39 protein-coding genes and 1 pseudogene are annotated in these 42,831 nt (G+C 47.1%); 35 read left to right on the top strand and 5 right to left on the bottom strand.

Going from position 1 to position 42,831, the window contains the following annotated elements; all coding sequences use genetic code 11:
• From ACLTD4_RS17250 to ACLTD4_RS17180, 15 genes are all read left to right on the top strand, one after another.
• On the top strand, positions 1 to 929 hold a 929-nt coding region (locus ACLTD4_RS17250), incomplete at its 5' end, for an extracellular solute-binding protein (protein ID WP_412331438.1).
• 141 nt (positions 930 to 1,070) lie between these two features.
• A complete protein-coding gene (locus ACLTD4_RS17245) occupies positions 1,071 to 1,940 on the top strand; it encodes a carbohydrate ABC transporter permease (protein ID WP_002600933.1) in 870 nt (289 codons plus the stop codon).
• Positions 1,937 to 2,773, top strand: a complete 837-nt coding sequence (locus tag ACLTD4_RS17240) for a carbohydrate ABC transporter permease (protein ID WP_117620935.1) — start codon at positions 1,937 to 1,939, stop codon at positions 2,771 to 2,773. Before ACLTD4_RS17245 ends, ACLTD4_RS17240 begins: the two co-directional genes overlap by 4 nt.
• Positions 2,774 to 2,836: 63 nt before the next feature.
• Positions 2,837 to 3,610, top strand: a complete 774-nt coding sequence (locus ACLTD4_RS17235) for an HpcH/HpaI aldolase family protein (protein WP_025532287.1) — start codon at positions 2,837 to 2,839, stop codon at positions 3,608 to 3,610.
• Between the two features lie 63 nt (positions 3,611 to 3,673).
• Positions 3,674 to 4,669, top strand: coding sequence for an aldo/keto reductase (locus ACLTD4_RS17230; protein WP_117620934.1), 996 nt, complete (start codon positions 3,674 to 3,676; stop codon positions 4,667 to 4,669).
• Positions 4,670 to 5,184: 515 nt separating this feature from the next.
• Positions 5,185 to 7,266, top strand: a complete 2,082-nt coding sequence (locus ACLTD4_RS17225) for a BglG family transcription antiterminator (protein WP_181991258.1) — start codon at positions 5,185 to 5,187, stop codon at positions 7,264 to 7,266.
• A gap of 2 nt (positions 7,267 to 7,268) precedes the next feature.
• The gene (locus ACLTD4_RS17220) at positions 7,269 to 7,556 is read left to right on the top strand and encodes a PTS sugar transporter subunit IIB (protein WP_070102441.1); all 288 of its coding nucleotides are present in this window, start codon (positions 7,269 to 7,271) and stop codon (positions 7,554 to 7,556) included.
• 31 nt (positions 7,557 to 7,587) lie between these two features.
• The gene (locus ACLTD4_RS17215) at positions 7,588 to 8,895 is read left to right on the top strand and encodes a PTS ascorbate transporter subunit IIC (RefSeq protein ID WP_055656345.1); all 1,308 of its coding nucleotides are present in this window, start codon (positions 7,588 to 7,590) and stop codon (positions 8,893 to 8,895) included.
• 18 nt (positions 8,896 to 8,913) lie between these two features.
• Complete coding sequence (locus ACLTD4_RS17210) at positions 8,914 to 9,918, top strand: phosphotriesterase (protein ID WP_055656343.1); 1,005 nt, start codon at positions 8,914 to 8,916, stop codon at positions 9,916 to 9,918.
• 15 nt (positions 9,919 to 9,933) lie between these two features.
• Positions 9,934 to 10,194, top strand: coding sequence for an HPr family phosphocarrier protein (locus ACLTD4_RS17205; RefSeq protein ID WP_055656342.1), 261 nt, complete (start codon positions 9,934 to 9,936; stop codon positions 10,192 to 10,194).
• Between the two features lie 12 nt (positions 10,195 to 10,206).
• Positions 10,207 to 11,151 (top strand): phosphotriesterase, encoded by a 945-nt coding sequence (locus tag ACLTD4_RS17200; protein ID WP_117620932.1) that lies wholly within the window; start codon positions 10,207 to 10,209, stop codon positions 11,149 to 11,151.
• A gap of 13 nt (positions 11,152 to 11,164) precedes the next feature.
• Positions 11,165 to 11,923, top strand: coding sequence for a creatininase family protein (locus ACLTD4_RS17195; RefSeq protein ID WP_181988588.1), 759 nt, complete (start codon positions 11,165 to 11,167; stop codon positions 11,921 to 11,923).
• On the top strand, positions 11,923 to 12,897 hold the full coding sequence (locus tag ACLTD4_RS17190; RefSeq protein ID WP_117620930.1) for an NAD-dependent epimerase/dehydratase family protein: 975 nt from the start codon (positions 11,923 to 11,925) through the stop codon (positions 12,895 to 12,897). Before ACLTD4_RS17195 ends, ACLTD4_RS17190 begins: the two co-directional genes overlap by 1 nt.
• On the top strand, positions 12,894 to 13,778 hold the full coding sequence (locus ACLTD4_RS17185) for a YitT family protein (RefSeq protein ID WP_055656334.1): 885 nt from the start codon (positions 12,894 to 12,896) through the stop codon (positions 13,776 to 13,778). Before ACLTD4_RS17190 ends, ACLTD4_RS17185 begins: the two co-directional genes overlap by 4 nt.
• Positions 13,778 to 14,401: a flavodoxin family protein gene (locus ACLTD4_RS17180; protein ID WP_055656332.1), complete on the top strand. Its 624-nt coding sequence runs from the start codon at positions 13,778 to 13,780 to the stop codon at positions 14,399 to 14,401. The genes ACLTD4_RS17185 and ACLTD4_RS17180 overlap by 1 nt, the downstream gene beginning before the upstream one ends.
• Positions 14,402 to 14,455: 54 nt before the next feature.
• Here the strand turns inward: ACLTD4_RS17180 and ACLTD4_RS17175 are convergent, their stop codons facing one another.
• The 4 genes from ACLTD4_RS17175 to ACLTD4_RS17160 all read right to left on the bottom strand — a co-directional run bounded on the left by ACLTD4_RS17175 (position 14,456) and on the right by ACLTD4_RS17160 (position 18,269).
• Positions 14,456 to 15,787, bottom strand: coding sequence for an MATE family efflux transporter (locus ACLTD4_RS17175; RefSeq protein WP_117620929.1), 1,332 nt, complete (start codon positions 15,785 to 15,787; stop codon positions 14,456 to 14,458).
• A 248-nt stretch (positions 15,788 to 16,035) separates the two neighbouring features.
• Positions 16,036 to 16,467, bottom strand: a complete 432-nt coding sequence (locus ACLTD4_RS17170; RefSeq protein WP_117620928.1) for a C-GCAxxG-C-C family protein — start codon at positions 16,465 to 16,467, stop codon at positions 16,036 to 16,038.
• A gap of 94 nt (positions 16,468 to 16,561) precedes the next feature.
• A complete protein-coding gene (locus ACLTD4_RS17165; protein ID WP_117620927.1) occupies positions 16,562 to 17,413 on the bottom strand; it encodes a helix-turn-helix domain-containing protein in 852 nt (283 codons plus the stop codon).
• A gap of 85 nt (positions 17,414 to 17,498) precedes the next feature.
• Entirely contained in the window at positions 17,499 to 18,269 is a 771-nt protein-coding gene (locus ACLTD4_RS17160) for a YwaF family protein (protein ID WP_117620926.1), read from the bottom strand.
• Positions 18,270 to 18,441: 172 nt separating this feature from the next.
• On the opposite strand from ACLTD4_RS17160, the gene ACLTD4_RS17155 reads away from it, so the two are divergent.
• The 10 genes from ACLTD4_RS17155 to ACLTD4_RS17110 all read left to right on the top strand — a co-directional run bounded on the left by ACLTD4_RS17155 (position 18,442) and on the right by ACLTD4_RS17110 (position 30,695).
• The gene (locus ACLTD4_RS17155; protein ID WP_002600923.1) at positions 18,442 to 18,852 is read left to right on the top strand and encodes a VOC family protein; all 411 of its coding nucleotides are present in this window, start codon (positions 18,442 to 18,444) and stop codon (positions 18,850 to 18,852) included.
• A 17-nt stretch (positions 18,853 to 18,869) separates the two neighbouring features.
• A complete protein-coding gene (locus ACLTD4_RS17150) occupies positions 18,870 to 20,438 on the top strand; it encodes a response regulator transcription factor (RefSeq protein WP_117620925.1) in 1,569 nt (522 codons plus the stop codon).
• 6 nt (positions 20,439 to 20,444) lie between these two features.
• The gene (locus ACLTD4_RS17145) at positions 20,445 to 22,268 is read left to right on the top strand and encodes a sensor histidine kinase (protein ID WP_117620924.1); all 1,824 of its coding nucleotides are present in this window, start codon (positions 20,445 to 20,447) and stop codon (positions 22,266 to 22,268) included.
• 144 nt (positions 22,269 to 22,412) lie between these two features.
• Positions 22,413 to 23,843 (top strand): ABC transporter substrate-binding protein, encoded by a 1,431-nt coding sequence (locus ACLTD4_RS17140; RefSeq protein WP_117620923.1) that lies wholly within the window; start codon positions 22,413 to 22,415, stop codon positions 23,841 to 23,843.
• A gap of 127 nt (positions 23,844 to 23,970) precedes the next feature.
• Complete coding sequence (locus ACLTD4_RS17135) at positions 23,971 to 24,876, top strand: carbohydrate ABC transporter permease (protein WP_117620922.1); 906 nt, start codon at positions 23,971 to 23,973, stop codon at positions 24,874 to 24,876.
• Positions 24,876 to 25,718: a carbohydrate ABC transporter permease gene (locus ACLTD4_RS17130; protein ID WP_002600917.1), complete on the top strand. Its 843-nt coding sequence runs from the start codon at positions 24,876 to 24,878 to the stop codon at positions 25,716 to 25,718. Before ACLTD4_RS17135 ends, ACLTD4_RS17130 begins: the two co-directional genes overlap by 1 nt.
• A gap of 50 nt (positions 25,719 to 25,768) precedes the next feature.
• Positions 25,769 to 28,090, top strand: coding sequence for a hypothetical protein (locus ACLTD4_RS17125; RefSeq protein ID WP_117620921.1), 2,322 nt, complete (start codon positions 25,769 to 25,771; stop codon positions 28,088 to 28,090).
• Between the two features lie 343 nt (positions 28,091 to 28,433).
• Positions 28,434 to 29,240 carry a basic amino acid ABC transporter substrate-binding protein gene (locus tag ACLTD4_RS17120; protein WP_117620920.1) on the top strand — a complete coding sequence of 269 codons (807 nt, stop codon included), beginning with the start codon at positions 28,434 to 28,436 and terminating at the stop codon, positions 29,238 to 29,240.
• A gap of 17 nt (positions 29,241 to 29,257) precedes the next feature.
• On the top strand, positions 29,258 to 29,950 hold the full coding sequence (locus ACLTD4_RS17115) for an amino acid ABC transporter permease (RefSeq protein WP_002600914.1): 693 nt from the start codon (positions 29,258 to 29,260) through the stop codon (positions 29,948 to 29,950).
• 61 nt (positions 29,951 to 30,011) lie between these two features.
• Positions 30,012 to 30,695, top strand: coding sequence for an amino acid ABC transporter ATP-binding protein (locus ACLTD4_RS17110; RefSeq protein WP_270466353.1), 684 nt, complete (start codon positions 30,012 to 30,014; stop codon positions 30,693 to 30,695).
• A 65-nt stretch (positions 30,696 to 30,760) separates the two neighbouring features.
• Here ACLTD4_RS17110 and ACLTD4_RS17105 read toward each other — a convergent pair whose 3' ends face one another.
• On the bottom strand, positions 30,761 to 31,429 hold the full coding sequence (locus ACLTD4_RS17105) for a Crp/Fnr family transcriptional regulator (RefSeq protein WP_412331437.1): 669 nt from the start codon (positions 31,427 to 31,429) through the stop codon (positions 30,761 to 30,763).
• A gap of 235 nt (positions 31,430 to 31,664) precedes the next feature.
• On the opposite strand from ACLTD4_RS17105, the gene ACLTD4_RS17100 reads away from it, so the two are divergent.
• The 10 genes and pseudogenes from ACLTD4_RS17100 to ACLTD4_RS17055 form a co-directional block, all read left to right on the top strand.
• A complete protein-coding gene (locus tag ACLTD4_RS17100) occupies positions 31,665 to 33,140 on the top strand; it encodes an SLC13 family permease (RefSeq protein WP_055656304.1) in 1,476 nt (491 codons plus the stop codon).
• Positions 33,141 to 33,159: 19 nt separating this feature from the next.
• The gene (locus ACLTD4_RS17095) at positions 33,160 to 34,089 is read left to right on the top strand and encodes an NAD(P)/FAD-dependent oxidoreductase (protein ID WP_270466351.1); all 930 of its coding nucleotides are present in this window, start codon (positions 33,160 to 33,162) and stop codon (positions 34,087 to 34,089) included.
• A gap of 168 nt (positions 34,090 to 34,257) precedes the next feature.
• Positions 34,258 to 34,569, top strand: coding sequence for a thioredoxin family protein (locus ACLTD4_RS17090; RefSeq protein WP_002600909.1), 312 nt, complete (start codon positions 34,258 to 34,260; stop codon positions 34,567 to 34,569).
• A gap of 39 nt (positions 34,570 to 34,608) precedes the next feature.
• Entirely contained in the window at positions 34,609 to 36,471 is a 1,863-nt protein-coding gene (locus ACLTD4_RS17085) for an aryl-sulfate sulfotransferase (protein WP_117620918.1), read from the top strand.
• A gap of 105 nt (positions 36,472 to 36,576) precedes the next feature.
• The gene (locus ACLTD4_RS17080) at positions 36,577 to 38,454 is read left to right on the top strand and encodes an aryl-sulfate sulfotransferase (RefSeq protein ID WP_117620917.1); all 1,878 of its coding nucleotides are present in this window, start codon (positions 36,577 to 36,579) and stop codon (positions 38,452 to 38,454) included.
• A gap of 58 nt (positions 38,455 to 38,512) precedes the next feature.
• Positions 38,513 to 39,547: an anaerobic sulfite reductase subunit AsrA gene (asrA, locus tag ACLTD4_RS17075; RefSeq protein WP_117620916.1), complete on the top strand. Its 1,035-nt coding sequence runs from the start codon at positions 38,513 to 38,515 to the stop codon at positions 39,545 to 39,547.
• An 18-nt stretch (positions 39,548 to 39,565) separates the two neighbouring features.
• On the top strand, positions 39,566 to 40,357 hold the full coding sequence (asrB, locus tag ACLTD4_RS17070; protein WP_002600905.1) for an anaerobic sulfite reductase subunit AsrB: 792 nt from the start codon (positions 39,566 to 39,568) through the stop codon (positions 40,355 to 40,357).
• Positions 40,358 to 40,376: 19 nt separating this feature from the next.
• Entirely contained in the window at positions 40,377 to 41,441 is a 1,065-nt protein-coding gene (asrC, locus tag ACLTD4_RS17065; RefSeq protein WP_055656294.1) for a sulfite reductase subunit C, read from the top strand.
• A gap of 407 nt (positions 41,442 to 41,848) precedes the next feature.
• On the top strand, positions 41,849 to 42,499 hold the full coding sequence (locus ACLTD4_RS17060; RefSeq protein ID WP_117620915.1) for a bifunctional precorrin-2 dehydrogenase/sirohydrochlorin ferrochelatase: 651 nt from the start codon (positions 41,849 to 41,851) through the stop codon (positions 42,497 to 42,499).
• Positions 42,492 to 42,831 (top strand): annotated as a pseudogene (locus ACLTD4_RS17055) (hydroxymethylbilane synthase); the annotation flags it as partial. The gene ACLTD4_RS17060 and the pseudogene ACLTD4_RS17055, both read left to right, overlap by 8 nt.

Genomic DNA, 42,831 nt, shown 5'->3' with positions numbered 1-42,831 from the left:
AATATGAGGACAAGATCATTGACGCAGCGAAAAGTATTATGAAGTACGACGGCACGTATTATGCACTGCCGAGGGAGGTAAAGCCAAAGGTATGGTTTTACCGCGCAGACATCTTCGAGGAATGCGGCATTGACGTGCGTCAGGTAAAGACAATCGACGAATTTATCGCAGCGGGTGAGACGATCCGGGAAAAATATCCCAACGCCTGCATGGAAAATTACAATGTACCGACCACAAGCTATGATTTTATGATGATGTTAAGCGGCACGGGAGCAGGCTTCTGTGATGAAAACGGCAATTATAATCTGGCTTCCAACGAGGACGTAAAGCTGACCTTTGAACGGATGAAGAAGCTGAAAGATTCCGGCGTCATGTCCAGCGCGGCTGAATGGTCGGCGGACTGGACTCCTGCCTTTGACAACGGTGAAATTGTATCTCAGCTCATCGGAGGCTGGTTTAAGACCGATTTTAAGAATTTCAACCTTGAGAGCCAGAAGGGAAAATGGGCTATGGCACCGTGGCCGGAAGAGATCAGAGAAGGTTCTGATGCCGGCGGAGCAATCTGGGTAATTCCGGCGGCGGCCAGGAATAAGGAGCTGGCGGCAGAAGTGATGACAAAGATGTGTTTTGACGAAAATGCTGCCAAGATTATTTTCGATGTAACCGGCGTACTCCCTGCATTAAAATCCGCGGCTGACGATGCGTATTATAATGGCGGCAACGAGTATTATGCGTGCAGCTTAGGCGAGGTGAACAGCGAAGCCATGGAATATTTAAAGATATTCCCGTATAATCCGGCTTCCTCCCAGGAGCAGAAGATTATTCTCCAGTATCTTGACGAGTATTTACAGGATAATATGACACTTGATGAAGCGCTGAAGGCCGCGCAGGATGACATGATCAATCAGATCGGCAATCCGTTTGAATAAATAGCGGGAGCATTTATCAGGTACATGTGTATGAAGAGAGGCGATGATGCATTTCGTCGCCTTTCTTGTTGGAAAAATGCCAGTGATACGGAACTATCCGCCTGGCTCGTCACTTGCGAAAACAAAGGAGGCATCGACAATTTGAACCGGTATAAATTAAAAAAATCTGCCGTCCCCTATCTGTTTCTGCTGCCGTTTATGGTAATTTACCTGCTGTTTTTTCTCTGGCCCGCTCTGTATTCTCTGGGCTTAAGCTTTTTCAAATACAGCGGTTACGGTGCGGCAAAGTGGGTGGGACTGCAGAACTATAAAAATCTTTTTAACTATGACACGATGTGGAAATGCCTGGGGAATACAGTCTTTTACTTTATTTTCAGCTTCATTCCGACCATGGCCTTCTCTTTTTTACTGGCTCTGGCTGTCAAGTCAAAGTTTGTGGGACGGATGCGTTCCGTCTATAAACCACTTATTTTTCTTCCGCAGATCTGTGCGGTGGTTGCCAGCTCCCTCTGCTTTAAGATTATCTTTGGAGAGAGAGTTGGTGTCATCAATCAGATCCTCGGAAAGACGATTCCATTTTTGACCGATCCGGCCTGGATGCGCTGGACTGTGGTCACTCTGCTGTCCTGGAGGGGAATCGGCTGGTATTTTATCATCTATCTGTCCGGCCTGACGACCATTGGCGAGGACATCACGGAAGCCGCATCCATCGACGGAGCCAGCGGCCTGCAGAATTTATGGCACATTATTCTTCCGATGATGAAGCCGACCTTTATGGTGGCGTTTATCACCAATGCCATCGGTTCCTTTAAAATCTATACGGAGCCGAACCTTCTGCTGGCGCAGAACTACGATCCTTCCATGAAGGTAGCGCCCTATATTAACTTAATTATCAACAGCATGTCCGGCGGCCAGTTCGGAATGGCAGCGGCGGCCGGATGGATTCTGGTAGCTGTGATTCTGGTGCTGACGCTGATTCAGCTTAAAGTTTTGGGAGGTGACGAGGAATGACGAAAAGACAGGGGAAAATAATCCTGCTGAACGCGATTGTCATGATGGCCTGCTTCGCAGCCGTATTTCCGGTATTTATCATGATTTCCGGCTCCTTAAAGACAGCCCAGGAGCTGTATGGCAATTCGGCCGGATTTCCGGTTCATCCGACACTGGCGAATTTTAAGCGCCTGCTGAACTTCAATTCCGGCCTGATTCTGCGGACCTTTGGAAACTCCATCTTCGTGGCGGCCAGCTACACGGCGCTTTCCTGCCTTCTGGCTTCCATGGCAGGCTATGCCTTTGCTAAATTTAAATTCCGCGGAAGAAATGTTCTGTTTCTCATGCTTCTCATCACAATGATGATTCCGGCAGAGCTGAACATCACGCCGCTGTACCTGATCTTTTCCAAGATGAAATGGCTGAATACTTACCGGGTTCAGATCATTCCGGGGGCGGCCAATGTATTTGCCATGTTCCTGATGCGCCAGTATATGATGTCGATTCCCGATTCCCTGATTGAGGCCGCCAGGATCGACGGGGCCGGAGAGTGGAAAATCTTCTCGAAGATCGTCCTTCCAATTTCCTCCCCCTCCATTGGAGCGCTGGCGATTCTGCAGTTTTTAAGCAAATGGAATGAGCTTCTCTACCCTAAGATCATGCTGACGAAACAGAAGCTGATGCCGATCATGGTTATTCTCCCGACGTTGAACGAGACGGATTCCGCCCGTTCGGTGCCGTGGGAGCTGGTGCTTTCCGGCTGTACGCTGGTCACAATCCCTTTAATTATCGTATTCCTCATGTTCCAGGATAAATTCTTATCGAGTGTGACACTTGGGGCAGTAAAGGGATAAGGCAGCCCATATTTTATATTAAATGAAATGTCCGCAGGATTCGGACGGAAATGGAGACAAAGAATGAATAAGGTTGACAGAATAAGAGAGAAGATAGCCGCAGGAAAGCTGGTAAAGGGATTTTTCCTAAATATGGCCGACCCCATGGTGAGCGAGATGGCCGGATATATTGGATATGACTATGTTTGGATAGACGCGGAGCACGGGCCTCTGGACAGACAGGAGATATTTCATCACATCGTAGCGGCGCAGGGAGCAGGCTGTGCGGCATTTGTCAGGGTGCCGGGAGTCGATGTGAAGGCGATGAAAGCGATCCTCGATATGGGACCGGACGGAATTATATTCCCGTTTACCAATAACGCGGAGGTGGCGAAGGAGGCAGTCCGTTCCTGTTCCTACCCGGATCATGGCGGCGTGCGGGGCCAGGGACCGATCAGAGCGATCCGCTACGGTCTGATTGACGAAGATGAGTATATTCAGACGGCTTACGAGCGGGTATATAAGGTTATGCAGATCGAGACTCTGGAGGGATACGAGAACCTGGATGAAATCATGGAAGTAAATGGAATCGATTCTCTCTTCATCGGTGCGGCGGACCTGGGACGATCGATCAAAGGCCAGACCGGCGAGAAGAAGTATGAGCTTCCAGAGGTATACGATGACATCTGCCGGCGTGTCAGAGCCAAAGGCTTAACGCTGGGGGCAGCTATCGGAGCGACGAAGGAAGAAGCCGCGAAAGCCATGGGAAAAGGAATTCAGTGGGTGGTATTCGGACAGGATGCCAGGGTGCTGGCCGATGGTTTGAAGCGCAATTTTGATGAACTGGCGGAATTCTAGACCAGGGCCTGTCTGAAAGTAATTTTCAAATACGCCCTGGAGGTTCAGGAATGGAGGGAAAATATGAATTACATTGCGAAAACGGAACGATATGAGACAATGAAATACAACCGATGCGGGAAGAGCGGCCTGTTTCTTCCGGCCATGTCCCTTGGCTTGTGGCATAATTTTGGAAATACATCGGATTTTACCAACTGCCGGGAAATGCTGCTGGAATCATTTGACCGGGGCATTACACATTTTGATCTGGCCAATAATTACGGGCCGGAGGCCGGAAGCGCGGAGGAGACATTCGGGCGCGTGATCCATCAGGAATTAAGGGCTTACCGGGATGAGATGATTATCTCGACGAAGGCCGGATACTACATGTGGCCCGGACCATACGGGGAGTGGGGGTCCAAGAAGAACCTGGTGGCTTCTCTGGATCAGAGCCTGAAGCGCATGAACTTAGATTATGTGGATATTTATTACCACCACAGGCCGGACCCGGATACGCCGATGGAAGAGACGATGGATGCGCTGGCCGGGATCGTAAAGAGCGGAAAGGCGCTTTATGTGGGAATCTCCAACTATAACGCGGAACAGACGGCGGAGGCGGTGAGAATTCTGGAAGGCATGGGTATCCACTGTCTGATTCATCAGATGCAGCTGTCGATGATTCACCGTGAAAATGAGGCGGTTCTTGATGTGCTCAATGAAAATGGCGTCGGAGCAATCGCCTTTTCACCGCTTGCCCAGGGAATTCTGACTGGCAAATACATCGATGGCATTCCAGACGGTTCCAGAGCCGCCGGCGCCAGCGTGTTTCTGAATGCCAACCATGTGACCGGTTCTGTCCCGGTGATCACGAAACATTTAAAAGAGATATCCGACAGCCGCGGTCAGAGCCTGGCTCAGATGGCGCTGGCATGGGTTCTTCAGAAAAAGGGAATGACTTCGGTTGTAATCGGAGCCAGCCGTGCGGAACAGATCGTGGAGAATTTAAAGGCGATGGAGAAGCTGACGTTTTGCGGGGAAGAGTTGAGACGGATTGATGAAATTCTGTATGAGAGAGTTTAGGGAAGAGAGCGGATTACGGTGAAATCTGTTTCAATAATAATTTATTCGACTGCATTGTTTATAAAAAACAATGCAGTCTTTTTATGTTTTTAGATATAGTTAAGAACTACAGATAATCATAAATGGAAATTTTTGGTATTAATTTATACTCTTATTCATATTTATACAATTCTTTTTTCCCATATTTAAAATTACATACTGCAAGATAATGGCATATATAACGTATTGTGAATCATAAATGCTTAATTATTATTATATTATGTATATTTACTCGAACATACCCCCTTGGTTTTCCTGATTAATATATAGTATATTTTTATAGAGTGAAAATTAAATTTAATTGGACTGTTTGTGAAAAATGATATTTTATATAATGAATTCAGGGAGTGAATGATATGAAGATGACGAAAGATATTCTCATTACTTTTCAGATGTTGCTGGATAATCAGGGCTGTCTGACGGTGCACCAGATATCTCAGGTTATGAGGATTTCCAGAGGACAGGCAAAGCAGATTATGGAAGACTGTGTCTACTGGCTTGGAAAAAGGGGGGTGCGGCTGAAAGACGAAAGGGAGAAGCGATCGGTGCAGATGTTGCCGGAAGGACTTGCACAGTTGAAATCAATTTTAAGGTCTGTTTCAGAAGAAGACTACTATTACTCGTTTTTCGAAAGAAGAAAATATATTGTCTTCAAACTATTTGCGAATTCGTTTATTACAAACTATCAGATCTGTGAACTGTTTGAAATCAGCCGAAATACATGTATAGCCGACATGACTGCAATCAGCAGGTTTTTAAGGGATAATGGATTCGAAACAAGAATCGTATCAAATAATAAAGGATATATGCTGGCCGGGAATGAGGCTGAAATAAGAAGAATGATACCATTTTACATATCGTTAATTCCTGCTTTTTCAGCAGAAAAAGAGCAGATCAGGTATCATGTAGCGGAAGAAAATTTATTCCCATTATACGGATTCGACTACGAAAAGATTATGGAGAGAGCGGATAAACTGGAGCGTGTATCAAATGAAATGAACATCAAGCTGTCACTTCAGTCGGCTGTTTATATTTCACTCTCCGTTGAGCTTATCGTTCAGAGAATTGTTCAGGGACGCTGTCTCCCCTACGGAGTGGTGGAGGAAGAGAGTGCTGGATCATACACGAAAAATTGTATCGAATACCTGATTTTAAAGTCCGGTATATGGCAGGAAGTCAAGTGTGCTATCGCGAGCAGTGGTGTATTCAAAAATTCCGTTGGTGTCAAAGGGGGGGAGCAGGAAAAAAAGGAGAGTTTAAATTCTGAAAAGGAATTGCTGCAGCAGACAATCATCTGCATGGGGAGTATATGGGAAGACAATCTGGAGCAGTTTGTTTCAGAAAAAAATTCCTTGGAAGAGTTTGCAGAGGAGATTATTACGGAATTTGAATCCAGAATTGGATTGGGCTGTAAAAAGAGAAGAGTAGTGATTGAAAAGCTTGGTCAGTCTTTAAGCGGTGTGTTGCTTCGGGAAATCTTTGGCTTTCATATTTTCAACCCATTTGTCGAGGCTATACAGAAAGATTATAAGTATATTTTTAATCTGACGAAGGAACTGGAAACAATAAAAGCATGGACAGGTGTTAAAATATCGGAAAAAGAACTGGCCTACCTTACGGCACAGCTGATTGGCTGGGTCATTCAGGATAGCGGCGATGAACAGAGACAGAAGATTCCGTTGATAGGTATTGTATGTGCAAATAATATAGGAATTGGGGCGCTGGTGGAAAAACAGATACAAAATACTTTTCACGAGGTTCGGACCATATTAATTCCATCTTATGAAGTCAGTTACTGGACTTTCTACAATAAATTGGATCTATTGGTGGCGCCCATGCTATTAAAGATAGATGAAAACATTCCCTGTGTCCGTGTGAATCCGGTCCTGACACTGCAGGATAAAAGCAATATTTACCGTAAACTTTCGGACAGAGACTCTATTGCTTTGGATTCTGCCAAAATCATGCTGAAAGATACCATGAATGTATTAAAAGATTTTTTATTGCCAGACCAACGTGAACAGGTTGGAAACCGGCTTAGTCAACTGTACGGTAATGGAAGCTATGAGATTATTTATAAAGGAGTAAAAAAGTATATGTTAAAGGATCTTTTAACTGCTGATAGAATACGATTTACGGATTTTGTCCAGGACTGGAGAGATGCGGTACGCCTGGCAGCGGCACCACTAATTGAAGATGGAAGTATTACTCAGAATTATGTCCGGGCAATGATTGATTCCATTGAAACCACGGGGCCTTATATCATTTTAACTCCAGGGGTAGCATTGCCTCATGCAAGACCATCTGAGGGGGCAAAGAAGCTTGCGATGTCTATGCTTTGTTCGAAAGAACGGATTTACTTTAGTGATGAGAAATACGCTAATCTTATTATAGTATTGTCCAGTGTTGACGGACACAGTCATATCAATGCGTTGGTTCATTTATCTAATATATTCGGGGAAGAAGAGACTTTAAAGCAATTTATGGAAGCAAAAAATGCAGAAGAAGTGGTTGAATTAATCAGGCAGTATGAGGAGGAAGAGAGAGAGGGGGTATAGCGGTGAGAATCTTATGTGTATGCGGTACCGGGCAGGGATCAAGTTTAATTTTAAAGATGAGCGTGCAGGATATACTGAAGCGAAAGGGGTATCAGGCAGATTTGGAGCATACGGATGCTTCCTGTGCGTGCAGTGACCGATGTGATTTTATAATCACATCAAAAGAGATTGCGGACAGCATAACAAATCCGAGGGCAAGAGTTGTATGTATTACGAACTACATCAATAAATCAATCATTGAGAAGGAGATTGATGAAGTATTGACAGCACTTAAGAAAGAGCAGGGATAGGAAACAGGGAGAGATAGAAAGGGGAAGAATTATGGGGACTTTTGGAACAATTGCTACATGGCTATCAAACAATTTTTTTAACACACCGGCATTTCTTTTGATGCTGGTAGTACTAATTGGCCACCTTCTGCAGAAATCACCGTTTGAAAAGACAATTTCAGGTACACTGAAGGCCGGAATTGGTTTTCTGGTAATTAGTTCAGGAAGCGGCATTGTTACTGGGGCGCTTACTGTTTTTGAACCGTTGTGGTCAGAAGTATTTGGACTTCCATCAGCAACACTGACTAATTGTATGGGATATGATGCTTTTGTGGGGAAATTCGGCAGTGTGATTGCTATTGTTATGGCGTCATCATTCCTGATTAATGTAATTCTTGCGAGAATTACGCCATTTAAATACATTTTTTTAACCGGGCATGAGCTCTGGTGGGTTACTGTTGTTTCAAGCGGTGTATTAATTAATTTTGCACCAGAGATGCCCACTTGGAAAATGGTCTGTATCCTGGCTCCGCTTTTAGGACTGTACTTTACTCTTCAGCCAGCAATCTGCCAGAAATATGTGAGGAGAATAACAGACAGTGATGATTTCGCACTTGCCCATCCATCTGGCATCGGCAGTTTCATAGCAGCAAATGCAGGAAAAGTTTTTTCTAAAAACAAAAAAGATGCGGAGACTATGGTATTTTCTAAACGTCTCTCCTTTCTGCGGGATAATAACGTTATTACAGCTCTTGTAATGATGATTTTCTATTTGATAGGTGCTGTTATTGTCCTGGTCAAAAATACGGAAAATGGACAGGCGCTCATGGCCAATGCAGGAACACAGAATTTTATTATATACGCAATTGTACAATCTCTTACTTTTGCAGCAGGAATCGCAGTAATTCTGGTGGGGGTCCGCTTGTTCGTAGGAGAAATTATACCGTCATTTAAAGGAATTGCTGATAAATTGGTACCGAATGCAATTCCGGCATTGGACTGCCCGGTTTTGTTTACTTATTCACCGAACGCGGTAATTCTGGGATTTGTTGGAATGTTTGCAGGTATTATATTCTGGATGCTGGCATTGGGCTTTTCCATCGGGTTTGTAGTAGTACCTACCATGATTGTTCTGTTTTTCCATGGAGCAACGGCGGGGATTTTTGGAAATTCCACAGGAGGAATAAAGGGCGCTCTACTTGGAGGCTTTATCATATCAACGATTGTGGCATTAGGGCAGCTGGTATTTATTAAGTTTTTGGTTCCGGCTACAATACCTGATACAATTATGTGGGCAGGGGAAACCGATGAGTTTTTACTTTTCTGGATATTTGCTCTGATTGCAAAAGTACTCGGTTAAAGAAAAGGAGACCGTGGTATGAGTCAAGTAAGAACGCTGTTGAAAGATATAAATTCGGAAGATATGGGATTTACATTGTCTCATGAACATCTGTTGTGCAGTCCGCCTCATTGGATCTGGAAAAAGGAGGAAGATTTGATCCTGGATGATCCGGAAAAGACGTTGGCTGACATGAAGGACTATGAACGGCTGGGGGGCTGTTCCATCGTCGACGCTACGGCAGTGGATTATGGGAGAGACGTGGCTGCCGTAGCAGAACTGTCTAAGAAGAGCGGACTGCATATTATCGGAACAGCTGGTTTTAACAAAGGTTTTCTATGGGAGGCACCGCTTGATAAAAGAAGGCAGGAACTGATTGGCGGTTACCCCAATTTTCATGAGTGGATTGAAAAAAGTACGGTTGATCAATTGACGGATTTTGTACGGACAGAAATTGAGTATGGGCTGGAAGGAACCAGTTACAGGGCCGGACAGGTAAAATTTGGAACGGGTTATCAAGCGATTTCACCATTGGAAGAAAAGACAATCGAGGTGGCAGCAGCAGTCCATTTTTGTACAGGAGCGCCTATTCATTCTCATACGGAGGCAGGTACCATGGCGCTTAATCAGATCAGTATATTAAAGAAGCTGGGGGTCCCTCTTTCTGTGGTGAGTTTTGGGCATATGGACAGGAATCTGGACTTATGGTACCACAGGAAAATAGCCGATACCGGAGCATATCTCTGTTTCGATGGAATTGGTAAGATAAAGTATCATACGGAGAGCCAACTGATCCATCATATTTTGGATCTGGTCAGCGATGGGTTTGAGAAGCAGATACTGATATCCGGGGATATGGCAAGAAAGTCGTATTACCGTCACTATGGATATGGACCCGGTCTGGGATATGTGTTTGAAGTATTTAAAGACCAGTTCCTGGAACTGGCAGATCGCAGAAATTTTGATGGACAGGCTCTGTTTCACAAATTTTTTTACGACAATCCGCAGAAATGCATGGAATTTAAGAAGCAAAAATCAGGCTGAGCATGGAGAAATATTATGAAACGGATTACATATGCACTGAAAGATGAATATGGCATGCATGCCAGACCGGCAAGCAAACTGGCCGGATTATCACAGAATTATCAATCTTCCGTAGAGATAAGGTATAAAGAGCAAACGGGTAATTTGAAAAGTATGATTTCCATTTTAAGGCTGGGAATACGAAATGGAGAATGCTTCGATATCGAGATTGACGGGGAGGATGAGGAAGAAGCATATCATGCAATGGAAGAAATGTTAAAGGATGAGGCTATTTGAGGAGGAGATCAATTGCGTATAATCAGAACATTGAGAGGGGATATCTCTCCTGAAAAAGTGGGAGCGGTTTATTACCATGAACATGTGATTGCCAGATCACCGGTTACCAAAGCAAAGGAGATGGATTTAGAGCTGTGTGATGTGGGGAAAATGGTGAATGAAGTCAGGCTTTTTAAGAAAGCAGGTGGAACGCTCCTGACAGACGCCTCCATTTCTGATTTTGGAGAAAATGCCCATCTGCGTCTGGAGATATCAGAAAAAAGTGGAATTCCAATTGTTGGCACTGTTGGATTCGGGCAGAAGGAACATCACAATGAGGCAGTCAAAAACAGCACAATAGAGGAACTGTATGAAAAGGTTATGAATGCGGCGCTTTATGGCTATGGACAAATGAGACTTAAACCGGGGCAGCTTAAATTTGGCACAAGCTATGGTTTTATTTCTGAGTCCGAGAACCGGTGTGCGAGGGCGGTGGCAAGGGCGCAGAAAGATCTGAAGATGCCTTTATTTACCCACACAGGAATTGGAACTATGGGACTTTCACAAATTGCGCTTCTGAAGGAGGAGGGGGCAAATCCAGAACAGGTCTGTATCGGCCATATGGATAGAAATCCTGATTTCTGGTTATGCAGAGAACTGTTAAAAGAAGGTGTATTTCTTGGCTTAGATCAGATTAGTAAAGTTAAATACTGTACAGAACAAACGAGGATTGATTTGATCTGCGCGCTGATCCGGTGTGGTTATCAAAAGAGGATTCTTTTATGTGGTGATATGGCGAGACAGAGTTACCTGACGTCATTCGGAGGGGGACCTGGGTTTGGGTATATCTTGACTTCATTTCTTCCCAGGCTGGTCAGACAGCTGATGGAAGACGGAATGACTGAGACACAGGCTATGGAGATAAGAGAGGATCTAATCTGTCGTAATCCAAAGGAGTTTTTAAGTTTTGAGGGATAGAATGGAGGAAGATATGAAGGAATGGAAAAATATGACGTGGCCTGAGGCTGAACAGGCAGTGGCGGATATGCCTGTCTGCCTTTTGCCTTTGGGGGCGATTGAAGCGCATGGACCGCACATGAAACTGGATGTAGACAATCATATTTGTGAAGAACAGTGTCGGAGAGTCTGCGAGGCAACAGGAATTATTCTTATGCCGACGATTCCCATAGGGCAGGTATGGTCGTTAAATCGATTTCCTGGAACATTGACTCTGTCTTATTATACTATGATAGCGGTAATCAAAGATATGATGTACAGCTTTCGGAGAAGAGGATTCCAACTGGTATTTATTCACAGCCATCACTATGGTAATGTACCCGCTGTGAAACAAGCGGTTCGTGAATGTTACGATGAATTTCAGAACATGAAAATGGTGATTCTGGAGGAACGCCAGAGCATGAGGGAGAAGGCCAGAGAAGTTTGTACCTCGCCGTTTGCTCATCCGGTTTTCTGGCATGCATGTGAGGTGGAGACATCACAGGCTTTGGAGTGTTGTCCGGATAGGGTTTATATGGAGAGAGCAATTTGTGATTATCCGAATTTTCAAAAAGATTTTGACAGTACACCCACCTATTGGGATGAAGTAACGAAAACTGGAGTCATGGGGGATGCAACTGCCGGAACGAAAGAAAAAGGAAAGGCGCTGACGGATGCGGAGGTCGAAGCTATGATCCGTCTGGTAAAGTATGAATTGAAAAAAACAGACATAGCAGGCAAGGAGGCAGAGTGATGAAGTGTTTTGTGACGGGAGCAACTGGTTTTATTGGCTCTTATGTGGTTAAAAGTCTGGTGGAGGCAGGAAATGAAGTCATTGCACTGTATCATAGCAGCGCTGCCAGCAGATGGCTGGATGGAATGCTTACAGAGGAAGAGCGGGAACGCCTAAAATTTGTTCAGGGGGATATGACTGATTCGGAAATGATTAAAAGACTGATTGTCGATCATGGCTGTGATACAGTGGCACATCTGGCATCCAAGTTAAATCAGAAAACGAGAGCAAATCCAACTGGTGCAGTACGTACAAATATTGTAGCATTTCAGGAACTACTGGAAATCTGCCGGAAAGAGCGAATTAAAAAAATCGTGTGGGCCAGTTCTTCCGCAGTATATGGTATAGAAAAAGACAGAAAAAGACGTTATGGGGAGAGGGATGCGGAAATTATGGACGAGGATACGGCTTTATGTCCCGGTAGTCTGTATTCTTATACAAAAACATTTAACGAAGGGTTGAGCGAATTTTACCGAAAAGAATATGGGATGGACTCTATTGGACTTCGGGTAAATTTATCCTATGGCCCTTATATTCATTCCTCTTTTCAACCGTTTTTCTCATCTATCATTGACAATCCTGCAATTGGTGTTGCAAGTAAAGTACCTTATTCAGATACGATGTTTGATTTCCAGTATGCAGGAGACATAGCGGACACCTTTCGAGCTGCGCTGGTGGCACCTCCCACTAAGCATGGTATTTTTAATACGAGGGGAGAGTACAGATCTGTAGGGGATGCGATTGATTATATCAGAAAGATACTTCCAGAGGCCGATATTCAGCCAGCTGGCGGGGATATGGGAATCCCATTTCATTTTGATACATCTGTTCTTGAAAGAGAAATTGGATATTTACCGTCACATACTATGGAACAGGGACTCTTAAAAAGCATAAACATGGTCCGGAAAAGCAGCGGGCTGAAAGAACTGCAATGAAAACAGAAGATGGAGCCCGTCTTCTGAAGGCTTTATTTGGAACATTTCTGTTTGCAGCGGGAATGAATCTATTGATTGTACCAGCCGGATTATATAGTGGCGGGTTAATGGGAATCAGTCAAATGATCAGAACTGCTTTGAGTGGGATTCTGCCAGTAAAGTTTGGTAATACAGACGCAGCCGGTATTATTTTTTTCCTTATAAATGTCCCATTACTTATCTTTGCATGGAAAATGATTGGAAGACGCTTTTTATATAAAACGATTTTTTGTGTGTTTATGCAGACTATTTTTCTGACTGTCCTTCCGGTCAACTATTCAATGATTAAAGATAATCCGTTTGCAGCAGCAGTAGTGGGCGGCATTATCTGCGGGTATGGTGTTGGACTGACATTAAGAGAGGGTGGTTCTGGTGGCGGACAGGATGTGTTGGGGCTATGTCTGATGAAACATAATAACCGGCTGAGTGTGGGAAAGATCGCTTTATTTATTAATCTGGTCGTGTATTTGTGGTGTGCATTTCAATATCAGCTGGAAACTGTGGTCTATTCCATTGTTTACGTGTGTGTTTCTTCAATAGTAACAGACCTGATTCATTTGCAGAACCGCTGTATGGGGGTAATCGTAGTTACAGAAGATTGTGAAATGGTAAACTGGATTATCGATCAATATAATCGAACGGCAACTCTTTTGAAAGGCGAGGGAGGGTACAGCGGAAAATCGTATTATGTTGTTTATACAGTTTTATCAGGACATGAAGCAAGAATGCTGGAGGAATATGTGAAAAGAAATCGTATGAAAGCATTTATTACTTTTACTGAGATCAAACGCATCTGTGGTACTTTTGAAAAGCATCTGCAGGCAGGAGGGGAGAAGGAATAATGAAGATTATGCTGGTTAACGGCAGTCCTCATGAGAATGGAAGTACGGCAAGAGCACTAAAGGAAGCACAATCTGTATTTAAAAAGCATGAAATAGCTGCCACGATATTCTGGATAGGTATAGAACCGATAGCAGGCTGCACTGCCTGTAAAACGTGTCAGTCCACAGGGCGATGTTACCAAAAAGATCAGGTGAATGCATTTCTGGAGAAGGCGGAAGATACGGATGGATTTGTTTTTGCCTCACCTGTGTATTTTGCAGGGATTACCGGTCCGCTTAAATGTTTTATGGATCGGGTATTTTACTGTGGTGTTTTTTCCGGGAAACCTGCGGCAGCCATAGTTAGTTGCAGGAGAGGGGGGGCAAGTACGGCATTTGACCAGATTAATAAGTATTTTCAGATAAGAAATATGCCGGTAGTATCCTCTCAGTACTGGAATCTAATTCATGGAAATGGCAATCGTCCCGATGAAACGGAAATGGATCTGGAAGGACTGCAGACGATCAGAACAATGGCAGAAAATATGGTATGGCTTCTGAAATCTTTAAAAGCAGGGGGATATGAGCTGCCGCAGTATGAAAAAAGAGTCAGAACTGATTTTATAAGGGGAAGAGAAATATAAAAGAGACAGGCCTCATTTTTTGGATAAGAGGCCTGTTTTTGTATGTCTGTAAAGCTACAGATTCTGTTTTTTCACCATACCCCTTGCCATTCCGGCCGCCAGGAATTCGGCGATCGGGAAGCATACCCAGATACCGACCGGCCCCCAGATACGTGACAGGATAAATCCCAAAGGTATAATGATGACAATTTGCCGTATCAATGAGATGAGCAGGGATTTCTTCCCGCATCCCAACGCTTCAAACAGTCCGGCGTAGACGACGCTGACCGTCGATACAATAAATCCGAGGCTGATAATACGCAGAGCCGTGCTTCCCGGGCCAATGAGTGCCGGATCATCAATAAAGACAGCGAAGATCTGCTGGGGGAAGACAAGGGCTGCCAGAGTTCCGGCTGTCATAATGGCGACAACCAGCAGCATACTGCATCGGATAATTTTATGAAGCCTTTCCTTTTCCCCGGCTCCGTAATTATAGCCCGCGATAGGCCTGAGCGCCTGCACGATGCCGGAAGCAGGCGTGTATAAGAACGTCTGCAGCTTTAAGTAAATACCGAGGATAGCCACATAAATATCAGAAAATCCCGCAAGCATGAAATTTAAGATTCCCGACATGAGGGAAGGAGCGGCCAGCATTAAGGAAGACGGTATTCCAACGCTGTATATCTGTAAAATGGTACTCTTATCAAAAGAAAAGTATTTCGGGCTGATCTTAATTCCGATATCCTTTCTGCCGTAGATGATCAGATAAACAAGCAGAGAACAGAACTGCCCGGTCACGGTTGCCACCGCAGCGCCCGTGACCCCCATTGCAGGGAGGCCGAACAGCCCGAAAATCAGGATCGGATCGAGAATAATATTGGTGATGCATCCCACCAGCAGTGAAATCATGGTCAGGAGCATGGCTCCCACAGACTGGAAGATCTTCTCAAAGCAAATATGAATCAGGCTTCCCGCAGAGAAACACAGGACGATATAAGAGTAGCGGCAGGCCCATGCAAGCGTCTGCGGATCGGAGGTGAATATGGAAAGGAATGGCTTCGTCACCAGTAAACCGAAGATAATGATCAGGATACAGTGAATAAAGGTAAGCCCCATTCCGATGGAGGCGGCTTTATTGGCTTCCTCCGGCTTCTGTTCCCCCAGTTTTCTGGCGATGACGGAGTTAATTCCCACGCCGACGCCGACGGAAAGAGACAGGACAATATTCTGGAGCGGGTATACGAGAGAGACCGCGGTCAGGGCCTCCGTTCCCAGCCGGGCCACGAAAATACTGTCTACAATGTTGTAAAGTGACTGGATTAGCATGGACAGCACCATAGGCGCCGCCATGGAAAGTAAAAGCGGAAATACTGGCTTTGTCTTCATAAAATCCTGTTTGTTCTGCATAAAATAACCTCCCTGAATCATCAATGACTGAAAACTGCTGAAAAATGGCAACAAAAAAACCATATGGTGGGCTGTTTAGTTCCAGAAACAGTAAACCATATGGTTCATTAAAATGGGGACGACAATCTATGCTCTGAGTCCATAAGTCCATAATCCAAACTCAACATAGCCTTGACATCTTATTCAATTTTATCTTCTTAAGGCATAATAACACATGAAAAATCAGGTGTCAATCGTTTTTTCACGATTTATTCGGCATCTTCCCCGTAGAGCTCCGTCTCAATGATTCGAACTGCATCGGCAATACAGTCATTGCAGGAGCGGAGTACGCTGCCGGTATCCACGCCCTTTAATTCGCGGCAGATAACACTTCCGTTCTGATCCTTGAACTCATTTAAGCACTGTCTGGCGGCTTTGTAGGAGACCGCCTTGGAATCCGGATGATCGAGATGGACCGTACTGTTTTTCATACCGGCCAGAACGGCTGCGGCACCGATAGCCCCGCAGGTTCCATCCATGCTGCCCATACCCAGCCCCATACCTTCTGTTATACGGAACATGGTTTCCTCATCAAATCCCAGCTCGTCACAGAATGTACATGCAACAGACTGAGAGCAGTTATAACCGCGGTCATGTCTGCCCAGCGCTTCCTGTACTTTTTTTTCTATTTTATCTGACATAATAGTTCCTCCTGTAATCAGCAATAATTAAACTGTAACCAATATGATAACACTTACGAAAGAAAATGTCAATTCCTTTGAAATACATGATTCATCATCGGACGAACCAGGCCATAAACCAGGCGAGCCACCGGGGCATCTGCGGATTATGGGAGAGAAGGAAGTCCTGTACCATTGATATACTCCTGTTTTCGTGGCCAAGCAGCATCTGGTAGAGTCCTTTTGCTTCCTCCGTTCCGACTGCGGTCCTTGCAGAAACGGAAATCCCCACAGCAGCGTGTATCCCCATGGCAGCACAGCCGATGGCATAGATACCGATTGAGGAAAATCCCAATGCGAGTCCCCCAACAGCCACTATTCCGACAGAGAGCAGTCCTATGGCAGCGCCGCCCAGAGAAATAATACCGAAGCTCGCGGCGCCGAAACTCACGACTCCGACAGCCAGATCACCGGCAGCAAAGATCCCCTTTGCCACACAGGCGTTGTTGTATGGAAAAACACCAACATGAAAAAGCTTGCCAAAATGGATATGTACCAGCGGAATGCCGAAGATCGAAACACGGCTTTTATATTCGAACCCGGCGGGGGCATTGACGCTTTTCGATATCTGTTGAATAGTATCCTTCATTTCCAGAATATTTTTACGTATTTCTTCCTCGGAAGCCACGTTTTCCATCTTCAGAACAGGCTCCTGACTGTATGTCGGTTTTACAAAAGCAATATCCTGTACTGATTCACGGACCAGTTCCCTTTCATCACGCACCAGATCATCTACTGGTACAGAAAACAAATTAGAAATCTGTATGATTTTCCCTAATTCCGGCATGGCCTGTCCTGATTCCCATTTACTGACAGACTGTCTTGAAATCCCAAGCAGATCAGCAAGCTGTTCCTGGGAATACCTCTTCATTTTTCTCAGAGACAGTAGTTTATCACAAAATCTCATATATTCGTCCTCCTGATTCCATCGTTTCTGGTCTGACTATATCAGTTTTTTTGCTTTTTTCAAGAACCTGAGAATTTGCAGATTGTCAACTCCTGGTTGCATGCCTGAAAAGCCGGGCAAATATCATATGAAATAAGAGGCCGCCTGCGCAGATGGAAAGGAGATAAATGATGTTTCCCGGCAACACCCCCAGCTTTTGTGAAATGGTGTAAAATACAGCCTGATTATTGGGATAGTAGGGGGAGATGTAGAACATATCCGCCTGCCCGAGCGGTTTGGCCGTCACATTAATCAGTGTAGCGATTCCACAGCAGATCAGAAACAGCGGCAGTGTGCTGACGTAACCGGTAAAACTGGAATCGGATTCATGGGAAAATCCGATCAAAAGACCGATAAAGATCAGCAGGATATGCCACAGCAATCCGTGCAGCGTCAAAAACCAGTAAGGATGAAGCAGGCCGGAAGGCTCCGCCAGAGCCATAATACCTCCCAAAAGGTTAAAATCCTGCATAAAGGTCAGGATGATCAACTGCAGCCTCCTGTTTTTTACGAGGGGCAGAAGCAGGCAGAAATACATGGGTAGGCTGCACAGCTGAAATGGAAAATACCACCAGTCGTATTGCTCCTGATTTACCACGTAATACAGGAACAGCTGCTTGTAAATCTCGCTTGCGGCCAGGATAACGCCGCAGAAAAACAGCAGCCGTATAAAAAACTTCCTCTCTGTTTTTCTGGAAAGAAAGTAAGCCGCCAGCACAGCCGCCAGGAAGCCCGCGGCCATAATACAGATATGAAAAGCAGAATACGGCCTGGGCGGTACCATGGGCCATGCTGTTTTTATAATAAATTCTTTCATTGTGATTACCTCAGTTGAATGCTCATCCAGTCTTTTTTGTGTCTTTCTAAAGTGTAATTCCAGTGGTGGGATAAGTCAATGGGAATCTTGCGGCTGCTGCGTTTGACCGCTGAAAGAGACTCATGTTAAACTGTAGATAATTTTTAGAAAATTAAAAGGAGGAGAAATGATCATGATTACAGGTCTGGATCACATTACCGTAAACATGGCGGACAGAGAAGCAAGCTTTACATTTTACGAGGAGGTGCTGGGGCTTGAAAAAATGTATGATGTGGATATGGGGGACCACAAACTTACATATTTTTACTTAAATGACAGCACGCGATTGGAATTGATTGAGTACTACAACGATAAGCCGGCGCATCCGGAGCCGTCGGACGAGAAAGGGATCTATCGCCATATGGCTCTGACAACGGATGGTATCGAAGCGCTGTTTAAGCGGTGTACCACATATGGGGTGAACGTGCTGATGGAGCCTGTCCGTGTGGATAAACTGAAATGGACCGGCATGCTGATAGAAGATCCGAACGGGGTAGAAATCGAAATCGTACAGAGAGAGTCTGCCTCCAATACCGACATCTGAAGGAATGTGGATAAGCCATGTATAAAATACTGATTGTAGACGATGAAGCAGACCACAGGAAAGGACTGATGAATCTTCTGACCGCCATGAGGCCGGAGGATATGCTTCTGGAAGCGGATGACGGTGTGACCGCTCTGGAAGTGATCGAGCTGGTGGACTGCGATATTATTATAACCGATATACGAATGACCAATATGAACGGTTTGGAACTGTTAAAGGCGGCGAAGGCACAAAATCCGGAGGTGGAGGTAATCATCTTAAGCGGCTATGGGCAGTTTGACTATGCCAGAGAGGCCTTAAAATATCAGGCTGCCGATTATATTATGAAGCCGGTGGACAGTGACGAGATTCAGATGGTTTTGACAAAGGTTACAGAAAGGCTCTCTGAGCGTCAGAGAAGCCGGAGCAAGCAGGAAAGCATCGAGAGCCGTCTGACAGAGACGATGCCCGTTTATATGGATCATCTGATGAACCTGTTTGTCCAGAAGCCGGATTTTGCCGGAAAAGAGAGGCTGAAAGACCTTTTTCAGCTGGAACAGCCAGGCACTGTTATTTGCTGCCGAGTGGTGAGCGACAGCAGAGATTTGAGCGAGGAGCAGAGGAATGATCTGAAGTATCAGATGAAGAAATCCCTCGACCCGAATTCTTCTTATCCCTTCTTTCTGGAGCATCAGCCGGATATGATGGCGGTCTGTTTATTGACAGAGGAGCCCATGACTGAGGCGAGGTGGTCCGCCATCGAGAGCCATATGAGATCTGTACTGCCTTCTTGCAGGCTGATCTGCTCTCCCGGTTCCATGGCGGACAATCTCTACGAACAGGCGTCTCAGTCCTATGAGGAGGCAGTCCGCTTCAGCCAGTACGAATTTTATGAGCCGGGGACATTCCTCTCGGAGGAGACTATCGGAGGCCGGATTGGAAAGAATTCCGATGCGGTTACCTACTCGGTTCTGCCTGTTGTGGAAGGGCTAAAAAGGGGAGAACTTCGAAACGCCTATGATCTCCTGGCTGCGGAGATCGATGAAGGTGTAAGCATGCTTTTTTCGCCCCCGGTCCTGCTAAAGCAGAGAGTAATATTTGCCCTGTTTCAGATCATGAGAAATCTCGATGTTCTCATCTCCGGAAGCTTTAAAAAAGAGGCGAATTTACAGATCAGCAGCCTCCAGCGGTCGGCGACCTTGACACTGCTGAAACGCAGTCTATACGCCTTCTTCCTGGATCTGGGAAAGGAACTGAACAGCCAGAAGGAGGGAAAAGGACGCGATATCATGACAGACTGCGGAGAGTATTTGGAAAATCATTACATGGATGAGATTAATCTGGAAAGCGTTGCGGAGAAATACCATTTTAACCCCTCCTATTTCAGTACGCTGTTTAAAAATACGTATAAGAGCACATTTTCCGAGTATCTGATCCGGCTGCGTATGGAGAAAGCCAGGGAACTGCTGCTCACGACAGAATCCAGGGTTCGGGATATCGCGGTTCTTACCGGTTACCGGGACGCCAACTACTTTGTCCGGGCGTTTAAGCGCTGCTATGGCATGACACCCGAGGAATACCGGAAAATGAGCGGCAGAACGGAGTGATGTCCTATGGAAAAATGGAAGCATAAGAGAAAAATATACTGGAAACTGAGGACCCAGCTGCTGGTTCTGTTTCTGGTTCTCACGATTGTGCCGCTCATCATTTTCAGTATCCTGATTTACCGAAATTCTGTCAAATCCATTACGGAGCAGGCCCAGGGATATTTCATGCAAAGCGTGGAAAAGAGCAGTGTGATCGTGGATAAGGAATTTGACTACATCGATGAGTTCGCTCAGAAACTGAATATTGATTCGCGTCTCTACGAGATTTTCAAGAATCTGGACAAGACGGATGAGGTGTCCCTCATGAACGCCAACTCCCGGATTACGGCTATATTAGATGCATATAAGCCGTGGGGCAGCAATATTTATTCCGTTCATCTGGTTACATCCTATTTCCGGTTTGGGGAGGAGGACAAAAACTTCTATCCCAAAGGCGCTTTTATGAATTCCAGACTGGAGAAGGAAGCCAGGGAGGCAAAAGGATCGGTCTGCTGGATTCCAACTTACAGCTATACCGATATGTTCGGGATCAACAATCTGACGGATACGCAGGTGGAATACGGCTCCCTCTTTACTGCGGTATGCCAGATGAATTTCTGTGACGTGTCCAGCGGGCGGGTGGAACGGCTCAGTGAGTCTGTGGAGAAACCGATTCTGGTGATCAACTATACCGAAGAGTTTCTCATGTCCTTAATCCGGCGTTACGGAGCAAAAGACATCGTGAGTGATGCGGATTATCTGGTGATTGACCGCGAGGGTAATGTGATCTGCAGTTCCGATCCCGCCTATGATGCCAGCCACCGCTATCAGGCAGACTGGCTGGGAACCTTAAAGAAGGGGACGAATTCCGGGTATACCACGGAAAAAGACGGGCGGGAGAAATACATGGTAACGTATGCCCAGAGTGAGATTACTGACTGGCTGGTGGTAGCGAGGGTACCGGTACATTTGCTGATCCAGGATGTGGAAAGAAACATACGGAGCTATATCATCGCCATCATGGTGATTCTTCTGCTTCTGTCCGCTGTTTCCTCCTATATGATTTCCCGCTATATTAACCGGAAGATTTACGGAACGATACATATGATCGATCAGGTGGGGACGGGACAGTTCGGCAGTCTCATCACCTATGACGACAGAGATGAGTTCTCTTTCTTTTATGAGAAACTCAATGAGATGAGCCGCAACATCAAGGCGCTGATTCACGAGAATTACGAGGTGAAGCTGCAGCAGAAGGATTTTGAGATCATGATTCTGACGATCCAGTTAAATCCCCACTTCCTGTATAATACCTTAAACATCATCAACTGGACGTGCCTGGCGGGAGATACTCCCAAGGCCAGCCGGATGATCGTGGATCTGTCACGGATGCTCCAGTATACCAGCCAGAGCAGAAAGCAGCTGGTTCATTTAAAAGACGATATTGACTGGCTGAAACGCTATATTGAAATCATGCAGATTCGATATGAGAATCAGTTTGAGGTGAATTTCGATATTCCGGAGGAACTAATGGAGAAGGAGGTCCCGAAGCTGTTTTTACAGCCTCTGGTTGAAAATGCCATTGTCCATGGTTTTAAGAATTCCGAGGAAAAAGGAATCCTGGAAATCAGTGCGGAAACCGATGAAGAAAATATCTGTTTTACCGTGGAGGACAATGGGGCTGGCATGACACAGCAGAGAGTAAAAGAGGTGCTGGAGTTCACCGGTACTTCCATCGGGGTGGCCAACACGGACCGGCGGATTAAGATCCTGTACGGGGAAGCTTACGGCGTTTCTCTCCATTCCCAGTTAGGAGAAGGGACGGCTGTGGTCGTTACGATTCCGAAATAGGGCGGCCTTTTTGTCTGCCTTTCATAACAAACAATAAAAGTGCTGTTTTCCAACAAAAACCATATAGAAGTCCCCTCCTCCTTCCATTAGAATATAGTTATCGAAACAAAGACAGTAAACAGAAAAATATGGGAGGTAATTAAAATGAAGCGTAATCATCTGACGCAGCTGGCGGCACTATTGATGGCGGGGGCAATGATCCTCACGGGATGTGGAGGAAGCGGCGGAAATACCGCGACTGCAGGGGAGAGCAGTACGGCAGGAAAAACCGAGGCAGCCCAGGGAAAAACCGAGGGGGAGCCGGTGGAGATCACCTTTACCTACTGGGGAAGCGGCGCTGAGAAGACGGCGATCGAGGCCTCGGTAAAGACATTTGAGGAAGCCAATCCGGATATTAAGGTAAAGGCCATGCATATTCCGAGCGATGACTTCCTGACAAAGCTAAACGCGATGATCGCGGCGGGGGAGACGCCGGATATCAGCTATTCCGCATCGTGGAAATGCCAGTTTGGTGAGGATGGCCTGATCTATAACTTTTACGATCTGATCAAAGACGACCCGGAGGTTTCCGTGGATGATTATCTGGAAACCTGCTGGTGGAACTGGTCGCCGACAGAGTCCGCAGGCCCTATTATGGCCAATGTCACCCTTTCACTGATGTATAACGAGGACCTGTTTAAAGACGCCGGCATTGATACACCGCCGACGAAGGTGGCCGATGCGTGGTCCTGGCAGGAATTTTTAGAGAAGGCCCAGGAACTGACACTGGATTCCTCCGGACGCAATGCCAAAGACCCGAATTTCGATGCCAATAACATCACTCAGTACGGTGTGATGTTTGCTCCGAACTGGAATGTATACATGCCGTTTATCTACTCAAACGGCGGCGCTTACTTAAATGAAGACATGACAGAATTTGGCTTAAATGATCCAAAAGCGGCGGAAGTAATCCAGAATTTTGCAGATCTGATCAATGTATACCACGTCGCACCGACTGCAATCCAGTCCAATAGTATGCCGGCGGCTGCGACCGCTCTGGCCTCCAAACAGGCCGCCATGTACATTGACGGAAGCTGGAACCATCTGGATCTGGCCGAGGCAGGCATCAACTGGGGCGTAGGCGTGCTCCCGATCGATACGAATTATACGACATTCTTTGACGGTGGTTCCCTGATCATCTTCAAGGCGACAGAGCATCTGGAGGAGACGCTGAAGCTGTATCAATGGATCACCAACCCGGAAAGCTCTGCCGAGATTACGGAAATGTTCCGAAGCATCTGGCTTCCGGTTCATAAAGAGTACTACACCGACGGCGAGAAGCTTGATTTCTGGGCTTCTGAGGAATTCCCGGCGCGCCCGGAAGGCTTTAAGGATGCCGTTGTCCAGTCTACCTACGATCATCAGGTGATTGCGACGGAAATTGATGTGAAAAATTTCAATGAGATTGATACGATGGTAAAGGCAGCCCTGCAGCAGGTATGGGCGGGGGATAAGACTGCCGAGGAGGCGATGACTGAAATCAAGACGAGTGTGGATCCGCTTGTTGATGGTACATACTCCGGAAACCGTTCCTGACAGAAGTAATCGCAGGATTGCCGTGCAGACCGCAGTGGCGGCGGTAATCCGGGCATGCGGACCGCCGCTTTTGCGGCGGCCCGCCATACCGGCGGGGCAGTCTGGCCGGAAATGAGGAGGTATCATTATGAAAGAAAAAATCAAGATGACCCACAGGGAAAAGCGTGAAAACGTGGCCGGCTTTCTGTTCTGCCTTCCATGTATCCTGGGCTTTCTTTTTTTTGCCGCAATTCCGATGATTATCAGCTTTATCATGAGCTTTTCGGACTACAGCATTGTGAAGGAGAGCCATTTTGTAGGCATCGATAATTATGTGCGGCTGTTTGCAGGGCAGGATCCCTACTTCTATAAATCACTGACTGTGACAGTGATCTACGTAGTCTTTTCCGTTCCTACATCGATCGTATTCGCATTTTTAATCGCGTCTCTTTTAAACAAAAGTGTAAAGGGGAAGGGACTTTTCAGAACACTTTTTTATCTGCCTTCCATCATTCCGATCGTAGCCATGGGCGCGATCTGGATGTGGATCTTCAATCCGGACGTGGGCCTTGCCAACACCCTGCTAAAGGCAGTGGGACTGCCTCCGAATAAATGGCTGTCCTCGGAATCCACAGTTATACCTACTCTGGTATTCGTCAACCTGTGGACAACGGGTTCCACCATGGTAATCTTTCTGGCCGGGATGCAGGATGTGCCGAGACAGCTGATCGAGGCCGTGGAGATCGATGGCGGCGGTGTGACGGCAAAGCTGTTCCATGTCATCGTTCCCATCATGACTCCGACTATTTTTTACAACGTGGTAATGGGCTTTATCAATGGATTCCAGATTTTCACCCAGTCCTACGTCATGACGCAGGGCGGTCCCAACAATGCCAGCCTCTTTTACGTATATTATTTATACCGGGAATCCTTCCAGTTTATGCGCATGGGCAATTCCTGTGCGATCGCCTGGATTCTGTTCGTGATCATTATGATACTGACTGCAATTCTGTTCAAGTTTCAGAACCGATGGGTCTACTACGGAGGTGAGTGATGTTGAGTGCAAAAACGAAAAAAACAGTCGGAAAGCTGATTACATACGCAGTGCTGGTTACAGGCAGCCTCTTCTGCATCGTGCCTCTGGTCTGGATGGTGAGAAGTTCCCTTATGACTCCCGTAGAAATCTTTATGGTGCCGGTCAAATGGGTACCGGATAAGCTGATGTGGTCGAACTATAAGAAGGTATTTGAGGTTCTGCCGTTCTTTACGTATTACAGAAATTCCCTTTTTATCGCGGCACTGGTCGTGGCCGGGTCGATGCTTACCAGTTCCATCTGTGCCTACGGGCTGGCCAGAATCAAGTGGAAAGGGAGAAATGTGGTATTTGCCTGCATCATGGCCAGTATGATGCTGCCGTTTGCAGTTACCCTGATTCCGACCTTCCTCATGTGGAGGGCGATCGGATTTACCAACAGCTTTGTGCCGCTCGTTGCCCCGGCCTGGTTTGGCGGCGGAGCATTCTATATTTTCCTGCTGCGTCAGTTCTATATGACGATTCCAAAGGATTTTGATGAGGCGGCATACTTAGACGGCGCCAACCATTTTCAGATATTTACCAGGATCATACTGCCGATTACAAAGCCATCCCTGGCTGTGGTAGGGCTCTTTACCTTCATGAACACATGGAACGATTTTCTGGGACCTCTGGTCTATTTAAATGATGAGGCAAAGTACACGGTGGCACTGGGACTTCAGCTCTTTACCGGTTCCTACCGTTCGGAGTGGCATTTGATGATGGCGGCTGCTTGCCTCGTATTGATACCTGTTATTCTGGTATTCATCGTCGGACAGCGGTATTTAATCGAAGGAATTACCATGTCGGGCGTCAAGGGCTGAGAAATCGAACGCGATAGGGGCGGCCGATAACAATTTTGGAGGAGATAAACATGATTACAGATATCATTACAAGCATTAAAGATATGGTTCACGCACCAGTCAATCCGTTTTTTTCCGTCGCTGTAAAGGACGGTCAGTATGAATGCGGAAACCGGGAAAGCTATTATGCGAAGAAGCTGCCGGACGATACATTTTCCTATGATATATCCAATAACAAGGTCCTTGCAAATGCAGACGAGTTCGGAACCTTGAAGACCGTGACCTTTTACCGGGGCTGTTATACCTGCGACGATATCCCGGGCGTGTGGGTCTCCAAAGACTTCGGTCAGGCAGGCCCGTTCTATTTCAGACTGACGGTGGAGGGGCAGGAGGTTTCCCTTTGCGGAGGTTCTCTGCCGTGTCAGTCCGATCTGGCGGAAAACCTGATCCCAAGAGCAGCCTTTACCCATCCCCGCCTCAATGCTACGGTCCTGGCGTACGCACCCATTTCCGCCGACGGCAAAAGAAGGCCGCGCGCCCTCGTATACGGGCTGTATCTGGAAAATACAACAGATGGTGATGTGAAGGGAACCGTGATTCCGCCAGACTTTTCCCCGGATAAGGATTATTTTACCATTCCCGACGCCAGTGGGAAGATGGTGGAATGCGGGGAGACAATAAGATGCGGAACGACTGCAAAAGACGGACAGAAGATAGAATCTGGCACAGGTTCGTCAGCAGTTCCGTTTCATTTGAACAGTGGCTGCGGTGCGTGGTTCCCCATGGTAATCTATGCACCCGGCGAGAGCGGAGCAGTAAAAGAAATTGAAGAGGCGGGGACACTTTACTGGCTGAATGAGACACTGGCCTATTTCCGGGGAATGCTGGGCAACCTGCAGATAGATGAGGATCCGCTGACTGCCGCCATCTTCGAACGTGCCGTATACCAGGGGATTTCGGCTTTCGGTATGGACAGAGACGGCGCGATCTGTGGTTCCAACTGGGGCACATTTCCGGCTACGAGGCAGATCTGGATGAAAGACATGTACTATTCCAGTCTCCCTCTCAGCGTGCTGAATCCCGACTTCTTCCGTCAGTCCTGTCTGTGGTTTACAGAGCATGGAATCCGTCCGGAGGGATCGAAATACCAGGGGGGAGCGGCCCATTCTCTGAGTAATTCGCTGACCTCTGTATTAATGGGAGTGCTGTATTACGAAGCGACGGCGGACAGAGACTTTTTTTTGACCCACCGGGAGACGGTGGAAACCTTTGAAAAGATTTTAGAAGAGGTGCTGACGCTGAAGGAGGGGGCTGTGTGGCTGTTTCCTACCGTGTGGATATCCGATGCACTCGCTTTGGGAAAATACCATACCGGATCGAATATCTGTGCGTGGAAGGCTTTTGACGGCATGGCGCGGCTGATGGGCGAGGTGTTTGAAGACCAGGAGAAGCAGAAGAAATACGGGGAAATTGCCAGTGAGATCAAAAAGGCCATCGAGGCCTATATGGTGACCGACGGCAGGTTTGGCCCCCAGTACTTAGAGGGGATCGGCGGACTGACTCCTGAGACGCAGAAGCGCTACCCGATATCAGAGTACGAGAAGAAGTATGTGGATCAGGCTCTCACATTTTATCCCGATATCATTGATGGAGATGAGATCAACCTGATGATGCATGACGGGGAAGAGTCTGATACGACGCTGATTCCATTTTACGGTTATAAGACGTATGACGATCCGGTTGTGAGGAATTATGCCAGATTTTCTGCCAGTGAAGAGAATCCGACCTATGGAACCGAGTGCCGCGGAATCAAATGGGGCCATGAGTCCGGTGCAACTTTCCCCGGTTACACCACCGCATTCTCCGGAATTGTGGATGAGGAGACCATGAATGGAGAGAGGGGCTATATGACAGAGCTGAAACGTCTCTGTGATCTGGACGGTTCCTGGTGGTGGTGGCCATACAAATGCGATACGAAGACCGGCGACGTAGTCAGGCTGAACTGCTGCGGGAAATGCGGCTGGGCGGCCGGAGTGTTTGCCAGCCTCTTTATGACACAGATTCTCGGAGTCCGGTACGACGCTCCGTCAAAGACTCTGAAGTTCAAGCCATTTTCGCCAGGCAGCAGCTTTGAATGGAAGGATGCGAGGACAGGAAGCGGCAAGTTTGATTTTACTTACCGGAAAACGGCAGATACGGTGACCGCATCGGTGACCAGCCGCGTGGACTATCCGGTGACTCTGGTGCTTACTCTGATCACCGATGATATACCGAAATTCACGGACAGCGGGAAGACCGCGGAATTTGAAGAAACGGAATTCCTGGGGAAACGCGCAGTAAGCATTCAGACGGTCTTAAAGCCGGATCAGAAAATCGAAATCGCAGCCTTATAAATCGCAGCCTTATAGCAGCCTTATAAAATCATAGTAATTTATAATATGAAACAACAGAACTATTCACCAAAACCATAAGACCATACGATCAAACGCCTGGAAGCCTCCAATTAAAAGGTTTTCCAGGCGCTTTTTGCATGAATAGCCGGTATTCTTCAGAATTTTTGTAATATTATAAATACTCCGGCCCTGTTTTTTCACTTTCCCTGGTCATAAAGGGATAAGTCATTGAGAATCAAGATAAAATAAGACTTGAATAATTTCAAAAATGCTATATAATGTATAACTGATACTTATTTCTATATTTATGCAAAAAAAGTGCATATAATGAGGAGGATTCATTATGAAAAAGAACGTGTTAGTACTTGCGGCGGCCGTATGCATGGCAGCAGCACTTACCGCCTGCGGAAGCTCAAAATCCGCTACAGAGACAACAACTGCAGGAGCAGCAGATACCACAGCGGCAGCGGCCGAGAAGACAGAAAGCACCGGCGGCAAGATCGTTATGGTAACGAATGCCGAGTTCCCGCCATATGAGTACCATGAGAACGACACCATTGTTGGTATCGATGCCGACATTGCAAGAGCAGTCGCTGAGCAGATGGGCATGGAACTGGAGATCCAGGATATGGCATTCGATTCTCTGATTCCGGCGATCCAGTCCGGAAAGGCTGATTTTGCGGCAGCTGGTATGACTGTAAACGAAGACCGTTTAAAGAATGTGGACTTTACCGATACCTACGCACAGGCTGCTCAGGTAATCATTGTTACGAAAGACAGCCCGATCACTTCTCCGGATGATTTAACAGGCAAGAAGATCGGTGTTCAGACCGGTACGACCGGCGATATCTACGCGGACGACGTCGAGAACGCGGAAGTACAGAGATTTAACAAGGGCATGGAAGCGGTTATGGCTTTAAACCAGGGCAAGATCGACGCGGTTATCATCGACCGTGAGCCTGCGAAGGTGTTCGTGAAAGAGAACGAAGGCTTAAAGATCTTAGACGAAGCATTTACAGAGGAAGAGTATGCAATCGCTGTAAAGAAGGGCAACACCGAACTGCTTGATAAGATGAATGCCGCGATCAAGGAATTAAAGGAATCCGGCGAGTTACAGAAGATCGTAGATAAGTATATTACCGCAGAATAATATAAAGGAAGAGTGCCATGTGGGAAAAATTAGTCGCTGACTTTTATCAGAATTTTATAGAGGACAACCGCTGGAAATACATTACGGATGGGCTGCAGAATACCCTGAAAATTACATTTTTTGCAGTTCTCATCGGAATCGTGCTGGGATTTCTGGTTGCTATTATCCGTTCTACTTACGAGAACACTCACAGGCTGAAGATACTGAATGCAGTCTGCAGCGTATATCTGACGGTAATTCGCGGAACGCCGGTGGTTGTTCAGCTGATGATCGTATACTTTGTTGTCTTTGTCACGGTTAATCCGGGTATGGTCCCGACGGCGATTCTGGCCTTCGGTATCAACTCCGGCGCCTACGTGGCCGAAATCTTCCGAAGCGGCATCAGCTCCATCGAGAGAGGCCAGTTTGAGGCCGGGCGAAGCTTAGGCTTCAATTACGCGCAGACCATGTGGTATATCATCATGCCGCAGGCATTTAAAAACGTGGTTCCGACACTGGCCAACGAGTTTATCGTGCTGCTGAAGGAGACTTCCGTAGCCGGTTACATCGGTCTGCAGGATCTGACCAAGGGCGGCGACATCATTAAGAGCCGTACGTATTCCGCGTTCATGCCGCTGATCGCGGTGGCTCTGATTTATCTTTGCATGGTTATGATCTTTTCTTACCTTGTAAAATTACTGGAGAGGAGGCTGCGCAGAAGTGAGCACTAGAGAAAATCGTATAGAAGAGCCTCTGATTCAGGTACAGAACTTAGGCAAGAAATTCGGAAGCATGGAGGTCTTAAAGGACATCACGGTTGACATTTATAAAGGTGATGTCGTGTGTGTAATCGGACCCTCCGGATCCGGAAAGAGTACCTTCCTCCGCTGTTTAAACAGACTGGAGGAGCCGACATCGGGCCATATCCTGTTTGAGGGAACCGATATTACCGATCAGAAGACGGATATCGACCGCCACCGCCAGAAGATGGGGATGGTATTCCAGCAGTTCAACCTGTTTCCGCATATGACGATCTTAAAGAATCTGACCCTGGCGCCGGTTAAGCTTCAGGGACGGAGCGAGGAGGAGGCAAAGAACCAGGCCATGGCGCTCCTCGACAAGGTCGGCTTAGCGGACCGGTGCAATGCATATCCGAACCAGTTATCCGGCGGACAGAAGCAGCGAATCGCCATTGTCCGCGCCCTGTGTATGAACCCGGACGTCATGCTCTTTGACGAACCGACGTCTGCGCTCGATCCTGAGATGGTAGGCGAGGTGTTGAACGTTATGAGGGATTTGGCGAACGAGAAGATGACCATGGTGGTGGTTACCCATGAGATGGGCTTTGCCAGAGAAGTTGCCACCCGCGTCATGTTCATGGACGGCGGATACTTTCTGGAGGAGAATGAACCGAAGGAATTCTTCGAGCATCCGGAGAATGAGAGGCTTAAGGGCTTTTTAGGCAAGGTTCTGTAGCGCACGAGGAATGTAGAAAGACGTTGTTTCCGATCGGCTTCACCGGTCTGGAAACAACGTCTTTTTTAATACTGAAAGCGGGAGTCCGAATTGATCAGTTCCTGCAGCGCATCCTCCTGTTCAATCGCAATTCCCGACGGCGTTTTCGTCACAAATCCCTGCTGTTTCAGCTTCGCCATGATCCGCGACACGGTTACGGAGTGGCACCCCAGATACTTGGCCATCTCGGCGTATGTAAAAAAACGGGGGACGACCCGCATCCCGCCTCTGAGCTGCGATACTTCAAAAAGCAGATGACACAGCCGGACCACGACCGATTCCTCCTGCATTAAGTGGAAATGGATCAGGGCGTCATTATAATTGTCCGCCAGCGTCTCCATGAGAAACGCGTTAAATTCCCGGTTGCTCAGGACCAGCTCCTGAAAGGTGCAGTAGGGGATCTGGTACAGGGTGCAGGTGGTTTTGGTAACCACCGAAAATTCCGGCGCGCTGGCATTGAGCCGTTCGGCGCTGACGACAAACTGGTTAAAGCCGATGAGGCGGTACGGGCGGAAGTATAAGTATACTTTTTCCTCTCCCTGCTTCGTGATGCTGTTGAGTGCACAGATGCCTTCTTCTAATAGATACACGTAGTTTGATATATACTTGTCATACTTTTTATTGAGAACAATGTCTTTCGGCATTGTGATACGCGTTCCGCTGTCTGTGATGATTTTTAAGAGCGATTCTTTCATGTTTTCTCCGTTCCTTGCGATAGTAATAAAAGATCGGATTTAGTATATCATAATTTTGTCAAAATAACCAGATTTATAACCTGTGTTATTTTTCTATAAGCAGATATATGATAAAATTAGATCAACAATGCAGGGGAGTAAATGAGCCGGAAAAGTAAAAAAGAGATGCTTTCGGGTCTTATTGTGCCCTTATTGTTATATTTTTCACAATATGGTAGAAAAGGGGTTTCAAGACATGGCGAATCAAAATGAGCGTAAGAGAGAAAAAATGTTTTTAATTCATTCTCTGATCGGTGTAGGAATTATGGTATTTTTCCGTTTCCTCCCGCTGAATCTCCCGGAAGTTACTTCGGTTGGTATGGAAGTATTGGGAATCTTTATCGGAACACTTTATCTTTGGACATTCGTAGATCCGCTTTGGGGGAGCCTGATGTCCATCGCTATGGTTGGCTTATCCAATTATATGCCGATGGCGGGGCTGCTTAAGGAAGCATTTGGAGCACCGGTTGTGGCTCAGGTATTTTTCCTGCTGATCATGGCAGGCGGTCTTGTATATTATAAGATCACGCTTTACATAGGCCGTTTCTTTTTAACGAGAAAATTCACGAATGGCAAGCCCTGGCTGCTGATGTTCGTAATCTGTATAGGCTGCTACTTCCTCGGTGGTTTTATCAGCCCGTTTACTGCGATTTTCTTATTCTGGCCAGTCCTCTATGATGTATTTGAGGAAGTCGGTTATAAGAAGGGCGATGCGCTGCCTCGTGTCATGCTGACGCTGGTGGTTGTCGCAGCTCTGATCGGTTTCCCTATGGCACCGTTCGCTCAGAATGGTCTGGCGCTGCTCACAAACTTTACCAACATTACGGCAAACCTTCCGGGAGGTCCGATTGTTGTCAATAATGCGGCTTACATGGCCGTGGCCATTATACTTGGTCTTATTATGATCGTAGCCAATATCCTGTTTGCAAAGTTTGTCATTCGCCCGGATGTGACAAAGTTAAAGAATTACGATGTTGATATGCTGAATAAGAATCCGCTTCCGCCTATGGAACCGAGACAGAAGGTCATCGGCATAAGCTTTGTGATTCTGATTCTGGGCATGCTTCTTCCGAGCCTTTTCCCAACTTTACCGGGAATGGCATTTCTTTCCTCCAACAGCCTCGGTCTGGCTCTTCTGATGGTAGCCGTTCTGGGAGCGATCCGTATTAAAGGAAAGAGCGTTTTAGAGATTCCGCAGGTCATGGCCACCAACTTTAACTGGGGAGCATACTTTATCATCGTTGCCGCGATCCTGCTGGGAAGCGTGCTGACCAGTGACAATACCGGTGTTTCCGCTTTCTTAAGCGTCGTACTTTCCCCGATTTTCCAGGGAATGTCACCGATGGTCTTCACCGTTCTTTTAATGGCGATGGCGGTTCTCTTAACCAACCTCTGCAACAGCCTGGTAATCGGTATGATTCTGCAGCCGGTTATCGTTACATATTGTACACAGACCGGAGCCAACCCGGCACCGATCGTTACGCTGTTAATTATCTTTGTACTGTTATCGGCGGCTATTACGCCGGCAGCTTCCCCGTTTGCGGCGATCCTGCACAGCAACAAGGAATGGGTTCCGACCAAGTACGTTTACCAGTATACGATTCCATTCGTAATTCTGGAACTGATTATCGTTCTTGTGATCGGTGTCCCGTTAGCAAATCTGTTAATGTAAGTTTAGAAAGGAGTTATGTATCATGGCACAGTATGATGTAATTATTGTTGGCGCGGGTCCTGCCGGTATGACGGCGGCAATCTACGCGGCGAGAGCGGATATGAATGTTCTGCTTCTCGACAAGCTGGCCCCGGGCGGACAGATTATCAATACGAATGAAATTCAGAACTATCCGGGGGTCGGAACGATCAACGGAGCAGAGCTTGCGTATCAGATGTTTGAGCATACACAGCAGTTTGACAATATCGCGTTCGACTACGGCACGGTAAAGAGCATCACAGACGAAGGAAAAGTAAAGAGAGTCCTCTGTGAGGAGGATGACAAGGAATTCACGGCGAAGGCCATTATCCTTGCTACCGGAACGAGACCGAGATGCCTCGATATCCCGGGAGAAGATAAGTTCCGCGGCAATGGAATCAGCTGGTGCGCCATCTGTGACGGAGCCCAGTACCGCGACCGTGACGTTGTGGTAATCGGCGGAGGCAATTCCGCGGTGGAGGAATCCATATTCCTTGCCGGTATCGTAAAATCGCTGACGATTGTAACCATGTTTGATTTGACGGCTGATCCGATGGCCTGTGACAAGCTTCGCGCCATGGACCACGTAACCGTTTATCCATACCAGGATATCCTGGAATTTACCGGAGACACGAAGCTGACCGGCGTTCATTTCAAGTCCACGAAGACCGGCGAGGAGAACACGGTTTCCTGTGACGGCGTATTCGAATATATCGGACTCACACCAACCACAGAATTCTTAAAGGATTTAGGCGTGTTAAACCAGTTCGGCTATGTGGAAGTAGACGAGAAGATGCATACAAAGACAGCCGGTATCTACGGAGCCGGAGACTGTGTGACCAAGAACCTGCGCCAGGTAATTACTGCCTGTGCGGACGGCGCGATCGCAGCTCAGGAAGCTTCCCACTACGTACAGAATTTAGAAGATTAAACAACGATTCATGCCCGCCTGTTTTCCTGTGACGAACGATAACGAAATTTTATTGTAAGATAAAAAATTAGAATTTTACTTTATTGTTATTTTGCAATAAAATAGAATTAGTATGTTTAGAATGGGAAAACAGTGTGGAGTTCATACAAAAGGAAAGGAAGAAAGATTATGTTAAAGGAAGTAAACAGCGAAGAATTTAAGGAACTGGCCGGAAAAGGCCTGGTACTGGCGGACTTTTTTTCAACCACCTGTGGACCCTGTAAGATGTTGGGATTTGTATTGAAAGACGTAGAGAAGGAATTCGGCGACGACTTAACCATTTTAAAGGTTGATTTCGACCAGAATAAAGATTTGACAGCAGAATATGGCGTGACAGGATACCCAACCCTGGTTCTTTTAAAGGAAGGCGAGGAAGTAGGACGTCTTCAGGGCTTACAGCAGAAACCGGTTATCATCAAGCTGGTAGAAGAACACAAATAAGAACCTAACGAATAAGAACAGATACGGGGAGGTATCATCATGTCAGTAAAATATTCATTTGAAGATCATATTGTAAACAGACAGTACGAAGCAGAGCAGGAGATGTTAAAGGAATTCGAAGCAGGTAATTACACAATTGCCAATCCGCTCGTAAAATATAACGCTTATCTTGTCAATCCGTTATCCGCAGTTGTATGTTTCCATACAGAAAAAGAAACAGCCATCACCGTTACCGTGCTTGGCAAGACACCACAGGGCAATATCAGCCACACATTCCCGAAGGCAAAGAAGCACGTGCTTCCGATCGTAGGTCTGTATTCCGATTATCAGAACAGAGTTGAGATCAGAGCTTACCGCGGCGAGTCCAACATCATCACCATCGATGTACCGGATGTGTTTGACGGCAAGGAAGTAATCTATTCCATGGATACGACTCCTGAGTATTTACAGGACAACATCATCTTAGTATCTCCGGCAGGCGAGGATCTGGCAGTTGGATTCGACTACGCAGGCGATGCAAGATGGCATATGACGATTCCATGTGTATTCGATGTGAAGAGACTGAAAAACGGCAACTTAATCATGGGTTCCCACCGGGTAATCCAGATGCCTTACTATATGTCCGGTTTATACGAGATCAGCCCATGCGGAAAGATCTACAAGGAATTCCGTCTTCCGGGCGGCTACCATCACGATGAGTTCGAGATGGAGGACGGCAATCTCTTAAGTCTGACAGACGATTTAACCAGCGAGACAGTAGAAGATATGTGCGTTCTGATCGACCGCAACACAGGCGAGATATTAAAGACCTGGGACTACAAGAAGTTCCTCGATCCAAAGAAGGTAAGCAAGTCCGGCAGCTGGTCTGACCATGACTGGTTCCACAACAACGCCGTATGGTACGACAAGAATACCAATTCCTTAACCTTCTCCGGACGTCACATCGATTCCATGGTAAACATCGATTATGAGACCGGAGAACTGAACTGGATCATCGGCGATCCGGAAGGATGGCCGGAAGAGATGCAGAAGTACTTCTTCAAACCAGTCGGCAATAACTTCGGATGGCAGTACGAGCAGCACGCCTGCGTCATCACACCTGACGGCGATGTTATGTGCTTCGACAACCATCACTACGGTTCCAAGAACCCGGAGAAATATCTGGCGGCCAGGGATAACTATTCCAGAGGCGTCCGTTACAAAATCAACACCGATGACATGACCATCGAGCAGGTATGGCAGTACGGCAAGGACAGAGGAGCAGAATTCTTCTCCCCATACATCTGTAACGTAGAGTACTACAACGAAGGACACTACATGGTTCATTCCGGCGGTATCGCATACGACACAGAAGGCAATCCTTCCGAGGCGCTGGGTGCATTTGCAAAGGATCAGGGCGGCCGTCTGGAGAGTATTACGGTTGAGATCTGTGACAACAAGAAGATGCTTGATTTACATGTACCGGGCAACTATTACCGCGGCGAGAAGCTGAAATTATACAGCGACGGCATCAACTTAGAGCTTGGCAAGGGCCAGATTTTAGGCGAGATGGGCGTTACGAAGGAATTCGATACCGAGATCCCGTTAGAACCGTCAGGCGAGATGCTTCCGGAGAGCTGCAACGCGAGAATCGAAGACGAGATCGACCGTTTCACATTCTTCTCCCGTTTCGAGAAAGGCCAGCTGGTTATGCTTCTGTTAGAGCAGGGCGAAGAGGTTCACCGCTACTTCATCTCCACTACGGCGGTTCCGTTCCTGGCGATGTGCTGCGGTACATTCCTCGATTCCGACGACAGAAATACGAGAACCAACATTAATAAGACAGGATTAAAAGGTACCTATGATCTTCGTGTTATCATCGATGACAAGAAGTATGAGACAGGCGTTACGATCAGCTGTTAATCATCAGGATCTGACACTGTAACAGGATGCAAGAAGACACATAAAGACTGCAGGAGGGGGCCGCGATTTAAAGACGCCCCCCTTCGCAGGTTTTCAGGAGGGTTTATGGGAGTTTTATACAAAGAAGTAAAACATATCATTGACCAGCAGTATGAGGCGGAATCAAAATTTCTGGAGGAGTACGGAAAGGAAAGCCATACCATCGCTAATCCTTACGTTGTGCTCAATCCATATCTGATTGCGCCTCTTACCGCGCTTGTCATGTTTGAGAATGAAAAACCGGCTTTCGCCAAGGTTACGGTGAAAGGAAAAGAGGCGGCCGGAGATTACATGTACCGCCCAAAATCAGACGCAAGAAAGATGGTTCTTCCGATATACGGCCTGTACGCGGACTATGATAATACCGTAGTCATCGAGCTGAGCACAGGGGAGACCGCGACTCTTAAGATCGTGACAGAGAAGGCTTCCGAAAAGTTAAAGAAGCCAACCTCCATCCGGACCACGCCGGAGTACATGGAAGACAACGTCATGATGGTGAGTCCGACTTCACCGGCTTATACGGCGGCTTACGACTATGCGGGGGACGCGCGCTGGTATAACACGCTGAATCTGGCCTTTGATTTAAAGCGTGTCCGCAACGGACGCCTTTTCGTGGGAACCGACCGTCTGGTGGCTCCGCCTTACCATACCACCGGCATCTACGAGATGGGAATGATCGGAAAGATCTATAAGGAATTCCGCATTCCGGGCGGCTATCACCATGATGAGTGGGAGATGGAAAATGGAGATATTTTGATCTTGACCCAGTATCTGGCCCGTGGTACCGTAGAAGATGCATGTGTCATGGTAGACAGAAATACCGGAGAGATCCTAAAGGAATGGGATCATCAGGATGTGCTTCCTGTTTACCCGGTCGGCGGCTCCGGAAGCCAGGATGCACACGACTGGTTCCATAACAATGCAGTATGGTACGACAAGAAGACGAATTCTCTTACCTTCTCCGGACGCCATCAGGATATCATCATCAACCGTGATTTTGAGACCGGGAAGCTGAACTGGATCATCGGTGATCCGACCGGCTGGCCGGAGGATATGCAGAAGTATTTCTTCAAACCGGTCGGCGGGGACTTCGACTGGCAGTATGAACAGCACGCCTGCATGGTGCTTCCAAACGGCGATATCATGTGCTTCGACAACGGCCACTGGCGTTCCAAGGAGAAGGAACACTACGTGGACGCGAAGGATAACTTCTCCCGCGGCGTGATCTATCACATCGACACGGACAACATGACAATCGAGCAGGTATGGCAGTACGGAAAAGAGAGAGGCGCCGAGTTCTTCTCCTGCTACATATGCAACTGTGAGTACTATGAGAGAGGCCATTATCTCGTTCATTCCGGCGGTATCGGCAAGCTGAACGGAGAATGGATGAACATGCCTGGCGCAGGTATGACGGCGGCCATCGACGATGGATCGGCTGAACTCAGTTCCATCACCGTAGAGGTGAAGGACGATGTCGTTCTGTATGAGATGCATCTGCCGGCCAACTACTACCGTGCGGAGAAGCTCCACTTATACGACGAGGGCGATGCAGTGACCTTCGGACGCGGAGAGATTCTTGGAAGTATCGGTATGACTGAGGAATTTCTGACGGAAGTACCTGCGGAAGACGGCGGCATGGTCCCGGATTCCTATAAGACGAAGATCGCAAAGGAAGCGGACCGCCTTGTATTTAAGGCAAGCTTTGAAAAGGGCACGCTGGTCATGCTGAATTTAGAGGGCGAAAACGGAAGCCCGACACGTCACTACTTTGTTCCAACCACAAAGCGCCCGTTCCTGGCCATGTGCGTAGGCACATTCCTGGAACACGATGAGAGAGCCGTGGAATTCCCTGTCAGCAGTGAGGGAATAGAAGGAACATATAAAGTTACCGTTACCATCGATGAAAAGAAATATGATACAGGAGTTACAGTAAACTTCTAAACAATTTCTTTATCATACCAACGAGACTGAAGGAGTCAAAAAAAGGAGGATACACTCAATGGGTTACAAAGTAAGCTTTGAAGAAGCGAACAAGATCTTTGCAGCGCTCCAGGATGAATACGAAATCTGGGCACCGAAAAGATTTGTAGGAAAAGGAAGATATTCCGACACCGATATGATCAAGTATGACAAGATTAACACTGTAGAAGAGATCGAGTACATGGATAAGTCCGATTTCCCTGCAAAAGAAGTGTTAAGCCCGATCACAGAATCCCTGTTCTATTTCACAGAGGACGAGTACATTGAGAGCAAGGCTACAGACAAGAAGCTTTTAATCTTCATGAGACCGTGTGATATTCATGCACAGCATCATCAGGAGAAGATCTACTTAAGCAACGGCGGCTTCGAGGACATGTACTATAAGCGCATGAACGAGAAAGTGAAAATTGTCATGATGGAATGTACCACAGGTTGGGATACCTGCTTCTGCGTAAGCATGGGTACCAACAAGTCCGAGGATTACTCCATGGCAGTCCGCTTCGGCGAAGGCGAGTTAAGCCTGGATGTGAAGGACGATGCGTTCGCTCCTTACTTCGAAGGCAAGAACGAGACCGGATTTAAGCCGGAATACGTAGAGAAGAATCAGCTGACCGTTGAAGTTCCGGAGATTCCGAACAAGGAAGTATTAACCAAGTTAAAGAACCACCCGATGTGGAATGAATACAATAAGCGCTGTATCTCCTGTGGTGCCTGTACCGTAGCCTGCAGCACCTGTACCTGCTTCACCACCACAGACATCATCTACAATGAAAATGCCAACGTTGGCGAGAGAAAGAGAACAACCGCTTCCTGTCAGGTTAAGGGCTTCTCCGATATGGCCGGCGGCATGAGCTTCCGCAACACAGCCGGAGACAGAATGCGCTTTAAAGTGCTTCACAAATTCCATGATTACAAGGAACGTTTCCAGGATTACCATATGTGCGTAGGCTGCGGCAGATGTATCGACCGTTGTCCAGAATACATTTCCATCGCTGCTACTGTAAAGAAGATGGCGAATGCGATCGATGAAATCGTTGCAGAAGAGAATAAATAGGGAGAGGTGGACGAAGAGATGAATAACATAGTAAAACCTGTTGCATGCAAGATTCTTGAAGTTAAGAGAGAAAGCTTACATGAATATACATTTAAAGTTGCAACCGATATTAAACCGGAGCACGGACAGTTCTTACAGCTCTCCATTCCGAAGGTAGGAGAGGCTCCTATCTCCGTCAGCTCTTTCGGCGACGGCTGGATGGATTTCACGATCCGTTCCGTAGGTAAAGTAACCGATGAGATTTTCGAGAAGCAGGCCGGCGATACCTTATTCCTTCGCGGCGCTTACGGAAAAGGCTGGCCGGTAGAGAAGTTCCAGGGCAAGCATGTGGTAGTTATCACAGGCGGTACTGGTCTGGCTCCTGTAAAGAGCATGTTAAACATGTTCTATGACAATCCTGATTACGTAAAGAGCGTAACCTTAATCAGCGGATTCAAGAACGAGGAAGGCATCATCTTCAAGAACGACCTTGATAAGTGGCATGACAGATTTACCACATTCTATACACTGGACAGAGATCAGAAGGAAGGCTGGAACACAGGTTTCGTAACCGAGTTCGTTTCCAAGGTTCCATTTTCCGAGTTTGACGGCGATTACGAAGTAGTAATCGTAGGACCGCCGCCAATGATGAAGTTCACAGGCCTGGAAGCTGTTAAATGCGGCGTTCCGGAAGAGAAGATCTGGGTATCCTTCGAGCGTAAGATGTCCTGTGCTGTCGGTAAATGCGGCCACTGCCGTATCGACGAGGTTTATGTTTGCTTAGACGGCCCGGTATTCAACTATACACAGGCCAAATATCTGGTTGACTAAGGAAAGGAGCGAATAGAGAATGAATCACGATATTGATATTAAAAAAGTACGTATCAACTGTTTCAGACAGTCAAAAGTAGCGGGAGAGTTCATGCTTCAGCTCCGTGTTCCGGGCGCTTTAATCGAAGCGAAACACTTAACCATGGTTCAGGAAATCTGTGAGAAATGGGGCAACGGCACCTTCCACATGGGTACAAGACAGACCTTAAATATTCCTGGAATCAAATTTGAGAATATCGAAGAAGTAAACAAATACATCAAGAAATACATCTCCGATGTTGATATCGAGATGTGTAACGTGGATATGGAATCCGATGACTACGGCTACCCGACAATCGGCGCCCGTAACATCATGTCCTGTATCGGCAACGCACACTGTATCAAAGGCAACATCAACACCTATGAGCTGGCCCGCAAGATCGAGAAACTGATCTTCCCGTCCCACTACCACATCAAGGTAGCTGTCGCAGGATGTCCAAACGACTGTGTAAAGGCAAACTTTAACGATTTCGGTGTTATGGGTGTCAACAAGCAGGTTTATGATATTGACCGCTGTATCGGATGCGGCTCCTGTGTGGAGGCGTGTGAGCACCATGCAACAGGCGTATTAAGCCTGAATGCCAACGGAAAGATTGACAAGGACGCATGCTGCTGCGTAGGCTGCGGCGAATGTTCCCTGATCTGCCCGACAGGCGCATGGACCAGAGGCACCAAGAAGCTTTACCGCGTAACATTAGGCGGCCGTACCGGCAAGCAGAATCCGCGTGCAGGCAAGCTGTTCTTAAACTGGGTAACCGAGGATGTTGTTTTAGGCATGTTCGGAAACTGGCAGAAGTTCTCCGCATGGGCGTTAGACTACAAGCCGGAGTACTTACATGGCGGTCACTTAATCGACCGTGTCGGATACAAAGAGTTCGTAAAGCATATCTTCGAGGGTGTTGAATTCAATCCGGAAGCTAAGATGGCAGACGATATTTACTGGGCTGAGAACGAGCAGAGAGGCAATATGCACGTTATGCCGATCTCCCAGCACAAGCATGCCGGCCCGGCTGAAACAGCAAACTATACATTTACACAGAAATAAATAATGGAAAGGGAGGGCGCGCCATCTACATCAGACCACCGCGCCCTCCCTGTTTCATTGAAACACCGGGGTACGCAGAGCTGCTGCACATGATATACGCTGTAAAGATACCCGGCGCGATTTGTTACGATAAAAAAGCAGGAAAATTGAGCGTACTGTGCCTCCTTAGAGACATCCCCATGGACTTCTCCCAGGCACGCACCCCGAAAATTGGTATAAAATTCCCCCTCACATCCCTTATCCAAAAAGTGAGTCCAATTTTCCCTCAATTACTCCCGCTTTTTTTATCGTTATATTTTCCCGTTTCAATACATCTGTTACAAAACCCCTGTTTTATACATCTGTTCTAAATGAGAATTTTATGATAAAATAGATAGGTCTTAAAACACAGAAAGAAGAGGAAGAGAATGGCATATTTCCCATTTTTTATGGATATAGAGGGGCAGCGATGCTTAATCGTCGGAGGCGGAATCGTTGCCTGCCGGAAGGTAGAGGTTCTTTTGGACTACGGACCGGAGATCGTCGTCGTGTCCCCTGAGATGACGGACCGTATGGTACGGTACGGCGAAACTGCGGACGGTAAGGTAACGCTTCTTTGCCGGGAGTATCAGGAGGAAGACTTAGACGGCGTGGATTTTGTGGTCGCGGCCACGGCGGATGAAGAACTGAACCGGCGGATTTCCCTGGTCTGCAGAGAACGGCGGATTCCGGTGAATGTGGTGGATGTCAGGGAGGAATGCAGCTTTATTTTCCCGGCTCTGATCAAGGACGAGGATATTACCGTGGGAATCTCCACCGGCGGAAGCAGCCCCACCATCGCACAGTATTTAAAGGCAAAGTTCCGTGCGGCGATTCCGGAGGGCTTCGGGAGACTGGCTGCAGAACTGGGGACGTACCGGGAGCTGGTGAAGGAGCGGGTACCCATCCTTTCTGTCAGAACCGCGGTCTTTAAAGAGATGGTTGAGGAAGGAATCCGTCAGGGCGGAACATTTACCAGGGAACAGGCAGAGCAGTTGATTGACAGAAAGTTAGAGGAATTGGAGAAAGACCATGAATAAGATGATTCGTATCGGGACGAGAAAGAGCGCTCTGGCGATGGTACAGACAGAACTGGTGGCGGAAGCGCTGAAACGCGTCCAGCCGGGACTTTTGGTCGAGACAGTGACGAAAGTGACGGAAGGGGACCGCATCTTAAATAAGCCCCTGCTGGAGTTTGGCGGAAAGGGCGTCTTTGTGACGGAATTCGAGCAGGCGCTGTTAAAGGGCGAGATTGACTTTGCGGTACACAGCGCCAAGGATCTCCCCATGGATTTAGAGGATGGACTGGGGATCGTGGCCGTGCCTCCGAGAGAGGACCCGAGAGACGTGCTGATGACGCCTACAGGAACCG

Source organism: Hungatella sp. (assembly GCF_046966825.1).
Note: the sequence above shows the minus strand (reverse complement) of the source record. Positions and strands in the feature narration are given on the sequence as shown.

Bases quoted from the DNA above. Each gene is read 5' to 3' on its own strand.
- ACLTD4_RS17060 (WP_117620915.1), top strand. From the start codon at position 41,849: ATGGCATATTTCCCATTTTTTATGGATATAGAGGGGCAGCGATGCTTA.
- ACLTD4_RS17140 (WP_117620923.1), top strand. From the start codon at position 22,413: ATGAAGCGTAATCATCTGACGCAGCTGGCGGCACTATTGATGGCGGGG.
- asrA (WP_117620916.1), top strand. From the start codon at position 38,513: ATGGGTTACAAAGTAAGCTTTGAAGAAGCGAACAAGATCTTTGCAGCG.
- asrC (WP_055656294.1), top strand. From the start codon at position 40,377: ATGAATCACGATATTGATATTAAAAAAGTACGTATCAACTGTTTCAGA.
- ACLTD4_RS17175 (WP_117620929.1), bottom strand. From the start codon at position 15,787: ATGCAGAACAAACAGGATTTTATGAAGACAAAGCCAGTATTTCCGCTT.
- ACLTD4_RS17190 (WP_117620930.1), top strand. From the start codon at position 11,923: ATGAAGTGTTTTGTGACGGGAGCAACTGGTTTTATTGGCTCTTATGTG.
- ACLTD4_RS17150 (WP_117620925.1), top strand. From the start codon at position 18,870: ATGTATAAAATACTGATTGTAGACGATGAAGCAGACCACAGGAAAGGA.
- ACLTD4_RS17195 (WP_181988588.1), top strand. From the start codon at position 11,165: ATGAAGGAATGGAAAAATATGACGTGGCCTGAGGCTGAACAGGCAGTG.
- ACLTD4_RS17100 (WP_055656304.1), top strand. From the start codon at position 31,665: ATGGCGAATCAAAATGAGCGTAAGAGAGAAAAAATGTTTTTAATTCAT.
- ACLTD4_RS17235 (WP_025532287.1), top strand. From the start codon at position 2,837: ATGAATAAGGTTGACAGAATAAGAGAGAAGATAGCCGCAGGAAAGCTG.
- ACLTD4_RS17090 (WP_002600909.1), top strand. From the start codon at position 34,258: ATGTTAAAGGAAGTAAACAGCGAAGAATTTAAGGAACTGGCCGGAAAA.
- ACLTD4_RS17230 (WP_117620934.1), top strand. From the start codon at position 3,674: ATGAATTACATTGCGAAAACGGAACGATATGAGACAATGAAATACAAC.
- ACLTD4_RS17225 (WP_181991258.1), top strand. From the start codon at position 5,185: ATGGAAGACTGTGTCTACTGGCTTGGAAAAAGGGGGGTGCGGCTGAAA.
- ACLTD4_RS17240 (WP_117620935.1), top strand. From the start codon at position 1,937: ATGACGAAAAGACAGGGGAAAATAATCCTGCTGAACGCGATTGTCATG.
- ACLTD4_RS17145 (WP_117620924.1), top strand. From the start codon at position 20,445: ATGGAAAAATGGAAGCATAAGAGAAAAATATACTGGAAACTGAGGACC.
- asrB (WP_002600905.1), top strand. From the start codon at position 39,566: ATGAATAACATAGTAAAACCTGTTGCATGCAAGATTCTTGAAGTTAAG.
- ACLTD4_RS17080 (WP_117620917.1), top strand. From the start codon at position 36,577: ATGGGAGTTTTATACAAAGAAGTAAAACATATCATTGACCAGCAGTAT.
- ACLTD4_RS17155 (WP_002600923.1), top strand. From the start codon at position 18,442: ATGATTACAGGTCTGGATCACATTACCGTAAACATGGCGGACAGAGAA.
- ACLTD4_RS17210 (WP_055656343.1), top strand. From the start codon at position 8,914: ATGAGTCAAGTAAGAACGCTGTTGAAAGATATAAATTCGGAAGATATG.
- ACLTD4_RS17215 (WP_055656345.1), top strand. From the start codon at position 7,588: ATGGGGACTTTTGGAACAATTGCTACATGGCTATCAAACAATTTTTTT.
- ACLTD4_RS17125 (WP_117620921.1), top strand. From the start codon at position 25,769: ATGATTACAGATATCATTACAAGCATTAAAGATATGGTTCACGCACCA.
- ACLTD4_RS17205 (WP_055656342.1), top strand. From the start codon at position 9,934: ATGAAACGGATTACATATGCACTGAAAGATGAATATGGCATGCATGCC.
- ACLTD4_RS17180 (WP_055656332.1), top strand. From the start codon at position 13,778: ATGAAGATTATGCTGGTTAACGGCAGTCCTCATGAGAATGGAAGTACG.
- ACLTD4_RS17185 (WP_055656334.1), top strand. From the start codon at position 12,894: ATGAAAACAGAAGATGGAGCCCGTCTTCTGAAGGCTTTATTTGGAACA.
- ACLTD4_RS17120 (WP_117620920.1), top strand. From the start codon at position 28,434: ATGAAAAAGAACGTGTTAGTACTTGCGGCGGCCGTATGCATGGCAGCA.
- ACLTD4_RS17105 (WP_412331437.1), bottom strand. From the start codon at position 31,429: ATGAAAGAATCGCTCTTAAAAATCATCACAGACAGCGGAACGCGTATC.
- ACLTD4_RS17160 (WP_117620926.1), bottom strand. From the start codon at position 18,269: ATGAAAGAATTTATTATAAAAACAGCATGGCCCATGGTACCGCCCAGG.
- ACLTD4_RS17135 (WP_117620922.1), top strand. From the start codon at position 23,971: ATGAAAGAAAAAATCAAGATGACCCACAGGGAAAAGCGTGAAAACGTG.
- ACLTD4_RS17115 (WP_002600914.1), top strand. From the start codon at position 29,258: ATGTGGGAAAAATTAGTCGCTGACTTTTATCAGAATTTTATAGAGGAC.
- ACLTD4_RS17170 (WP_117620928.1), bottom strand. From the start codon at position 16,467: ATGTCAGATAAAATAGAAAAAAAAGTACAGGAAGCGCTGGGCAGACAT.
- ACLTD4_RS17165 (WP_117620927.1), bottom strand. From the start codon at position 17,413: ATGAGATTTTGTGATAAACTACTGTCTCTGAGAAAAATGAAGAGGTAT.
- ACLTD4_RS17130 (WP_002600917.1), top strand. From the start codon at position 24,876: ATGTTGAGTGCAAAAACGAAAAAAACAGTCGGAAAGCTGATTACATAC.
- ACLTD4_RS17085 (WP_117620918.1), top strand. From the start codon at position 34,609: ATGTCAGTAAAATATTCATTTGAAGATCATATTGTAAACAGACAGTAC.
- ACLTD4_RS17110 (WP_270466353.1), top strand. From the start codon at position 30,012: ATGGAGGTCTTAAAGGACATCACGGTTGACATTTATAAAGGTGATGTC.